Origin of the sequence: Paraburkholderia tropica (assembly GCF_914484835.1) — a bacterium.
Lineage (GTDB): Bacteria > Pseudomonadota > Gammaproteobacteria > Burkholderiales > Burkholderiaceae > Paraburkholderia > Paraburkholderia tropica_A.
Map to the genome: position 1 here is coordinate 1 of NZ_CAJZAR010000079.1, position 57,671 is coordinate 57,671.

At 66.5% G+C, this 57,671-nt stretch carries 48 protein-coding genes and 2 riboswitches (1 of these 50 running past the window's edge); of the genes, 12 read left to right on the plus strand and 36 right to left on the minus strand.

The window, feature by feature from the left end:
• On the minus strand, positions 1-1,306 hold a 1,306-nt coding region (locus LDO54_RS29520; RefSeq protein WP_224014686.1), incomplete at its 3' end, for an efflux transporter outer membrane subunit.
• A gap of 74 nt (positions 1,307-1,380) precedes the next feature.
• Positions 1,381-2,934, minus strand: a complete 1,554-nt coding sequence (locus LDO54_RS29525) for a DHA2 family efflux MFS transporter permease subunit (RefSeq protein ID WP_224014688.1) — start codon at positions 2,932-2,934, stop codon at positions 1,381-1,383.
• A gap of 350 nt (positions 2,935-3,284) precedes the next feature.
• On the opposite strand from LDO54_RS29525, the gene LDO54_RS29530 reads away from it, so the two are divergent.
• On the plus strand, positions 3,285-3,968 hold the full coding sequence (locus LDO54_RS29530) for a TetR/AcrR family transcriptional regulator (protein ID WP_224014690.1): 684 nt from the start codon (positions 3,285-3,287) through the stop codon (positions 3,966-3,968).
• Between the two features lie 25 nt (positions 3,969-3,993).
• On the opposite strand, the gene LDO54_RS29535 is transcribed toward LDO54_RS29530, so the two are convergent.
• The 17 genes from LDO54_RS29535 to LDO54_RS29615 form a co-directional block, all read right to left on the minus strand.
• Positions 3,994-4,674 carry a response regulator gene (locus LDO54_RS29535; protein WP_224014692.1) on the minus strand — a complete coding sequence of 227 codons (681 nt, stop codon included), beginning with the start codon at positions 4,672-4,674 and terminating at the stop codon, positions 3,994-3,996.
• On the minus strand, positions 4,667-6,127 hold the full coding sequence (locus LDO54_RS29540) for an ATP-binding protein (RefSeq protein ID WP_224014694.1): 1,461 nt from the start codon (positions 6,125-6,127) through the stop codon (positions 4,667-4,669). The genes LDO54_RS29535 and LDO54_RS29540 overlap by 8 nt, the downstream gene beginning before the upstream one ends.
• Before the next feature lie 90 nt (positions 6,128-6,217).
• Entirely contained in the window at positions 6,218-7,735 is a 1,518-nt protein-coding gene (locus LDO54_RS29545; protein WP_224014695.1) for an efflux transporter outer membrane subunit, read from the minus strand.
• Complete coding sequence (locus tag LDO54_RS29550; RefSeq protein WP_436975726.1) at positions 7,732-11,010, minus strand: efflux RND transporter permease subunit; 3,279 nt, start codon at positions 11,008-11,010, stop codon at positions 7,732-7,734. Before LDO54_RS29550 ends, LDO54_RS29545 begins: the two co-directional genes overlap by 4 nt.
• 17 nt (positions 11,011-11,027) lie before the next feature.
• A complete protein-coding gene (locus tag LDO54_RS29555; protein ID WP_436975713.1) occupies positions 11,028-12,134 on the minus strand; it encodes an efflux RND transporter periplasmic adaptor subunit in 1,107 nt (368 codons plus the stop codon).
• Positions 12,135-12,414: 280 nt separating this feature from the next.
• Entirely contained in the window at positions 12,415-13,488 is a 1,074-nt protein-coding gene (locus LDO54_RS29560; protein ID WP_224014699.1) for a FecR family protein, read from the minus strand.
• A 79-nt stretch (positions 13,489-13,567) separates the two neighbouring features.
• Positions 13,568-14,089, minus strand: a complete 522-nt coding sequence (locus tag LDO54_RS29565) for a sigma-70 family RNA polymerase sigma factor (protein WP_224014701.1) — start codon at positions 14,087-14,089, stop codon at positions 13,568-13,570.
• Positions 14,090-14,289: 200 nt separating this feature from the next.
• On the minus strand, positions 14,290-15,099 hold the full coding sequence (locus LDO54_RS29570; protein WP_224014703.1) for a metallophosphoesterase: 810 nt from the start codon (positions 15,097-15,099) through the stop codon (positions 14,290-14,292).
• A 141-nt stretch (positions 15,100-15,240) separates the two neighbouring features.
• Positions 15,241-15,675 (minus strand): ExbD/TolR family protein, encoded by a 435-nt coding sequence (locus tag LDO54_RS29575; protein ID WP_224014705.1) that lies wholly within the window; start codon positions 15,673-15,675, stop codon positions 15,241-15,243.
• Positions 15,672-16,367: a MotA/TolQ/ExbB proton channel family protein gene (locus LDO54_RS29580; protein WP_224014706.1), complete on the minus strand. Its 696-nt coding sequence runs from the start codon at positions 16,365-16,367 to the stop codon at positions 15,672-15,674. Before LDO54_RS29580 ends, LDO54_RS29575 begins: the two co-directional genes overlap by 4 nt.
• Positions 16,368-16,380: 13 nt before the next feature.
• On the minus strand, positions 16,381-16,875 hold the full coding sequence (locus LDO54_RS29585) for a TonB family protein (protein WP_224014707.1): 495 nt from the start codon (positions 16,873-16,875) through the stop codon (positions 16,381-16,383).
• Positions 16,876-17,203: 328 nt separating this feature from the next.
• The gene (gene pqqE, locus LDO54_RS29590; protein WP_224014708.1) at positions 17,204-18,352 is read right to left on the minus strand and encodes a pyrroloquinoline quinone biosynthesis protein PqqE; all 1,149 of its coding nucleotides are present in this window, start codon (positions 18,350-18,352) and stop codon (positions 17,204-17,206) included.
• Between the two features lies 1 nt (position 18,353).
• Complete coding sequence (pqqD, locus tag LDO54_RS29595; RefSeq protein ID WP_224014709.1) at positions 18,354-18,659, minus strand: pyrroloquinoline quinone biosynthesis peptide chaperone PqqD; 306 nt, start codon at positions 18,657-18,659, stop codon at positions 18,354-18,356.
• A gap of 99 nt (positions 18,660-18,758) precedes the next feature.
• Complete coding sequence (gene pqqB / locus LDO54_RS29600) at positions 18,759-19,682, minus strand: pyrroloquinoline quinone biosynthesis protein PqqB (RefSeq protein ID WP_224014710.1); 924 nt, start codon at positions 19,680-19,682, stop codon at positions 18,759-18,761.
• A gap of 60 nt (positions 19,683-19,742) precedes the next feature.
• On the minus strand, positions 19,743-19,817 hold the full coding sequence (pqqA, locus tag LDO54_RS29605; RefSeq protein WP_224015200.1) for a pyrroloquinoline quinone precursor peptide PqqA: 75 nt from the start codon (positions 19,815-19,817) through the stop codon (positions 19,743-19,745).
• Positions 19,818-20,083: 266 nt separating this feature from the next.
• On the minus strand, positions 20,084-22,093 hold the full coding sequence (locus tag LDO54_RS29610) for a sigma-54-dependent Fis family transcriptional regulator (protein WP_224014711.1): 2,010 nt from the start codon (positions 22,091-22,093) through the stop codon (positions 20,084-20,086).
• A 304-nt stretch (positions 22,094-22,397) separates the two neighbouring features.
• A complete protein-coding gene (locus tag LDO54_RS29615) occupies positions 22,398-24,731 on the minus strand; it encodes a TonB-dependent receptor (protein WP_436975714.1) in 2,334 nt (777 codons plus the stop codon).
• 336 nt (positions 24,732-25,067) lie between these two features.
• Between LDO54_RS29615 and LDO54_RS29620 the strand changes: the two genes are divergently transcribed.
• The 5 genes from LDO54_RS29620 to LDO54_RS29640 all read left to right on the plus strand — a co-directional run bounded on the left by LDO54_RS29620 (position 25,068) and on the right by LDO54_RS29640 (position 32,743).
• A complete protein-coding gene (locus LDO54_RS29620) occupies positions 25,068-26,795 on the plus strand; it encodes a methanol/ethanol family PQQ-dependent dehydrogenase (RefSeq protein WP_224015204.1) in 1,728 nt (575 codons plus the stop codon).
• A 79-nt stretch (positions 26,796-26,874) separates the two neighbouring features.
• Positions 26,875-28,125, plus strand: coding sequence for a c-type cytochrome (locus LDO54_RS29625; protein WP_224014712.1), 1,251 nt, complete (start codon positions 26,875-26,877; stop codon positions 28,123-28,125).
• A gap of 59 nt (positions 28,126-28,184) precedes the next feature.
• Positions 28,185-28,499 (plus strand): high-potential iron-sulfur protein, encoded by a 315-nt coding sequence (locus LDO54_RS29630; protein ID WP_224014714.1) that lies wholly within the window; start codon positions 28,185-28,187, stop codon positions 28,497-28,499.
• A 445-nt stretch (positions 28,500-28,944) separates the two neighbouring features.
• Positions 28,945-31,377 carry a membrane-bound PQQ-dependent dehydrogenase, glucose/quinate/shikimate family gene (locus LDO54_RS29635; protein WP_415774530.1) on the plus strand — a complete coding sequence of 811 codons (2,433 nt, stop codon included), beginning with the start codon at positions 28,945-28,947 and terminating at the stop codon, positions 31,375-31,377.
• A 184-nt stretch (positions 31,378-31,561) separates the two neighbouring features.
• The gene (locus LDO54_RS29640; protein WP_224014718.1) at positions 31,562-32,743 is read left to right on the plus strand and encodes a porin; all 1,182 of its coding nucleotides are present in this window, start codon (positions 31,562-31,564) and stop codon (positions 32,741-32,743) included.
• Positions 32,744-32,777: 34 nt separating this feature from the next.
• Here LDO54_RS29640 and LDO54_RS29645 read toward each other — a convergent pair whose 3' ends face one another.
• The gene (locus LDO54_RS29645; RefSeq protein ID WP_224014720.1) at positions 32,778-33,065 is read right to left on the minus strand and encodes a DUF4148 domain-containing protein; all 288 of its coding nucleotides are present in this window, start codon (positions 33,063-33,065) and stop codon (positions 32,778-32,780) included.
• Between the two features lie 96 nt (positions 33,066-33,161).
• On the minus strand, positions 33,162-34,190 hold the full coding sequence (locus LDO54_RS29650) for a LysR substrate-binding domain-containing protein (protein ID WP_224014722.1): 1,029 nt from the start codon (positions 34,188-34,190) through the stop codon (positions 33,162-33,164).
• Between the two features lie 105 nt (positions 34,191-34,295).
• On the opposite strand from LDO54_RS29650, the gene LDO54_RS29655 reads away from it, so the two are divergent.
• Positions 34,296-35,594, plus strand: a complete 1,299-nt coding sequence (locus LDO54_RS29655; RefSeq protein ID WP_224014724.1) for a gallate dioxygenase — start codon at positions 34,296-34,298, stop codon at positions 35,592-35,594.
• A 42-nt stretch (positions 35,595-35,636) separates the two neighbouring features.
• Here the strand turns inward: LDO54_RS29655 and LDO54_RS29660 are convergent, their stop codons facing one another.
• The 5 genes from LDO54_RS29660 to LDO54_RS29680 all read right to left on the minus strand — a co-directional run bounded on the left by LDO54_RS29660 (position 35,637) and on the right by LDO54_RS29680 (position 39,129).
• Positions 35,637-36,116, minus strand: coding sequence for a pyridoxamine 5'-phosphate oxidase family protein (locus LDO54_RS29660; RefSeq protein WP_224014726.1), 480 nt, complete (start codon positions 36,114-36,116; stop codon positions 35,637-35,639).
• A 99-nt stretch (positions 36,117-36,215) separates the two neighbouring features.
• A complete protein-coding gene (locus LDO54_RS29665) occupies positions 36,216-37,544 on the minus strand; it encodes a voltage-gated chloride channel family protein (protein WP_224014728.1) in 1,329 nt (442 codons plus the stop codon).
• A gap of 79 nt (positions 37,545-37,623) precedes the next feature.
• Positions 37,624-37,695, minus strand: a riboswitch (Fluoride riboswitch).
• Between the two features lie 83 nt (positions 37,696-37,778).
• Positions 37,779-38,174: a DUF190 domain-containing protein gene (locus tag LDO54_RS29670; protein ID WP_224014730.1), complete on the minus strand. Its 396-nt coding sequence runs from the start codon at positions 38,172-38,174 to the stop codon at positions 37,779-37,781.
• Positions 38,175-38,314: 140 nt separating this feature from the next.
• Positions 38,315-38,647, minus strand: coding sequence for a DUF190 domain-containing protein (locus LDO54_RS29675; protein ID WP_224014732.1), 333 nt, complete (start codon positions 38,645-38,647; stop codon positions 38,315-38,317).
• A gap of 89 nt (positions 38,648-38,736) precedes the next feature.
• A riboswitch (Fluoride riboswitch) is annotated at positions 38,737-38,813 on the minus strand.
• Between the two features lie 61 nt (positions 38,814-38,874).
• A complete protein-coding gene (locus LDO54_RS29680; RefSeq protein WP_224014734.1) occupies positions 38,875-39,129 on the minus strand; it encodes a DUF2934 domain-containing protein in 255 nt (84 codons plus the stop codon).
• Positions 39,130-39,334: 205 nt separating this feature from the next.
• Here LDO54_RS29680 and LDO54_RS29685 point away from each other — a divergent pair, with 205 nt between their 5' ends.
• From LDO54_RS29685 to LDO54_RS29705, 5 genes are all read left to right on the plus strand, one after another.
• The gene (locus LDO54_RS29685) at positions 39,335-39,601 is read left to right on the plus strand and encodes a hypothetical protein (RefSeq protein WP_224014736.1); all 267 of its coding nucleotides are present in this window, start codon (positions 39,335-39,337) and stop codon (positions 39,599-39,601) included.
• Positions 39,602-39,707: 106 nt separating this feature from the next.
• Entirely contained in the window at positions 39,708-40,709 is a 1,002-nt protein-coding gene (locus LDO54_RS29690) for a bifunctional helix-turn-helix transcriptional regulator/GNAT family N-acetyltransferase (RefSeq protein WP_224014738.1), read from the plus strand.
• A gap of 156 nt (positions 40,710-40,865) precedes the next feature.
• Positions 40,866-42,200: a chloride channel protein gene (locus LDO54_RS29695; RefSeq protein WP_224014740.1), complete on the plus strand. Its 1,335-nt coding sequence runs from the start codon at positions 40,866-40,868 to the stop codon at positions 42,198-42,200.
• Positions 42,201-42,541: 341 nt separating this feature from the next.
• Positions 42,542-44,770, plus strand: coding sequence for a GAF domain-containing protein (locus LDO54_RS29700; protein WP_224014742.1), 2,229 nt, complete (start codon positions 42,542-42,544; stop codon positions 44,768-44,770).
• A gap of 177 nt (positions 44,771-44,947) precedes the next feature.
• Complete coding sequence (locus tag LDO54_RS29705) at positions 44,948-45,715, plus strand: DeoR/GlpR family DNA-binding transcription regulator (RefSeq protein ID WP_224014743.1); 768 nt, start codon at positions 44,948-44,950, stop codon at positions 45,713-45,715.
• Between the two features lie 57 nt (positions 45,716-45,772).
• Here LDO54_RS29705 and LDO54_RS29710 read toward each other — a convergent pair whose 3' ends face one another.
• The 10 genes from LDO54_RS29710 to LDO54_RS29755 all read right to left on the minus strand — a co-directional run.
• Positions 45,773-46,813 carry an ABC transporter permease gene (locus tag LDO54_RS29710; protein WP_224014745.1) on the minus strand — a complete coding sequence of 347 codons (1,041 nt, stop codon included), beginning with the start codon at positions 46,811-46,813 and terminating at the stop codon, positions 45,773-45,775.
• Positions 46,814-46,889: 76 nt separating this feature from the next.
• Positions 46,890-48,410, minus strand: a complete 1,521-nt coding sequence (locus tag LDO54_RS29715; RefSeq protein ID WP_436975715.1) for a sugar ABC transporter ATP-binding protein — start codon at positions 48,408-48,410, stop codon at positions 46,890-46,892.
• Between the two features lie 138 nt (positions 48,411-48,548).
• Entirely contained in the window at positions 48,549-49,553 is a 1,005-nt protein-coding gene (locus LDO54_RS29720) for an autoinducer 2 ABC transporter substrate-binding protein (RefSeq protein ID WP_224014749.1), read from the minus strand.
• A gap of 129 nt (positions 49,554-49,682) precedes the next feature.
• Entirely contained in the window at positions 49,683-50,714 is a 1,032-nt protein-coding gene (locus tag LDO54_RS29725; protein ID WP_224014751.1) for an ABC transporter permease, read from the minus strand.
• Between the two features lie 40 nt (positions 50,715-50,754).
• Positions 50,755-51,693 carry a ribokinase gene (locus tag LDO54_RS29730; RefSeq protein ID WP_224014753.1) on the minus strand — a complete coding sequence of 313 codons (939 nt, stop codon included), beginning with the start codon at positions 51,691-51,693 and terminating at the stop codon, positions 50,755-50,757.
• Positions 51,690-52,178: an RbsD/FucU family protein gene (locus tag LDO54_RS29735; protein ID WP_224014755.1), complete on the minus strand. Its 489-nt coding sequence runs from the start codon at positions 52,176-52,178 to the stop codon at positions 51,690-51,692. The genes LDO54_RS29730 and LDO54_RS29735 overlap by 4 nt, the downstream gene beginning before the upstream one ends.
• Before the next feature lie 84 nt (positions 52,179-52,262).
• Positions 52,263-54,653: an aldehyde dehydrogenase family protein gene (locus LDO54_RS29740; protein ID WP_224014756.1), complete on the minus strand. Its 2,391-nt coding sequence runs from the start codon at positions 54,651-54,653 to the stop codon at positions 52,263-52,265.
• 52 nt (positions 54,654-54,705) lie between these two features.
• Entirely contained in the window at positions 54,706-55,758 is a 1,053-nt protein-coding gene (gene deoC / locus LDO54_RS29745) for a deoxyribose-phosphate aldolase (protein WP_224014758.1), read from the minus strand.
• A gap of 178 nt (positions 55,759-55,936) precedes the next feature.
• Positions 55,937-57,559, minus strand: coding sequence for an FGGY-family carbohydrate kinase (locus LDO54_RS29750; protein WP_224014760.1), 1,623 nt, complete (start codon positions 57,557-57,559; stop codon positions 55,937-55,939).
• A 53-nt stretch (positions 57,560-57,612) separates the two neighbouring features.
• Positions 57,613-57,671 carry the 3' end of an SDR family oxidoreductase gene (locus tag LDO54_RS29755; protein WP_224014761.1) on the minus strand. The gene runs 670 nt beyond the window's last position, so the window shows 59 of its 729 coding nt (coding positions 671-729); its start codon lies beyond the right edge, outside the window; it ends in the stop codon at positions 57,613-57,615.

A 57,671-nucleotide genomic window follows, 5' to 3' on the forward strand; every position in this document is an offset into this window, starting at 1 on the left:
CCGCCTTGTAGCGGATCACGGCGAGCTGGTACGCCTTCGTCGACGCATCGAGCGCGTGCTGCGCGTCGACCAGCTGCTTGTCGGCCGAACGGATCGACGACACCGTCGTCGCCACGTCCTGGAACGCGCCGATCAGCGTCTGGTTGTAGTTCGCGACGTCGAGTTCGAAGTCGGCGTAACGGCCCTTCAGTTGCGCGCGCAGTGCGCCCGCATCGAAGATCGGCAGATGCACGGCCGGGCCGATGTTCATCTGGCGGCTCGTGAAGTTCAGGAATTTCCCCCAGCCGAACGCATCGAAACCGATGCCTGCCGCGAGGTTCACGTCGGGATAAAACTCGGCCTTTGCTTCCTTCACATCGTGCATCGCGCCTTCGACCTGCCAGCGCGCGGCGACGATGTCCGGGCGGCGCGCGATGAGATCGGCGGGCAGGTTGTCGGGCAGCGCGACGTTCGCGACCGGATTGAGCACCGGGTTCGCGATCTGCAGACCACGGTCCGGGCCCTTGCCGAGCAGCGCGCCGAGCTGATAACGCACGGTCTCGATCTGGCCGTCGATCTGCGAGAGATTGGCCTGGCTCGTTGCGATGTTGCCGTTCGCGGTCTGACGCTCGACGTTGGTATCGAGGCCCGCGACCACACGGCCGTTCGTGATTGTGCCGATGGTCTTGCGGTTGTCGATCTCGTGCGCGGCGATGTCGCGCAGCGCGTAAAGCTGGGCGAGCTGGTTGTACGTGCGCGCGACGGAAGCGGCGAGCGTGATGCGCGCCTGCTGCATCTCGGCTTCGGCGGCGCGCTGCGAGGACACGGCCTGCGCGAGACGCTGACGGTTCTTACCCCAGAGGTCCAGATCCCACGACGCGCTCGCGAGCACGTTGTTTTCGCTGTACCAACTGCCGCCGTAGGGGCTCGGATAAAGCGCATTCTCCGAATAAAGTTCGCGCGTCCACGAATAACCCGCGTTCACTTTCGGCGCCAACGCCGACTTCGAGGTCTCGATATACGACGACGCCTTCGCCAGACGCGCCTGCGCCTGCGCAATCGTCGGATTACCGTCGAGCGCTTCGTCGATCAGCTTCTGCAACTGCGGATCGCCGAACTGCTTCGCCCAGTCGAGCGCGGGCCACTGCCCGCCTTGCGCCGGAATACTCTGCGACGACTCGAACTGTTGCGGCTGATCGAGCGTCTTGTCGCTCTTGATACCGATATAGTTCGCGCAGCCGCTCATGAGCGCAACCGTTGCGCACGCAACGGCCAAGGCCAGCGCGCGAGGCCGCACGCGCAAGCGCGAAATTGAAACGTTTTTCATGTTTTCCTGATGTTCGAAAAAGGCAGCACCGGTTTTCGTATTCGACGCAGATTCAATGCAGCTTCAATGTGGCGTCAATGCGCCGCCGAATCCGCGCCGCCCCCGCCTGCCCTGCCCGCGCGCGTAATCCAGATGAGCGGAATGATGGCGATGAAGATCACCGCCGAAATCCAGAACACGTCGTTGAGCCCGAGCATCGCCGCCTGCGACTCCACGAGCTGGCCGAACATCGCATGCGCCGTCGCCGTATCGACGTGCATCGACTTCGTCACGAAGCCGAGAAACTGCGTGAAGGCCGGATTCTCCGGCGTCGCCTGCTCGGTGAGCCGCACGTGATGCACCACCGTGCGGTCGTACCACTCGTTCGCGCCCAGCGACGTGCCCACCGCGCCGCAAAACACGCGCACGAAATTGGACAGACCGGCGGCGGCCGGAATGCGCTGCGGCGGCTGGCCCGCGAGAATGATCGCGGTAAGCGGCACGAAGAACATCGCCATCGGAATACCTTGCAGCAGCGTGGGCAGCACGAGGTGATACGTATCGATATCGACGATGTAATTCGAGCGCATCCAGAACACCGCCGCGAAACCGATGAACGCCAATGTGGCGATCACGCGCGCGTCCGAGCGCGGCAGCACCTTCGCGATCACCGGCGAAAGCAGCACCGTAAAGATGCCGATGGGCGCGATCACGAGCCCCGCATCCACGGCGCGATAGCCCAGATACTCCTGCATCCATTGCGGCAGCAGCACGAGGTTGCCGAAGAACACGCCATACGCGATCGAAATCGCAATCGTGCCGCCCAGAAAATTGCGCTGGCCGAACAGCCGCAAATCGACGATCGGATGCTCCTCGGTCAGTTCCCAGATCACGAAGGCCGTGAAGCTGACCGCGGCCGCAATCGTCAGGCCGATGATCACGGGCGAATGGAACCAGTCGAGATCCTTGCCCTTGTCGAGCATGACCTGCAAGGTGCCGACCCACGCGACGAGCAGCCCGAGCCCGACCAGATCGATCGGCGGCTTGCGCGTGGGCGTCTCGCGCGAGCGATAGATCATCCACGTGGCCGTGGCCGCGAAAATGCCCACCGGAATGTTGATGTAGAAGATCCACGTCCAGCTATAACTGTCCGTGATCCAGCCGCCGAGTGACGGCCCCGCAATCGGCCCCACGGTGGCCGTCATGGCCCAGAGCGCGAGCGCCGTCGCGGACTTCTGCTTCGGCCATGAACTGAGCAGGATCGCTTGCGACATCGGAATCAGCGGCCCCGCCGTGAGACCCTGGAACACGCGCGCCGCCAGCAGCACCGGCAGATTGGGCGCCATGCCGCAGAGCCACGAAGCGATCGTGAACAGCACGATCGCACCCACGAACAGGCGAATCTGGCCGAGACGCTGCGTGAGCCAGCCGGTCAGCGGGATCGCAACGGCATTGGCCGCCGCGAACACCGTGATGACCCACGTGCCCTCGTCCACCGAGACGCCGAGGCTGCCCGACAAGGTGGGAATGGCGACGTTCGCGATCGACGAATCGAGCACGTTCATGAAGGTCGCGAGCGCGACGGCCAGCGTGCCGAGCGCGAGCTTGCCGCCGCTCAACGGCGGCGGGGACGCGGCGGCCGCGTTCAACGCGCGCTCCGCTTGAATGGGTTTCGCGAGTCCATCATCCGTTTGCAATCCTGATCAAGTTGATGTGTCCGTCCGGCCGATACGCCACGCTTCCCGCTCAGCGCGCCTTGGCGCGAGAAAAAACGACCCCGCGCCGCGCACGTTCGCGCGGCGAAAACCGTCAATAAGGGGAGGATCGTCCAGGCGGGATAGTACCGAACGGTACTGGATAATAAGACTTGATGATTGCCACGTCAATAAAAATCGAACCGATCGGTACTATTCGAAACGAAGCTGCGCGCAGCCGGGAATCCCGCCCGTGCGCTGTGTTACGATCCGGCGACACCGTTATCGCTACCGATCCAGAACAAATGGCGACGCAGAAGGAAACCGGCGCACCGTCGCGCCGTCCCCCCACTCCCCGCAAGCCCGACATCGCGCCCGCCCCCAGCAAGGCGGACACGATCCTGAACGCCGCGCGCGACATCTTTCTGGCGCACGGCTTCAGCGCCGCCACGACCGACATGATCCAGCGCGAGGCGCACGTCTCGAAGTCGACGGTCTATGCCGCGTGGCCAACCAAGGAAGCGTTGTTCGCCGCCGTGATCCAGCGCGAATGCGGGCAGTTCGCGAATTCGCTGCGCGAGATGGACTTCGAGACCGACGACATCACGCGCTCGCTCACGCGGCTCGCGCGCGCGTATCTCGATCTGGTGGTGTCGCCGATGGGGCTCGCGCTGTATCGCGTGATCGTCTCGGAAGCGCCGCGCTTTCCCGAGCTGGGGCGCGCGTTCTATGCGGCGGGGCCGGAAGTCGTGGCGAGCATCGTCGGGCAATTTCTCGAACGCGCGGCGGCGCGCGGCCAGATCGACGTGCAAGCCGTGGGCTACGCCACGGCCGCCATGCTGTTCATCAGCATCGTGCGCGGCGAGGCGCAACTCGAATGCCTCACGCATCCGACTTCGCGGCCCTCGGAGGCGCAGCTCGACCGCTGGGTGGAAGCGTCCGTGCAAACCTTCGTGCACGCGTTCGTCAAGCGGCCCGAAGGCGCGTGAGCGCGCACGCAAAGCCAATCAAACGCTATAAAGCCAGCCGGAATCCCGCGCCGTAGACGGACTGAATCACGTCTTCATCGGGCGCGACGGCCTCGAATTTGCGGCGGATTTTCTTCACGTGGCTGTCGATCGTGCGGTCCTCGACAATGCGGCCATCGGGATACAGGCGGTCCATCAGCACGTCGCGCGAAAAGACCCGGCCGGGCCGCGCCGCCAGCGTCCGCAGCAAGCGAAATTCGATTGGCGTGAATTCGATTTCCACGCCGCGAAAAGTCGCGAGAAAACGTTCTTCGTCGAGTTGCAGCGGCACGCTCTCGGGAAAGCGCTCGAAGCGCGAGCGGCGCAAAATCGCCTTCACGCGCGCGACCAGTTCGAGCAGGCTGAACGGCTTGCAGATGTAATCGTCGGCGCCGAGTTCCAGGCCGATCAAGCGGTCGACCTCCTCCACCTGCGCCGTCACCATGATGATCGGCACGTCGCTGTAGGTGCGCAGATCGCGGCAGATATCGCGGCCATCGCGGCCCGGCAGCATCAGGTCGAGCACGATCAGGCCCGGCATGCGCCGCGCCACTTCGTTCGCGACTTCGCGGCCGTCGTCCACGCAGCGCGTGGTGTAGCCCGCGGCTTGCAGGAAGTCCGCCATCACGCTCGCCAGCTTGGGCTCGTCCTCGACGATCAGAATGTCGATGGGCGTTTCGTTACTCATGGTCACGTCGGTTCCTGAAGGTTTCCGTGCTGCGCGGCAGCGCGATGGCGATGCGCAAGCCGCCGAGCGGCGCGCGCGCGGCGTCGATACGCCCATCGTGCGCCTCGACAATGCCGCGGCAGATCGGCAAGCCGAGCCCCGCGCCGCCGGTCGCGCGGCTGCGCGACGCCTCCACGCGATAAAAACGCTCGAACAGCGAAGCCAGCATCGACTCGGGCACGCCCGCGCCGCTGTCGTCGAAATCGATGTAGACGGTGCGCGCATCCTCGCGCGCCGTCACGCAGACAGTTGCGCCCGCATCGACATAACGCACCGCGTTTTCGAGAATATTGGTGAAGACCTGCTGAAGCCGGCGCTCGTCGCCGCGCACCCAGAGCGGCGCGTCGGGCAGATCGGTGCGCAGCGTGAGACCCGCGTCGCCGAGCCGCCGCGCGCTGCGGCGCAACGCCGAGCGCAGCGTCTCGCAGACATCGAGTTGTTCGTGGTGATAACGCAGCGCGCCGACATCGGCGAGCGAGAGATCGTAGAGATCATCGACGAGGCGGCTCAGGCGCTTCACTTCGCCGCCGAGCGAGCGCACCGCTTCCACGCTCACCGGGCGCACGCCCACTTCGATCGCCTCGATCTCGCCGCTCATCACCGCGAGCGGCGTGCGCAATTCGTGCGAGATATCGGCGACCAGCGCGGAACGCATGCGCTCGGTGCTCTCCAGCGTCTGCGCGAGATGGTTGAAATCGTGTTCGAGCTGGCCGATGTCACCGGTCGACACCGTCGGCACGCGCGCGCTCAGATCGCCGCCCGCGAGCGTGTGCGTCGCGCTCGCGATGCGGCGCAGCGGCGAGGCGAGCGCACGCGCCATCCACAAGGTCGTGAGAATCGCGAGCAGCGTGGCCGCGATCGTGATGATCCAGCTCGACTCGCGCTGCGTCTTCTGGAAGCGCAGATCGCCCGCCTCGGTCGCGCGCTCGAACGGCACCATCAGCAGCCAGCCGACCGTCTTGCCGTCGACGACGATGGGACGGCGCGGCGACGTATCCGCGAAGGCCGGATTGCCGAACACGTAGGCGCCTTTCGCATCGAGCAGCGTGAAGCGCGTGTTGGTGCCGATCAGCGACGAGACCGGCAGGCGCGGCAGCGGCGCGCGGCTCGTCACCGGATACGAGGCCGGCGCGTAAGGCCGCATGATCTCGTGCCATATGCTGCGGTTTTCGAGCAGGAAATCCCAGCTGCCGTGATCGCGATACGCGAGGCCCAGCGGCCCGACGCTCGACTCCAGCCGCTTGATTTCCTGCTGCTCCAGATAGCCGAGAAAACCGCGCTCGAAACTGAGCCGCGCGCCCAGCGCCATCGCGCCGATCACCAGCACGTTGACGACCAGCATCGCGGCAAACAGCTTGCCGGTCAGGCTCGCGCGGCGGATTTCGCGCAGCACGCGGATCAGCGTTTGCGGCATGACTTCGATTCCGGGCACATGGCCTTGCTACCTCAACCCTGGTTCTGAAAAGGTTCGGTCATCATACTGCCTCGCGCCCGGCTTCACCGCTCAGCGCGTGACCGAAGCGCCGGATGCCGCCGATGCCGCGTTCGCAGCACTCGATGCTGAATCGGCCTCCACACCGCCGCCCAGCGCCGCATACAGCGTGATCAGACTGGTCTGCGCCGAAAGCTGCGTCGCGACCAGCGACTGCTGCGCCGTGTAGAGCAGACGCTGCTCGGTCAACGCGTCGATCAGGCTGTCGCTGCCCTGCTGATAGAGCGCCATGGTCAGATCGTAGGCGTGCTGATCGGCCTTGACGGTGCGCGTCTGCGCGTCGAGTTGCTCGTCGATGGTCGCGCGCGTCGCCAGCGCGTTCGCGACTTCCTCGAACGCGGTCTGGATCGTCTTCTCGTAGGTCGCGACGTCGATCTTGAGCGTCACCTTCGCGGCGTCGAGCGTGGCGCGGTTCTGGCCCGCGTCGAAAATCGGAATCACCGCCGACGGCTCGAACGACCAGGCGCGATTGCCGCCCGTGAACAACTGCGCGAGCGCGGGACTTTCGAAGCCGAGCGCCGCCGTCAGGCTGATGGTCGGGAAGAAGTTCGCGCGCGCCGCGCCGATATCGGCGTTATCGGCTTTCAGCGTGTGCTCGGCCGCCAGCACATCGGGACGGCGTTGCAGCACCGCCGACGGAATGCCCGCCGGTATCGACGTGATGCTCGCGACCGGATCGACCTGCGCATCGGGCAGATCGGCGTCGGGCACGCGTGTACCGACCACGAGTTCGAGCGCGTTGCGCGCCTGCTCGGCCGTGGTCTGCGCCTGCGCCGCCGAGTTGCGCGCCGACTGGAGACTCGCCTGCGCCTGCTCCACGTCGAGCGCGCTCGCCGCGCCCAGCGTGTGCTCGCGATCGACGAGATCGAAGGTGCGCTGCTGGCTCGCCTGGGTTTCCTGTGCAATCGCCAGCAGACGCTTGTCCGACGCCAGCGTGAGCCAGTCGCTCGCCACATCGGAGACGAGGCTGATCTGCGTGCTGCGGCGCGTTTCGATCGACGAGAGATAGGTTTCGAGCGCCGCCTGGCTCAAGTTGCGCACGCGGCCGAACAGATCGATCTCATAGGACGTGAAGCCCAGATTCGCGCTATAGACGTGCGTGGTCTCGCCGCTCGCGGTGGTCGTGGTCGCGGACCCGCTGGATTGCGCGTTGCGCACCGAAGTCGGCGTACGTTCGGCCTCCTGCGAGCCGCCCAGATCAATTTCCGGGAACAGCGACGCGCGTTCGATGCGGTACTCGGCGCGCTCCTTTTCGATATCGAGAATCGCGATGCGCAGATCGCGGTTGTTCGACAGCGCGAGCGCGATCGTGCGCTGCAAACGCGGATCGACGAAGAAGCTGCGCCAGCCGATATCGGCGGCGAGCGTGGCGGAAGGCTGTGCGTTTGCAGCGCCGGTTGTCGAAGCCGCATCGGGCCACGCAGCCGCCACCGGCGCGGCGGGCCGCTGATACGACGGCGACAGATCGATACACGCGCTCAGCGCCGTGACGGCCGCGCCGGCCAGCATCCAGTGGACTACGCGCTTCATGCGGCACCTCCATTCTTCGACTCGTGCGTCGATGCATTCATCGCGCTATCCGGCAACGCATACGCGTCTTCCCCGGCTTCCTGCTCCGCGTGCTCGGGCACGCTCTGCTCCGCCTGCGCGCCGGTCGAGCCGGAATCGCCTGCGGGCGCACCCGCTCCGCCGCCACCGCCCGGACCGCTGGGCGACGCGCCCTTGCCGCTGAGCTTGCGCACGAGGAAATACGAGAGCGGTGTGAAGAAAATCGCCAGCACCGTTCCCACCAGCGTGCCGCCGAACACCCCCGTGCCGATCGACTGACGCGCGGCCGCGCCCGCGCCGGTTGCGATCACCAGCGGCGCGACGCCGAGCAGAAACGCCAGCGACGTCATCACGATCGGACGAATCCGCAGCGCGACGGCCTGCTCGATGGCCTTGAGCGTACTCGCGCCCTGCTTCTCCAGCATGGTCGCGAACTCGACGATCAAAATCGCGTTCTTCGACGACAAGCCGACCGTCACCAGCAGCCCCACCTGGAAATACACATCGTTCGACAGCCCGCGCAACGTCGTGCCGAGCGCCGCGCCGAACACGCCGAGCGGCACGATCAGCAGCACCGCCAGCGGCACCGACCAGCTTTCATACAGCGCCGCGAGACAGAGGAACACGAACAGCACCGAAACCGCGTAGAGATACGGCGCCTGTCCGCCCGACAACTGCTCCTGATACGACAGCCCGGTCCACGCGTAGCTAATGCCCTTGGGCAGCTTCGCGACCAGTTGCTCCATGGTCTGCATCGCCTGGCCCGAACTCACGCCGGGCGCCGGATCGCCGACGATCTCGAACGACGACTCCGCGTTGTAGCGGTCGAGTTCGGGCGGCCCGTAGGTCCAGTGCGACGTCGCGAACGCGGAGAACGGCACCATCGTCCCCGACGTATTGCGCACATACCATTGCTCCAGCGACTCGGGCGTCATGCGGAACGGCGCGTCGCCCTGCACGTAGACCTTCTTGATACGCTGGTTGTCGAGGAATTCGTCGACGTATTCGCCGCCGAGCGCATCTTCGACGGTCGAGTTGATGTCGGCGGGCGCGAGACCCATCGCGCTCGCCTTGCGGTCGTCGATATCGAGCGAGAGTTGCGGCGTATCGGCGAGACCGTTGAAGCGCACCTGGCGCACGACGCCGCTCTGATTCGCCATCTTGATCAGCTTGTCGCGCGCGGCAGCCAACGCCGCGTGACCGAGCCCGCCCTCATCGACAAGCTCCATGTCGAAGCCCGAACTGATGCCGAGACCGCGCACCGTCGGCGGCTGCAACACGAACACCTTGGCGTCGCGAACCTGCTGCGAGAGATCGCGCGAAGCCTTCGCGACGAAACCCTGCGCCGTATCGTTGACCGCCGTGCGCTGATCCCAGTCCTTGAGCTTCACCCACATCATGCCGACGTTCTGGCCGTTACTGCCGACCGCGTAACCGGCGACGTTGAACACCTCCGAAACCGCCGGCTGCTTGAGCAGATAGTCCTCGACCTTCGCCATCGTCGCTTCGGTGCGCTCGCGCGTTGCGCCCACGGGCGCGGTCACCGTCACCATCAGCACGCCCTGATCTTCGGTCGGCAGAAACGACGTGGGCAGGCGCACGAACAGCAGTCCCGCGCCCAGCACGAGCAGCGCGTAGACGATGATCGCGGGCTTGCGATGATGCAGCATCTTGTCGACGACACGGCGATACTTGCTGGTCGACGCATCGAAGCCGCGATTGAAGCCGCTGAAGAAACGGCCCTTCGGCTTCTCGTGGCCGTCCTTGAGAATCGTCGCGCAGAGCGCGGGCGTGAAGGTCAGCGCCACCACCACCGAAAGCGCCATCGCAGAAACCACCGACACCGAAAACTGCCGATAGATGATGCCCGTCGAGCCGCCGAAAAACGCCATCGGCAACAGCACGGCGGAGAGCACCATCGCAATGGCGACCAGCGCGCTGCTGATTTCCGTCATCGACTTCTTGGTGGCGTCGCGCGGCGATAAATGCTCCTCGGTCATCAGGCGCTCGACGTTCTCCACGACCACGATCGCATCGTCCACGAGCAGGCCGATGGCGAGCACCACGCCGAACATCGTCAGCATGTTGATCGAATAGCCGAACACGTCGAGGATGCCGAAGGTGCCGAGCAGCACGACCGGCACCGCAATCGCCGGAATCAGCGTGGTGCGCAGGTTCTGCAGGAACAGGAACATGATCGCGACCACCAGCACGATGGCTTCCGCGAGCGTCTTGACCACTTCCGTGATGGACGTCTTGATGAACGGCACCATCTCGTACGGATACTCGACCTTCAGCCCGGCCGGAAAGCTCGCCGCGCGCTTGTTCAGGAAGTCGTGCACTTCCTTGTCGACCTGCACTTCGTTCGCGCCCGGCGCGAGTTGCAGGCCGAGACCCGAAGCGGGCTTGTTGTTGAAGTTCGTTTCGACGGTATAGGCCTGCGGGCCGAGCGCGACGCGCGCCACGTCGCCGAGCAGCACCTGCGAGCCGTTGGTCTCGGTCTTGAGCACGATGTCGCGGAACTGCTGCGCGGTGGTCAGGCGGCTGCGCGCCGTGATGGTCGCGTCGAGTTCCTGGCCCTTCACGGCGGGCGTGTTGCCGACTTCTCCGGCGGCCACGTCGTTGTTCTGCGCGTCGATGGCCGTGACCACGTCCGATGGCATCAGCGCATACTTTTGCAGCTTGTTCGGATCGAGCCAGATCCGCATCGCGTACTCATAGCCGAACTGCTGCGCCTGGCCGACGCCGGGCAGACGCTCGATCTGCTCTTCGAGATTGCTGTACAGATAGTCGGCGATGGCCGCCTTGCTCATCTTGCCGTCCTCGGATACGAGGTTGAAGACGAGGAAGGTATCGGGCGACGCCTTGCGCACGGTCACGCCGCTTTCCTGCACCTCTTCGGGCAGCAGCGCGTTGGCCGATTGCAGCTGATCCTGCACCTGCACCTGAGCGGTGTCGGGATTCGTGCCCGCCGAGAACGTCAGCTTGATCGAAATATTGCCCTCGGAATTCGCCGAGGACGACATGTACATCAGATTGTCGAGACCGACCATCTGCTGCTCGATCACCTGCACGACCGCGTCCTGATTGGTCTGCGCGGACGCGCCGTTATAGGTCGCCGTAATCTGGATGGTCGGCGGCGCGATGTCGGGATACTGGTCGAGCGGCAACTGGGTGATCGCGAACGCGCCGGTCAGCGAGACCAGGATCGCGAGCACCCAAGCGAAGACCGGACGGTCGATAAAGAAATGAGCGATACGCATGCACTCGCCCCTCAGTTCGCCACAGGCGACGAAGACGGCGACGCCGCCGCAGCCTCGGTCGTGTCGGTCGCCTCAGTCGCTTCGGTCGCTTCAGTCGCCTTCACCGTATCGCCGACGCTCACGAACTGCGAACCCGCCACGACGATGCGATCGCCCATCTGGAGTCCGCCCGTCACGACCCATTCGTTATTGTTCGCGGTGCCCGCGAGCATCAGCGTGCGCGACTCGATCTTGTTCTGCGCATCGACGATCAGCGCCGTCGCGTTGCCGCGCTGATCGTGCACGACCGCCTGCTGCGGCACCAGCATCGCGCTCTGGTTCACGCCCTGATCGATGACCGCGTGCAGATATTCGCCCGGCAGCAGCAGCTTGTCCGGGTTCGGCACGATCACGCGCAAGGTGATGGTGCCCGTGGTCTGATCGACGCCCACGCCCGCGAATTGCAGCGTGCCTTCGTGCGCGTAGGTCGTGCCGTCTTCGAGCGTGATCTTGACCTTGGCGTTGCCGTTCCCGTCGGTTTTATACTCGCCGCTCGCGAACTTCTTGCGCAGCGCGAGCACGTCCGTGCTCGACTCGGTCACGTCGAGATACATCGGGTCGTAGGCGTAGATGGTCGCGAGCGCCGTGGTCTGATCGGCCGTCACGAGCGCGCCGGGCGTGTACGCGGAGGCGCTGATCGTGCCCGTCACCGGCGCGGTCACGCGCGTGTAGCCCAGATTGATTTGCGCGCTTTCGAGCGCGGCCTTGTCGGCGTCGATGGTCGCTTCGTCCTGCTTGAGCGTCGCCTCGGCTTCTTCGAGCGTTTCCTTGCTGATCGCGTCGATGGCCGCGAGCGAGCGGTCGCGCTCGGCAATCGGCTTCGCGGAAAGCAGCGCGGCCTGGGCTTTTTCCAGCTCGGCTTTATCGGCGTCGTAAGTTGCCTGATAGGGCGCGGGATCGATCTGATAGAGCACCTGCCCTGCGCGCACCACGCTGCCTTCGGTGAACAGCCGCTTCTGGATCACGCCCGTGACTTGCGGTGTGACCGGCGATGTCAGGAACGACGTCGCGCGCCCCGGCATCGACGACGATTGCGCGTACGGCACGGTCTTGACCGTTTCCACGGTCACCGTTTGCACCTTTTTCTGCACGCTTTTTTGATCGTGCGAGCACGCCGCGAGCGCACAGGTGATGCAGGTGAGAAACAGAACGCCCGTGAAAGCGCCCGTGCGCCGACGCGCGAAAAGCCGGATTTGCATAATGTTGGCCCCAATGCCGAGAGCGCGGTCCACGCCCGATCGAGGGATTATGCAAACCAAATTCGCAAGAAATTAGGAACGGCGGAGGGGTCTGAAAGGGCCGAAAGCGGCGGCCGCGGAAACGGCGTTCGCGGCCCGGAGCAGCCCGGAACCGCCCACGCTACGCGGCGCGCACGACTTCGACGAGATTGCCGCGCGCGCGCAGACGCACCGGCAGCACGCGCGGCAACGCGTGCGCGAAGCGGTCGAGCTGATGCACGTCGAAGCTGCCCGTAAGACGCATTTGCGCCACCACGGGGTCGTCGACCACCACGTTGATCGCACCGTAGCGCGCGAATTCCTGCAACGCGCGCAGCAAGGTCGTGTCGTTGAAAGCCACGCGGCCCTGACGCCAGACCGCGACCGCCGTGGGTGCAATCGGCTCGATCTCGCCGAGCAGGCCGTCCGCGCCGCTCGTCACGGCCTGGCCCGCCGCGAGTTCGACGCTGCGCGGCACGGTGTCCGGCTGCGGCGCGGAGGCCACGCGCACGCGCCCTTCTTCCACCTCCACGCGCACGTTGCCGTGTTCGAGCCCGGTCTCCGTGCAACGCACCGAAAAGCGCGTGCCGACGACCGTCACGGTCACCGAGCGCGCCAGCACATTGAACGGGCAGCCCGGATCGGATTGCACGGCGAACATCGCCTGGCCGCGCACCAGCCGCACTTCGCGCCGATGCCGGAACAGCCGCGCCTCGACATGCGTGTCGGTATCGAGTTCGATGGTGCTGCCGTCGGGCAGCGAAACGGTCTGGAGTTCGCCGCGCCGCGTGGTGAAGCTCTCGCTGAAGGTCGGCGTGCGCTGCCAGTATTCCCAGCCGATCACGCCCGCGCCCGCCGCCGCGAACGCGGTCCCGGCCAGCGCGAAGCGCGGCATGAACGCGCGACGTCCCGGCGATGCGAGCACGCCGCGCGCGCCGTCCGCCTGTCGCGCCGTCTCAGACGAGCGCGCGATTTCGGCGCGATAACGCGCGAGATCCTGCTGCGGCACGTGGTCGAGCGCCTGCCAGATCTCGTCGATCTGCTCATAGGCACGCCGATGCGCCGGGCTGCGCGCGAGCCACGCCTGCCAGTGCGCTTCGTCGCGCGCGCTCAAGCCGTTCTGACGCCGCACGAGCCAGCTCGCGGCCTGCGTCTCGATGTCGGCGTCGGCATCGACAGCGGCATCGGTCGTTTCAGGGAGGTGGGGTCGTTCCATCGTCATATCGTCAGCGCGTACCTCTATGAAGACGCGCGACGAAGCCAAAACCTGACATCGAAGAACCTTGCATCGTGTTTTATTCGGCGGCGCCGCTCGCTCGACCGGACACGCTCTCGAACGCCGTCATGCGCTGCTTGCAGGCGAGCACGCCGCGAATGATGTGCTTTTCGACCATATTGCGCGAAATGCCCATGCGCTCGGCGACTTCGGCGTGGCTCAGCCCGTCGAACTTGTGCAGCACGAACGCTTCGCGGCAGCGCGGCGGCAATGCGTCGATCGCGGCGACCAGCGCCTCGGTGCGGCGCGACGACTCCCACACCTGCTCGGGCTGGCTCGACACATGCGCGGCGGGCTCGTCGATCGCATCCAGCTCGTCGACGACCGATTGAGCGCGGACTGTAGCACGGCGATGCGTATCGATGACGAGATTGCGCGCGGTGCGATAGAGCAAGCCGCGCGGATCGCTGATGGTCGCGCCCGAGTCGCGCAGCGAGAGCACGCGAACGTAGCTTTCCTGTGCGATATCCGAGGCGGTGTCACCGTCTTTCACCAGCCGGGAAAGAAAACGCAACAGTTCGCGGTAATAGCGTTCGACCACTGAATCGGTATGTATTGAGCCCTGTCCAATCGGTGCGGCGCCGGCAAGCGGCCCGCGATTGGGTCTGAATGATAATTATTATCATTCAGTGGCACAGGACTGGCAAGACAAATGATGCACAGCGGATGTGGGGAGTGGCGGGCGCGCGACAGCGTGATAACGCAGCGGCGCGCGAAGTGAAGCGCAGTGGCGCGCGGACCTTACGCGGGCGCCGCCACGCGGCCCGGCGTGACGCTCGACCAGACGCGGCTCGTGCCCGCCTCGACGAGCGTGAGCTTGCCGCCCGGACTGCACGCGCCCGTATCGATGAACACATGCGCGCCGATGCGGCGGACTTCGCGCATCGTCGTATGGCCACAGTAAGTGATGGACAAGGCTTGCTGCGAAGGCGAGACGCTGAACGCCAGATCGCGGCCCCAGAGCAGCCGGCGGCGCACGGCGGCTTCGAAGCGCCCGGCCGCGAGTTGTTCGTCGCTGCCGCGAAACTCGGCGTGCAGGATATTGAAGCGCGCGTGCCCTTCTCCGACGATGCGCACGAGCGGCAGCGGACGAAGATGCGCGGCGTGCCCCGCGAGTTCGCCATCGGAAAGCGAACGCGCCCAGTCGCCGCCCACTTCGTACCAGCGCTCGCGCGGCAGCCTGCCGTCGACGACCGCGCACAGCGCCTCTTCGTGATTGCCGAGCACCGGATAGAACCAGTCGTGCTCCAGCAAGGCCAGCGCACGTTCGCTCTGCTCGCCGCGGTCGATCAGGTCGCCGACGGAAAACAGACGGTCGCGCCCGGTGTCGAACTCGACCGCCGCAAGCAGTTGTTCGAGCGCGCTCACGCAGCCATGCAGATCGCCGACCACGAAGTCGCGGCCATGCAGATTGGCGTCGTGCCGCACGACATCGGGGTCGGCCGGTTCGGCAAACGCCGCGCCGCCCGGCTCCGCACCATGGCCCAAGCCGTGGATGCCGAGAAATCCCAGGCGCTTCAATAGGGGTTGCGGATGGCTGTTTGGACCCATGCTCGTCTCTTGTCGGCAACGGCACATCTTATTTCAGGCCGACAGAGAAAATACGAGCGCGTCTGTGAGATGTGTAACCAGTGGTAAGGGGTCGGAAGCCACCCAACCTTACGCGCAGCATGCGGTTTTTTAGCGCTTGTTTTACGGCGCTGCGTGGATGGTGTGTTCGCCACGCTCGGTCACGAACCCGATCTTCGTGAGCCCGGCCGCGCTCGCCGCCGAGAGCAACGTCGCCACGCGCTCATAAGGCGTCGCGCGATCGACGAACAGGCGGATCTCCGTTTGCGGCGCCTGACGCGCCGTTTGCGCGAGACGCGCGTCGAGACTCGCCGATGTGATCGCGTGCGCATCCCAGCTCACGCGTCCGTCCGCGTCGATGGCGAGATCCACGTGCGGCGCCGCGCTGATCGGGCTCGCCGCTGCCACGCGCGGCAACGCGAGCCGCGCCTCGTGGCGCAGCACCGGCAGCGTCACCATGAAAATGACCAGCAGCACGAGCATCACGTCGATCAGCGGCGTCATGTTGATGTCGGCGGCGGGCAGCGCTTGAACGTCGAAATCGGCATCGTGTTTCATGGCCGCACCGGATCGTCGAGTTCGGCGTCGGCGTGCGGCGCGGATGCGCACAGCAACTGCGCATGCAGGGCGAACGCAAAGCGATTCAGTTGCGCGACGACATCGCGCGCCAGCCGCGCGAACGCGTTGTGCCCGAGCACCGCCGGAATCGCCACGCACAGGCCGAGCGCCGTCATGACGAGCGCCTCGCCTACCGGTCCGGCCACGTGTTCGAGACTCGCGTCGCCGCCCGCGCCGAGCGAGAGCAGCGCGTGATAAATCCCCCACACGGTGCCGAGCAGCCCCACGAACGGCGCGGTGCTGGCGATCGACGCGAGCACGCCCAGCCCGCGTTGCAGCCGCACGGCGCTCTCGCCGATCGAGGCCCTGAGGCTGCGCTGCATCCAGTCGTCGAGATCGATACGCGGCGCGCGCTCCGACGCGTGATGCGTCAGCGCGCGCTGACCGGCGGCCGCGAGTTCGAAGAACGGCGAGCCGGGCCGCCCGAGCCGCGGCATGCTCTCGCGCATCGCGCTCGCGCGCCAGAAACCCGCGCGCGCGAACACGGCGCGGCGGCGCAGCGCGGCCAGCTCGACCGCCTTCAACGCCATCACCGACCACGACGCGACCGACATGGCGATGAGCAGCGCCGCCACGGCGCGCGTCATCGCGTCGCCCTGCGTCCACAGATGCATGATTCCTGAAGCTGGCATGACGCCCTCCGTTTCACTCGTTGAGATTGAACGTGACCGGCACATCGGCGCGCGCGCGCCGCGCCGCGCCGTTTTCCGCGTAAGGCTGGCAATGGCTCGCGAGCGCGGCGGCACGCGCGGCCGCGTCGAGGCGTGCGTAACCGCTGCTCGACGCCACGCGCGCCGCGACGACGCGGCCGTCGAGCGCCGTATCGATTTCGATGACGGCGGTGCCGGACTCCGCGCGTCGTAAGGACTGCTCGGGATAGTCGGGATGCGCGAGCGTGCAGTCGAGATGCGCGACGCGATGCGGGGCGTCGGTGGCTTCGGCGGACGCGGGCGCCGATGTCGCGCTTTGCGGCGGTTCGGCATGGGCGGTTTCTGCGTGCTGATCGTGTTGAGCGTGTTGATCGTGCGGCGGTGCGTCGGGCGAAACGGCAGCGAGTTTCGACGCGTTTGGCGCATTCGGCGCACGCGTCGCGATCGTGCTTGCCGCGCTAACGCGACGCGGCGGCGAAGCGGCCGACATTCGCGCGGCCGCTCGCGGGCTTTCATGCGGATGCGCTTCGATTCGCGCATCACGCTGTGCGGAAGCCGTGGCAATCGGCGAAATCGGTGAAATCAATCTCGCTTCAATCGTTGTCACCGGCGCAAGCGCCTTGCGTGGCTGCGGCACACCCTGAAGCACGAACCCCAGCAACACCGCATGCAACGCCCCCACCGCGAACACGATAGCCATCACGCCAATCCGGCTTCGCCACTCCGTTCGCCCGCGCGACGCGCACGCTTCACGGCTCGCCTCCGCGCTCACTTCACGATCGAACCACGCGACGCCGGCAACCATGACCGCGCCCCACTCACCGCGCCAGCGAATTCGCGCGGCTGCGGAACACCAGCGGGTGTTCGTCGCTGCGATCCGCACGCCGCGCAAAACGCACCGCCTGTTCGACGCGCCCGTGATCCGGCGATTTCGCGCAGACCGGATCGGCAGCGGCCGCGTCGCCGCTCAGCAGCCAGGCCTGGCAGCGGCAGCCGCCGTGATCGACATGACGTTCGTCGCAACTGCGGCACGGCTCGCGCATCCATGCGTCGCCGCGAAACGCGTTGAAGGCCGCGCTATCGGTCCAGATGTCGCGCAGCGACGCGTCGCGCACGTTCGGCAGCGCAAGCCCCGGCAGCGAGCGCGCCGCATGACACGGCAGCGCGGTGCCATCGGGCGCGACGCCGAGAAACACCGCGCCCCAGCCGCTCATGCAGGCCTTCGGCCGCGACTCGAAATAATCCGGCACGACGAAAAGAATCCGGCAGCGCCCGCCGATGCGCGCGCGATAGCGCTCCACCACCGCCTCGGCGTCGCGCAATTGCTCCGCCGTCGGCATCAGCTGCTCGCGATTGAGCAGCGCCCAGCCGTAATACTGCGTGTTCGCCAGCTCCAGATAATCCGCGCCCAGTTCGAGCGCCATCTCGATGATCTGCGCGACATGCGGCAGGTTATAGCGATGCAGCACGCAGTTGAGCACCATCGGATAACCCTGCGCCTTGATCCGCTTCGCCACCTCGCGCTTGAGTTCGAAGGTGCGCGTGCTCGTGAGGAAATCGTTGAGTTCGCGCGTCGAATCCTGCATCGACAGTTGAATGTGATCGAGCCCGGCCGACTTGAGCCCGGCGATGCGCGCAGCGGTCAGCCCCACGCCCGACGTGATCAGATTCGTATAGAAGCCGATGCCGCGCGCGTGCTCGACCAGCGTTTCGAGGTCGTCGCGCAACAGCGGTTCGCCGCCCGAAAAACCGATCTGCACAGCGCCCAGTTCGCGCGCGGCCGAGATCGTCGCGCGCCAGGCTTGCGTATCGAGTTCCGCGCCGTGATGCGCGAAATCGACGGGATTCGAGCAGAACGCGCAATGCAGCGGACAGCGGTAAGTCAGCTCCGCGAGCAGCCACAGCGGAGGCGCGATGGAAGGCGCGAAAGCGGTCGCGCTGGCAGAAGCGATGGACGAGTCGGCCATGTCAGTCGAGCCAGCCGCGCAGACGCGCGTGATCGAGAAAGCGATAAACGTCGGGCGCGAGTTCCGAGGTGCTGAACAGGTGTTCGAGTTCGCCGATGATGTCGTCGAGTTCGTGGTCGCCATCGCAGCGCGCGAGTATCTCGCCCGCGCTCGGATTGAGCTTCACCACGCCTTCGGGATAAAGCAGCACGTAGGCGCCCTGCACCGCTTCCCACTGCAGGCGGTACATGCCGCGCAATCTGGGGCGCAGCGGCACGCCACGGCCTGCGTCATTCGCTGCATCACTCGCTGCGTCATTCGTATTCATGCGGGCCACGCTTGTCGATCGCGACGGGCATCGACCAGAGGATGTCGGGTTGGAATGGCCGCATGCCGTTCACAGCGCACGGATGCGGTGCGTTCGTCGTCATACCTGAAACTCCATGCCGTCGTGCGCCACCTCGATGCCGTGGGCGCGCAGACGCGCATGCTGAACCGAATGCGGATCGAGCACCGGGTTCGTGTTGTTGATGTGCGTGAGCACCTTGCGCGTGCCGCGCGGCAGCGTTTCGAGCCAGTCGATCATGCCGGGCCGTCCGTCGTCGCCGCATTGCGCGAGATGACCCATGTCCGCCGCGCGCTGCGTCGACAAACCGAGCTCGATCATTTCCGTCGCTGTCCAGAAGGTGCCGTCCACCAGCACGAGTTGCGCGCCGCGCATCGTGCCGAGCACGTCGGCGTCGATGCCGCCGAGTCCCGGCGCGTAGAACACGCGCGATCCGCTCGCGTCATCTTCGATCAGGAGTGCAATGTTATCGCCCGGCGACGCGTGTTCGCGGCGCGGCGAATAAGGTGGCGGCTTGCTCGCGACCGCCATCGCCGTGAAGCGGATGCCCGCGCAGCCCGCGATGCCGAACGGCACGCCGGGCTCGATCGTGTGCATACGCACACCACAGTAGTGGCCGAGCAGCGGCACCAGCGGCAAACCGGTCGACAGGTCGTCGAACACGGGCGCGCAGGCGTGGACCGGCAACGGCGACGTGCGTTCGCGCAGCATCAGCAGGCCGGTGACATGGTCGATCTGCGCGTCGGTCAGCACGACCGCGGCGATGCCGCTATCGCGCAGCGCCCGCGCGGGTTGCAGATCGGGCTGCGCGCGCAGTTGCGCGAGCAGGTCCGGCGAGGCGTTGACGAGCACCCATTCCACGCCGTCGGCGCTGACCGCAATCGACGATTGCGTGCGCGGCAGCACATCGCCGCCACGATGGCGCGCGCGGCGGCAATTGAGGCAATTGCAGTTCCACTGCGGCAGTCCGCCGCCCGCGCCCGATCCCAGTATCCTGATCTTCATGATGGCTCGCAGCGCATGCCGCGCGCGGTCCCGAAGCCCGCACGCGCCATGCGCCTCCGTTCAGCGGTTGGCGATATACATCGTGATTTCAAAGCCGAGGCGCAAGTCGGTATACGACGGCGTGGTCCATTGCATGACGTGTCTCCTGATGAATTGATGGTGGAAGTACCGCATGGGATCTGCGGCCGCTAACGTCAAAGCAAGGGATATGCCGATGCAAGAAGCACACGGCGACGGCACGATTCGCACCCGTGGAAACGGTCGATGCGCGATGTCGTCCCGATCGACGCCACGCGAACGCACGCGCGGCGAGGGACGCCGCGCGTGAAGTGTTGCGTTCTGGAACAGGAGTGCGCCACGACTGCTACACGATGCAACAGCCGGGGCAGCGAGGGGAACGGTCAGGCGTCGCCGGAACCGCCATCGGCGGCGGGCAGCTTGCGATAGATGGTGTTGCGCGAAACGCCGAGCGCGCGCGCCGTGGCCGACACGTTGCCGCCATGGCGCGCGAGCGTCGCGGCGATCACCGAGGCCGCCACGTCCTGCAAGCGCGCGTCTTCCTGCACGAGCGGCTCTGCGGCCATCGCCGTCCCGAGCGCTGGCGATTGCGTCGACGTCGGCGCGACGCGGCAGCGCACGTCGTCGAAGAAATCGTCGGGCAAATGCTCGCGGCGGATCTCGCCGTCGTCGTCGACCATCGCGGCGGCCGTGCGCAGCAGATTGCCGAGCTGCCGGAAATTGCCCGGCCACGCGCAGCGCTCGAACAGCGCCATCACGTCGGGCGCGACGCTGAGCGCCTGCGCGCCCGCGCGGCATTGCGATTCGCGCTGAAGCATCTTCTGGATCACCACCGCGAGGTCGGTGCGGTCGCGCAGCGGCGGCAGGCGCACCACGAGGCCGTTGAGCCGGTAATAGAGGTCCTCGCGAAAACGGTTCTGGGCGATCATCTCGCGCAGATCGCGGTGCGTCGCGCAGATGATCGCGACATCGACGGGAATGTTCTTCGCCGAGCCCAGCGGACTCACGAGCCGCTCCTGAAGCACGCGCAGCAGCCGCACCTGGAGCGGATACGGCATATCGCCGATTTCGTCGAGAAACAGCGTGCCGCCATTGGCCTGCAACAGTTTGCCCGCCGCGCCCTTGCGCCGCGCGCCCGTGAACGCGCCCTCTTCATAGCCGAACAGTTCCGACTCGATCAGCGTCTCGGGAATCGACGCGCAATTGACGGCCACAAAGGGCTTGTCGCGGCGCGGCGAATCGTTGTGGATCGCCTGCGCGAGCAGTTCCTTGCCCGTGCCGGTTTCGCCCGTGATCAGCACCGGAATGTCCTTGCCGATGACCTTGCGCACTTTCGCGATCACGAGTTCGACCTGCGGATCGCCGGTGTCGAGATAGCTGAGCCTCGACAGTCCCGCGCACGGCATCGAAGCCGACGCGGCCGGCGTCAGCGCGCGTCCGGCGGCCGCGTCGTGCACGGCCACGGGCCGGCTGCCCTCGGCAAGCGTGGCGCGCCGGAACTGCACGCGTGCGCAGACCACCGCGCCGCCCGTGAGATTGAGCATCAGATGCGGCGCGGCGCTCGCGCGCATGCGGTCGATCAGTTCCGCGCTCGTGGTCTGGAACAGCGACGACAAGGTATGCGCGCGCAACGCCGCGAGCGGCATGCCGAGCTGGAACTGCGCGCTGCGGTTCGCCGAAAGGAAACGCCCGTCGCTCGTGAACGCGACGATGCCTTCCATCAGCGTGCCGAGGAATTCCTGGCGTCCATGAAACGACACCTGCAGCGTCTCCTGAAACGTGGTCGCGAACAGATGATTCTCGATCATCTGCACCGACATGCGCGCGAGCGCCATCGTGTGCTGATGGTAGCTGCGATAGTCGCCGGTCACGTCGAGCACGCCGATCACGTCGCCGTACGGATCGAAAATCGGCACGCTCGAACAGGTCAGAAAACGGTTCGCGGCAAGGTAATGCTGATCGCCGTGCACGACCATCGCGCAACGCTCGGCCAGCGCCGTGCCGATCGCATTCGTGCCCTGGCGGTCCTCGGCCCAGTTCGCGCCCGCGCGCAGCGCGACTTTTTCGGCACGCTGGAGAAAGTCGTCGTCGCCGATCGAATGCAGGATCAGGCCTTCGGCATTCGTCAGCACGATCATGCTTTGCGTGTTGACGATCTGCTCGTGCAGCGTCTCCATGACCGGCGTGGCGTGCATGCAGAGCACGCGGTTCTGCTCGCGCTTGAGTTCGAGACCCGCGCCTGAAAGCACGTCGTAATCCGGGCGTCCCGAGACGCGCAGGCCGAACGTCTCCGAACGCTCGTGAGCTTTCTCGATCGTGGGAGCCGGCCAGCCATTGCCGCCGTGCGGTCGCGTGGCCGCGCGAGAAGCGGCCGGGTCTACGTCGTCGCGCATTGTCTCCTCCAGGATTTGCCGGTGCGTTGCCGGGCATTCTGGTGGTTTCTTTAGCAAGGTCCGGGCCATCGTATGGCGGCCAGCGACCTCGTGATCCAACACGCGCGCGACGCGCAACGCATTGCGTAAGCGAACTGTATGTTTCGCGGCGCGGTGCGAGAGGACACCGGCGGCGCGCGTTCGCCAGCCTGTGTAATACCGCAAAAAGCCCGCATGCCGATATGCGGACTCACCCCCACTCGCGCGCTCGCAGCGTCATAGCGGGATATGCATAACGCCAGCGCGTGCTTAGTCGATCGCCTGCTTAATCCCACGCGTAATGCAGCCCGACCCACACGCCGCGCGGCGCACCAGGCCCGACGAACTGCTCGTTGACGGGATTCGCGCCGTCGAACGCATGGCCCGGCCCGTTGAAGAAGTTCTGCCCGAGCACGCCGAAGCTCGCGTAATGGCGATTGAAGAGATTCGTCACGTTCGCATAGACCTCCAGGCGTTTTGTCACGCGATAGCGCGTATCGAGATCGACGAGCACATAGCCCGCAATTTTTCCATTGGAATCCTGATTATTTTCATCTCCCTGAGCGTACACACCGCTGCGCCACGTGACATTCGCACCGATGTCCCACTGCGCCGTGGCCGCGTAATCGAGCCGCAGCTTGAGCATCTGCGTGGGAATGCCCGGCACGTGATCGCCGGGATGCACCGTCACGATGCCGTTGGCGTCGGCGGCCGAATTCGCGGGGCTCTGCTCGGTCCATGTCGAGCGATAGGTCGCGTCCACATAGGTGTAGTTCAGACCGATGCCCACGCGGCCGATCACCGTGTGTCCCGCGAGTTCGAGCCCCTGCCGCCGCGTCTTGCCGACATTCTGGAAATAGCCCTGCGAGCTGCCCGCCACGCTCACGAACTCGATATCGTTGGACAGCGTCGTGCTGTAGACCGCCGCGCTCCACGTCGTGGCCGCGCCCAAATGGCCGCGCGCGCCCGCTTCGAAGGTCTTCGAGACGACCGGTTGCAGCGCCGGGTCCGCGACAAAATCGTTCGGCAAGGAGCACGGCGCGGCGGGATCGGCGCAGGCCAGTTCGATGGCCGTGGGCGCGCGCATGCCTTCGTTATAGGCCGCGTAAAACGTGACAGACGCAAGCGGATTCCAGTTGATCCCCACCGCCGGATTGAAGCGCGAGAACGTGTGATAGCCGTCGAGCAGCGGCTGCACACCGCTTTCGTCGCCGATACGCGCGCTCGACCAGTCGTAGCGGCCCGAGAGCGTGAGCGTCCATTGCGGCGTGAGCGACAGCATCTCGCTCAGATAGACACCGTAGTTCGCATTGCGCGTTTTCGCATCGGTCTGCGGCGCGAAGCCACCGATGCCGACGGCCGCGCGGTCGGCCGTGAAATACGCATCCTGCGACGACGCCGTGTAGTGCGAGTTCGCGAAGTCGGCGGCCACGCCCGCGACCAGTTGACTGCCGATGCCGCCCAGCTTGCCGAGCAGCGTGAGTTGCAGGCTCGCGCCGTAACTGTCCGTGCTGACGATCGAATCGACGTTGCTGCCCTGTAGCGTGTTCACGTTGCCGTCGTCGTCGATGGAACCGTAGTCGGTGTTGTTGTTGCTGCTGATGTTCTCGCTGCGCAGATGCCGGTAGTACGCGTTGCCGCTCAGCTCCACGTTGTCGTTGAAGAAATGTTCGCCCGAGAGCGTGAGCGTGCCCGCGCTGTTGCGGTTGAGATCGGGAAACGTGTAGGCCTGACGCGGATTGTCGAGGAACGAGCGCGGGATCGTCTGGCTGCCGTACAGCTGGTTGTCCGCGCCGCTGGCCGAGAGCGAGAGCGTCGTGTCGTCGTCGCTGTAGCGCAGCTTGCCGAAGCCCTGGCGCACGCGGCTCGCGTTGTGATCGGCCCAGCCGTTGTCGTTGGTCACGTTCGCGGCGGCGTAATAGTCGAGATGCGGACCAAGCGTGCCGCCCTGCTCGATCTGCGCGCTCTTGCGTCCCCACGAACCGCCCGACACATCGACGCCGCCGCCGGGATTCGCGCGGCCGTTCTTCGTCGTGATCGCCACCGCGCCGCCGAGCGTATTGAGTCCGTAGACGGGATTCGAGCCCGGAATCAATTGCACCTTGTCGATGGCGAGGACAGGAATCAGATCCCAGTTGACGATATCGCCGAACGGCTCGTTCACGCGAACGCCATCGACGAATACGGAAATTCCCTCAGGGGTCCCAAGCAATGGGGAGGCCGTGAAGCCGCGATAGTTCAGGTTCATCTGAAACGGGTTGCCCTGGGCATCCGACACGCTCACGCCCGGCAGATTGGCCGCGAAGTAATCGGTGAGCGTTTCGCGGTGTTGCGTCGCGATGTCCTGCGCACGCACGGTCTGCACGTTGGCGGGCACTTTCGCGAGCGGCGTGCCGATGCCGAGCAGCGGCGTGGTGCCGATCACGACGATGCCCGGCAGCATCGTGGGCGCGGCGGCCGGTGTATCGGTCTGCGTCGATTGCGCCTCGCTCGCGCCCGCGCCTAAGGCCAGCGTAACGCCGAGCGCGGCGCGCACGCGGCGTCTCGCGCGCCAGCGCCTGTTCTCCTGCCGCGTGGTGATCAACATCGTCTCCGTCTTGTCGTGTGCATGTCGTTGCATGCCTTTGTGTTCGCGCCCATGCGCCGCCGTGATCTAGCCAGGACCGTGCCAGCGCGCGCAACCGCGCCCGCGCGAAGCCAAGCCGATACGCGCCGCCGCGACTGTCACGTTCTCCAACACCTTCGGCACACACGTGTTGCGGAATGCAACACATCGGCGCACGCCGCCGCCGCGCGCGAGCCCCGCGCGATCCGCGCGCAACGCAAGCCACACGCGGCTTCCGGCGCAATGGCACACGACTTGCAAAACGGGCAGCGCACCCGGAACGGCACCGACTTCTTCACATCGACCCACCCGCTACCGGCCGTGCGCCCACAAATACTTCTGGAGACGATGATGAAGAGACGCTCGGCTGCGGCAAGCCGGCTGGCGACCTGCTCGATGGGCATCGCGGCGGCGATGGCCCTGACTGCGGGCGCGGTGGATGCCGCCTCGGACTATCCGCCCGTGACTTATGACCGGCTGACCCAGGCGCAGAGCGATCCGGGCTGGCTCACCTACTACCGCACCTACAGCGGCCAGTCGCATTCGCCGCTCAAGCAGATCGACGCCTCGAACGTCGGCCAGCTCAAACAGGCCTGGAGCTATCAGTTCCCCGCCGAACTGAAGCAGGGTTTCGAGGCCACGCCGATCGTCAACGGCAATTATCTTTTCGTCAGCACACCGAAGGACAACGTCTATGCGTTCGATGCGAAGACGGGCACGCAGCTCTGGAAATACGAGCCGAAGCTCGGTGCGGAGTCGTTCAAGACGGCGTGCTGCGATGTGGTCAATCGCGGCGTCGCGCTGTATGGCAAGAACGTTTACGTGGCGATGCTGAACGGCGAAATCGCCGCGCTCGACGCGCAGACCGGCAGCGTCGTGTGGAAGAAGCAGATGTTCGAGCCGGGCCTCGGCTACGCGTTCTCGCTCGCGCCGCTCGCACTCGACGGCTCGATCGTGGTCGGCACCTCGGGCGGCGAATACGGCATTCGCGGCTATATCGCGGCGCTCAGTCCCGACGACGGCTCGATCGTCTGGAAGCGCTACACCGTGCCCGGCTCCGGCGAGAAAGGCGCCGACACCTGGCCCGACGGCATGCAGGCGCATGGCGGCGGCGCGGCCTGGCTGACCGGCACCTACGACGCCGCCAGCAAGACGCTCTACTGGGGCGTGGGCAATCCCGGCCCGTGGCTCGCGGCGCTGCGTCCCGGCGACAACCTCTACTCCGACTCGCTGCTCGCGCTCGACCCGAAGAACGGCAAGCTCAAGTGGCACTACCAGTACACGAGCAACGACACCTGGGACTACGACGGCGTGAATACGCCGGTGCTCGCCAACATCCAGTACAAGGGCAAGGACTACGACGCCATCATCCACGCCGACCGCAACGGCTTTTTCCACGCGATCGACCGCAAGACCGGCAAGCTGATCTACGCCGAGCCGTTCGTGAAGGCGACCTCGGTGACGGGCTATACGGCCGATGGCAAGCCCGTGCAGGACGCGTCGAAGTATCCGAAGGCCGGCACCACGATCGACACCTGCCCGAGCTTCCTCGGCGGCAAGAACTGGTGGTCGGTGTCCTACGACCCCGAACGGCATATCGCCGTGGTGCCGTCGCTGCACGCGTGCATGAGCCTTTCGGGCAAGTCGGTCAGCTATATGGAGGGGCTGCCCTATCTCGGCGAAGGCTTCGAGATCAAGCCGGAGCCGGGCAGCGAAGGCTATGGCGAGTTGCAGGCCATCGACGTGAATACCGGCAAGAAGATCTGGGGCCACTGGAGCAAGATGCCCTGGAACGGCGGCGTGGCGACCACGGCGAGCGGCCTCGCGTTCAGCGGCTCGCTCGACGGCCACCTCTACGCGTTCGATATCGCCACGGGCAAGGTGCTGTGGGAAAGCCCGCAACTCGCGAGCGGCATCATCGCGCAGCCGTCCGTGTTCGAAGTCGACGGCAAGGAATACGTCGCGGTGCTCGCCGGCTACGGCGGCGCGAATCCGATCTGGGGCGGCCCGATGGCCGACATCGCGAAGGACGTTCCGCGCGGCGGCACGCTCTACGTGTTCGCACTCGATCGCGGCTAAACCCGGCCTGACCGCGCCGCGCGCACACCGACGTTCGACGTCGCGCGCGGCGCTCCCGCCTTCTCTGGAACGCACGACCATGACTACCCGACCCCCCCCCCTCGCCCACGCGACGACGCTGGCCCTGCTCGCGGCGCTCGCCGCGGGCGCGCAAACTTCGGCGCGCGCCGCGCAGCCGGTGCGCGTCTGCACGCTGCCAGGTAGCCCCTCGGCGGCGCTCGACCAGGCGGTCGCGCGCGCCGTGCTCAAGACCGCCGGTGTCGACGCGACCTTCGTCGCGCGCGGCATCGACGACGACGGCGGCGACGACGGCATCTCCGCCCACGAACTGTCCGCCGCGCTCGGACGCGACTGCGACGTGGTCGCGGGCTTCCCGCGCTCCAGCATCGCCGACGCCTCGGGCACGCAGATGGTCTTTTCGCAGGGTTATCTGCGATCGGGCTACGTGAGCGTCACGCTGCGCCACGCTCACGCGGCCCCGGCCGCCGACGGCAAGGAAACCATCGCGGCCACGTATTCGAGCCCTTCACAGTTGATCGCCGTGCAGCAGAAGAACGCGCGCTTCGATCTGGAAAACACCTCGGCGCTGACCGTCGAGGCGCTGGCGAAAGGACGCGCGCAGCGCGCCATCGTCTGGTATCCAGCCGTGGTTGCCTATCAGCGCGCGCATCCGGGCGCGCGCTTCGATGTCGCCGCCGCGCCCTCGCCGTATGCCGACTGGAACCTCGTGTTCGCCGCCGGTGCCGCGATGCGTCCGTTGCAGACGCGCATCGACGCCGCGCTCGCGCAGTTGCAGGGCGACGGCCGTCTCGCGGCCATCACGCGCGGCTGGACGCTGCCGCCCGACGCGATGGCCTCCTCCGCGCGATCGCCTGCGCCCGCTCGGGCTACGCTGCGCACGGCGACGGCGGCCTGGCCCGTCATGCGCGCCGCGCGCGGCGGCATGGCGCCGATGATCGTCAAGGTCTCGGCGAGCACGGGCGGCGCCGCGCCGTCGTTCGACCAGGAGCAGGTCGCGCACGGCCAGCATCTCTACGCCGATTCCTGCGCGAAGTGCCACGGCGCGCAACTCGAAGGCATCAACGCGCCCGCCTTGAGCGGCCCCGCGTTCGCGCCGGCGGCGAACTCGCATCTGACGATCGGCGGCATTTATCAGTACATGTCGACCAATATGCCCGCCGACCGCCCCGGCAAGATGAGCGATCAGGATTACGCCGATCTGATGGCCTTCCTGCTCTACACGAACGGCTATGACGCGAGCAGCGCGAAGCTCACGTCCGACGCCGCGCTCGGCTCGACCACGCCGCTCAACGCGGGCCCGCGCCACTGACGCCCTTATTCGCCCACGATCAACCCACGATACGCCCCACGTCTTTTCAGGATCACGCTATGCCCAACCCTCATCGCCGGATTTTTCTGCTTCAGGCCGCGGGCCTGTGCGCCGCGCTCGCCACCGGCGCGCCCGCGTTCGCCGCGCCTGCCCTCGTCGACGAAAACGACAGCGCCGCGAAAACGCTCGGCTACCGCAGCAAGGCCGCGAGCGTCGATGCCGCGAAATTCCCGAAGTTTCAGGCCGGTCAGCGCTGCGCGAACTGCCGCTTCTATACGGGCGCGGCCGCCGACGCCGCCGGACCGTGCCCGATGTTCCCCGGCAAGTCGGTTGCCGCCGATGCCTGGTGCAACGTCTACGCGCAGCGCACGTGAAGGTCTCTCCAATGCCCGCGTGACGCATAAAAAAGGCGCGGCCGCTCATGCGGTCGCGCCTTTTTTATTACGCATTCTGAATTTCAGTTTCGCAGATTCGCCCCGGCTGGCACCGTGTTTTCCCGCGAACACACCATCAGGATGACTGATTAATGCCCGCGTGCACCGCCACGATGCCGCCATGACGCACCGCCGCGATCGGCCTCCAAAGCCGGATCGACACACTCCCCGACCCATTCATCAGACCCGATACGCAGCGTGCTCACGCGCGTCGGTGTACCAATACCCCGACACCCCTGCACGTTTCCCGGCAAGATTTCGATTTTAGCAATAAAATGTACCAAGTAGTTAATCTAGAAGTCGGTGCGACGCTTTGTCCCTCAATGACGTCGGACCTTGCGAAGCCTGGCGCGGATGAACTTGAGCGTCACAACGAGAAAGAGCGATGTCGAAGCAACCTTCAGATTCAGATAAACAAAAGATGTGCAAAGCGGTGCGCGTGGGCTTGACCCTCGCGGGCCTCGTCGGGCTGGTGCTCGGCCTGTATTTCACGATCGGCGGCGGCATGCTGATCGCGCGCGGCGGCAGCTGGTATTACCTGCTCGCCGGCCTCGCGCTCTGCGCAACGGGCGTCCAGCTCGCGCGCCGCCGCGCCAGCGCGTTCCCGATTTACCTCGTCATGCTGATCGCCACCGTGCTGTGGGCGCTGTGGGAAGTCGGCTTCGACTTCTGGCCGCTCAACACGCGCGTCTTCATGTTCTCGATGATCGGCATGCTGCTCGCGCCGATCTGGCCGGTGCTGCGCAAGGGCGAAGGCAAGTCGCCGGCGCGCGGCGCGGCCTGGGGCATCGCCGCCCTGCTGCTCGTCGTGAACGGCGGCTTCGTCTGGGGCATGTTCGTGCCGCACGGCAAGTTCGGCGTGGAAACCGCGCCGGTCGCGGGCACCGCGGGCAAGGGCGACTGGACCGCGTACGGCCACTCGGACGGCGGCGACCGCTTTGCGGGCTACACGCAGATCACGCGCGACAACGTCAAGGACCTCCAGGTCGCGTGGACCTTCCACACCGGCGACACGCCGCTCAGCCCGGACGGCGGCGGCTCGGAAGACCAGGAAACGCCGCTGCAGGTCGGCAAGACGCTGTTCCTGTGCTCGCCGCATAACACGGTGATCGCGGTGAACGCCGCCAACGGCACCGAAAAGTGGCGCCATGAATTCCCGACCAAGACCACGGTCTGGGTGCGCTGCCGCGGTCTCGCGTATTTCGACGCGAGCCTGCCGCTGGTGCAGCCGACGGTCGCCGGCTCGACGCCGGTCACGCCGATCGCCGCTTCGGGCGATCCGGCCGTGTGCCGCCGCCGCATCTATATGAACACGATCGACGCCAAGCTCGTCGCGCTCGACGCCGACACCGGCAAGCTCTGCGACGACTTCGGCGATCACGGCATCATCGACCTGAAGGCGGGTCTGGGCAAGGCCAAGAGCCCGCTGTACCAGCTCACCTCGGCGCCGACCGTCGCGGGTACGACCGTGGTCGTGGGCGGCCGCGTGGCCGACAACGTCTCGCTCGACATGCCGGGCGGCGTGATCCGCGGCTTCGACGTGATGACGGGCAAGATGAAGTGGGCGTTCGATCCGGGCCAGCCGGAAGACCACGCCGCACCGGCCACGGGCAAGACCTTCACGCGTTCGACGCCGAACGTGTGGGCGCCGATGACCTACGACGCGACGTCGAACACCGTCTACATGCCGGTCGGCAACGCGGCAATTGACCTGTGGGGCGTCAAGCGCACCGCGCTCGACGAGAAGTACGGCGGCTCGATCCTCGCGCTCGACGCCAGCACCGGCGCAGAAAAGTGGCACTTCCAGACCGTCCACCACGACCTCTGGGACTACGACGTGCCGATGCAGCCGACGCTGATCGACTTCCCGATGGAAGACGGCAAGAAGGTGCCGGCGCTGATCGTCGGCACCAAGATGGGCCAGCTGTTCGTGCTCGACCGCGCGACCGGCAAGCCGCTGACGAAGGTCGTCGAGCATCCGGTCAAGCCGGCGACGATCCCGAACGAGCCGTACTCGAAGACGCAGCCGCTCTCCGTGGGCATGCCGCAGATCGGCGCCGAAGTGCTCAAGGACGCCGACATGTGGGGCGTCACGCCGATCGACCAGCTGATGTGCCGTATCACGTTCCGCGGCATGCGCTACGACGGCCTGTTCACCGCGCCGGACACCGACTACGCGCTCAGCTTCCCGGGCTCGCTCGGCGGCATGAACTGGGGCGGTCTGTCGTATGACCCGAACGCCGGCATGATCTACGTGAACGACATGCGCCTTGGCCTCTGGGTGCATCTCGTGAAGGAAAAGCAGCGCGGCGGCCCCTCGGACGGTAACGAAGCCGTCAACGCGGGCATGGGCGCGGTGCCGCTCGGCGGCACGCCGTACTCGGTCACCAAGGACCGCTTCTTCTCGCCGCTGGGCATTCCGTGCCAGAAGCCGCCGTTCGGCAGCCTCACGGCCGTCGACCTGAAGACGCGCAGCGTCGCATGGCAAGTGCCGCTCGGCACGGTCAAGGACACGCGTCTGTATGGCGTGCAGATGCACATGCCCACGCCGATCGGCATGCCGACCATCGGCGGTTCGCTGACGACGGGCGGCGGTCTGGTGTTCTTCGCGGCGACGCAGGACTACTACCTGCGCGCGTTCGACAGCTCGACCGGCAAGGAAGTCTGGAAGGCGCGTCTGCCGGTGGGCAGCCAGGGCACGCCGATGAGCTACACGATCGACGGCAAGCAGTACATCGTGATCTCGGCGGGCGGCGCGCGTCAGTCGCCGGATCGCGGCGATTATGTGATCGCCTACGCACTGCCGGACAGCCACTAAGCTGAGCCGCGAGCCGGACATCGAAGCGGGGCGTCAGTGAGACTTGCCGCCCCGCTTTTAACCACTCGGTTCAAAATGAAATAGCGAGCCCCCGCCGTCGACCAGACCGGCGGGGGCTTGCGCGTGAAGACACCCTCAAAAACACGACGAAGACAGCGGTATCGCAAACTTCGCGACCATAGTCATGAAAACAGAACACCTTTTCTGGAGCGGCTCGCTCCTGATGTGCGCGGCGATGCTGTCGCAAACGGCGCATGCGCAAAGCAGCCTGACGCTGTACGGCAATGTCGACGAAGCCATCTCCTACGCGAACAACCAGGGCGGTCATTCGAACGTCTATATGCGTAACGGCAACCTCTACGCCTCGAAGTTCGGCTTCAAGGGTTCCGAGGCGCTCAGCTCGACGCTCAATGCGATTTTCGACTTGCAGGAAGGCTTCGATCCGGGCACCGGCGCGCAGCAGTCGGCGGGCCTCGCGTTCAACCGCTACGCGTTCGTCGGCCTGCAGGACAGCCATCTCGGCACGCTCACGATGGGCCGCCAGTACACGCCGTATTACCTGCTCGCGGGCACGCTCGGCCCGGTCACCTACCTGACCGGCGCGACGGGCGCGCACCCCGGCGACATCGACGGCTTCGATACGGACATCCGCGCGAACAGTTCGGTCACCTATACCTCGCCGACCATTGCGGGCGTGCGCGGCAGCGTGCAGTACGGCTTCGGCGGCCAGCCCGGCAGCATGCAGAGCGGCAACCTGATCAGCGCGGCGCTGCGCTACGACGGCGGCCCGCTGTCGGTCGCGGCCGGTTATCTGCGGATGGAAAACACGAGCGAATACACGGGCGGTTTCGATACGTCCGCGAGCGCGACGTTCCCGCATTCGGTCGTGAATCAAGGCTACCTCTCGGCGCGCGCGGTGCAGCACTTCGCGGCGCTGGCGACGTACACGGTCGGCAACCTGCTGTTCGGCGTGAACTACTCGAACGTGCTCTATCGCCCCGGTTCGCATTCGATGTTCACCGACACCGCCGTGTTCAACACCTACGGCGCGCTCGTCAGCTATCGCGTGAGCACGCCGTTCGAAGTGTCGGGCGGCTACAGCTACACGCGCGCGTCGGCGGCGAACGGCATTCACGACGCGGCGCGCTATCAGCAGATCTCGCTGCGCGAGCTGTATCACCTCTCGAAGCGCACCACGCTCTACACGATCCAGGCGTACCAGCACGCCTCGGGCAAGACGCTCGGCGCGAACGGCGCGGGCGACATCATCGACGCGCAGGCGGCAGTCGGCGACTCGCAGAACACGACGCCGTCGTCGACCGGGAATCAGTTCGTGGCGATGTTCGGCGTGGCGATCGCGTTCTAAACGCCGTCACGCGCAATGCGTGGCGAGCAAGCCGTCAGGTCCCGCGGGCCGGACGGCATTGCGCGCGGTAATCGATATGCAACTGCTTTTCGGCGGCTTGCAGATCGCTCGGATAAATGGCGTCATCGGAGCCCGGTTCGTAACCCCGGGCCTCCAGCTCGCCGAGTTCGCGCATCAGTTGCTTATGCGTGACCTTGCCGGCGGCGACCGGCTTGAACGGATAATCCGCGCACTGCTGCGGCGTCAAACGCGGCGCGGCAAAGGCGGACACACTGCAGCACGTCGCAATCAGCGCGACCAGGATTCGGGAGAGACGTCGCATGGGCTTATCCGCATGAGCATCGCGGCTCCGTGATGGAATGCACGCAGATTAAGCGATGCGCTCTACCCGAACGCTATCCGCCAGATGTAATTTCTTTTAGTCTTTCCCGCCGCCTTTCCTGGCGCCTTTTACCGCGCCCTTCCCCGCGTCTTCGCGCAGCGCCTCCATGAACGCGAGGGCCGCTTCCGAAAGCGGCACGGTCGTGCGCCGCAGCATGCCGACCGGCTCCACGCCATGCGGCGCGGGCACCTCGATGCGCGCCAGCGCGCCCGACGCCAAATCCTGTTCGACCACGCGCAGCGGCACGATCCACACGGCGTCCGACGCCTGCACCACCGCGCGCGCCACGGCCGCCGACTGCGTCTCGATACAGCCCGGCGGCAAGGCCAGCCCGCGCGACTCGAAAAACGCCTCGGTGTGATGGCGCGGCGCGGTCTGCTCGCCCGCGATCACGAGCGGATACGCGAGCGCGTCCTCCAGCGCGGGCGCCGCGCCCGTCCGCGCGAGCGGATGCCCGGCGCGCGCCGCCATCGCCAGCGATTCCGTATAGAGATATTCGAACGAGACGCCCTGCATCGACGCGGGCTCGGCCATGCGCCCGATCATCAGGTCGATCTCGCCCGCCTTCAGCGCGTGCAGCAACTCGGTGTTCGACCCGGAATGGATCTTCACGCCCAGATGCGGCATGACGGCTTGCACACGCAGGATCGCGGGCGGTAAAACGGCGGCCTCGACCGTGGGCAGCGCGCCGAGCCGCACGGTTTGCGCGCGCGCCAGATCCTCGCGCGTGAGCGCCGACGCCGACGCCTCCACGGCGCGCCGCACATCGAGCGCATAACGCAGAAAATGCTCGCCCGCCGCCGTGAGCGCCGCGCCGTTGCGGCCCCGCTCGACGAGCCGCGCGCCCGCCCACTGCTCCAGCTCCGCGAGCGTCTTGGACACCGCGGGCTGACTCAGATTCAGACGCGCGGCGGCGCGCGCGAGCGTGCGCTCCTGGGCGATCGCCACGATGCAGTTCAGGTGCCGCAGACGCAGCCGCGCGGCGATCAGCGCACGCGTCGCGGCAGGCGTGCCGGGCGCGCAGTCGGGCGCGCAGTCGGGGTCGAATGTCTCGTCGAAATCCATCACCTCAGGTTATGGAAACTCGCGCACAAAGTCAATTTACATAACCTGCGCGCAAGTTTAGAGTCGGCGCATTCACCCAAAGAAACCGCCAGCAGGAGGAGACTCATGGCCACGATCGTCGGCGGCATCGCCGTTTCGCATACGCCCACCATTGGTTTCGCGCTCGACGCGCACAAACAGGACGACCCGGCCTGGGCGCCCATCTTCGCGACCTTCGAGCCGGTCAAGCGCTGGCTGCGCGAGCAGAAGCCGGACGTCATCGTCTACGTCTACAACGACCACGTCACCTCGTTCTTCTTCGATCACTATTCGGCGTTCGCGCTCGGCATCGGCGACCGCTACGAAGTCGCGGACGAAGGCGGCGGCGCGCGCGCCCTGCCCGCCATCGGCGGCGACACGCGGCTCGCGCAGCACATCGCCCGCAGCCTCGTGGCCGACGAGTTCGACATGGCGTTCTTCCAGGACAAGCCGCTCGACCACGGTTTCTTTTCGCCGATGTCGGCGCTGCTCGACCACGACGCCCAAGGCTGGCCCGTGCGCGTCGTGCCGCTTCAGGTCGGCGTGCTGCAATTCCCGATTCCGAGCGCACGGCGCTGCTTCCGGCTCGGCCAGGCGCTGCGCCGCGCGGTCGAAAGCTATCCCGAGGATCTGCGCGTGGTCGTGATGGCGACGGGCGGTCTCTCGCACCAGGTCCACGGCGAGCGCGCGGGTTTCAACAACGTGCCGTGGGACCATCAGTTCATGGACGCCATCGCGAACGACCCCGAGGCGCTCGCGGAACTCACGCACGCCGAGTACGCCGAACTGGGCGGGCTCGAAGGCGCGGAAGTCATCATGTGGCTGATCATGCGCGGCGCGCTCGCGGCCAACGTGAAAAAGGTGCACAGCGGCTACTACCTGCCGTCGATGACGGGCATCGGTACGCTCGTGCTCGAAAACACCGCGGCGGCACTGCCCGGCGAGGCGCAGGCGCGTCATCGCGCGCACATGGCGCGGCAACTCGACGGCGCGCAGAAGCTCACGGGCACCTATCCGTTCGATCTGGCGACGAGCGTGAAGGCGTATCGGCTCAACAAGTATCTGCACGAGCTGATCGACGAATCGCATCGCCGCGCCTTCCTCGACGATCCTGAAAGCACCTTCGAAGCCGCCGGTCTGAGCGAGGAAGAGCGCGATCTGGTGCGCCGCCGCGACTGGCGCGGGCTGATTCACTACGGCGTGATTTTCTTCATGCTGGAGAAGCTCGGCGCGGTGGTCGGCACCTCGAATCTGCACATTTACGCGGCCATGCGCGGCGAAGCGCTCGAAGATTTCCTGAAGACGCGCAACACGCAGGTGCTGTATTCGGTGGCGGGCGACACGACGGAAGCCGATTCGTGGACCGGAGCGGACAAGCAGGACTAAACCGCCCATCCCTCCAATCCGCAAAGTCCCGCCGCGCCGCGCTCAGACGATCGAGCGCAGCGCGGCGATCTGCGCGCGCCAGCGCGCGAGCACGCTCTCGGGTTCGTGAAGGCGATACGTCACGCCGTTGAGCACGTCCGCGTATTTCGCGCGATGCACGTCCACCGAGACGAGGCGCACGCGAAACACCGCGAGATCGAGCGGCGGATCGGCGAGTTCGCGCGCCTCGCCGCGTATTTCCAGCATCGCGCCGTCGTGGACCAGCGAGAGCGTCAGGCGGCCGTCGCGCCGCAGATTGGCCGTGGTGTTCGACTGCGGCCAGATCGCGATCAGCAACTCGCTCGCGTCCACCGCCAGAATCTCGCCGACGCTCAGTTGCGCGCCATGCGGCCAGCCCTCGGCGGAGACCGTCGAGAGGCGGATCGCCTCGCCCATCGCCGCATCGAGTTGCGTGCCGTCGAAATGCGCGCGCAACGCGTCGGGCAGCACGTTCGTGGCTTGCGGCGCTTCCTGCTTGTCCATCGAGTCTCTCCTTGCTTGCGGTCCTGCGTCATTGCACGCGCCATTTGACGCGACGCTTGCCGTAACGTCAAACCCCGCGCCGTCAAACCGCCCGCCGCTTCAAACGCCCGGCGTTTCTTTCGCTTCGCTCCCAGCACGCGCCTCTGCACGACGCGCGCGGCGCAGCGCCGGAATCTCCGAAAGCCGCACGCCCGCAGGCAACAGCGGATGCTTCGCCTGCCCCACGCGTTGCGCGCGATAAATGCCCGTGTGCCCGGAAAACAGATACGCGACCACGCAGGCCAGCGCCGCATACACGCCGATATCGGCGCCGAACAGTTCGATCGCCATGACCGTCGAGGCGATCGGCGTATTGGCCGCGCCCGCGAACACGGCGACGAAACCGAGCCCGGCCAGCACCGGCATCGGCAGCGCGAGCACGTGGCCGAGCGCATTGCCGAGCGTCGCGCCGATATAGAACAGCGGCGTGACCTCGCCGCCCTTGAAACCCGACGCGAGCGTGACGACCGTGAAGGCGAACTTGCCCGCGAAGTCGTAGACCGGCAACGGCTGCTGGAACGCCTCGACGATGGTCGGAATGCCAAGGCCGAGAAACTGCGGCACGCCGAGCAAAGTCGCCGCGACCGCGACGACGAGGCCGCCGACGAAAGGCCGCGCGGGCGCCCAGGCGATCTTGCGCTTCACGAAGGCCGACAAGGCGTGCGTCGAATCCGCGAACAGCATGCCGACGAGACCGAACGCGATGCCCGCCACGATCGCCGACGCAAACCCGGCCGCCGACGCGTGCGGCACGAACGGAATCGTATAGACCGTGTGCTCGATGCCCCAGAGGCGGCACACCTGATCGGCCGCCAGCGCCGACGCCAGGCAGACCAGCAGCGCGTCGTAGCGCAGCCGCCCGATCGCGAGCACTTCGAGCCCGAAAATCGCGCCCGCGAGCGGCGTGCCGAACACCGACGCGAAGCCCGCCGCGATGCCGCCCATCAGCAAGATGCGGCGATCCTCGCGGCCGAGCCCGAACAGCTGCGTGACGCGGTCGGCTAGCGCGCCGCCCATCTGCACGGCCGTGCCCTCGCGCCCCGCCGAGCCGCCGAACAGATGCGTGACGACGGTCGCCGCCAGCACCAGCGGGCCCATGCGTTTGGGCACGATTTTCTGCGGATCGTGGATTTCGTCGATGAGCAGGTTATTGCCGCCTTCGACCGACTGGCCGAAGCGCAGATACACCCAGCCGGTCGCGAGGCCCGCGAACGGCAGCAGCCACAGGAGCCACGGATGGGCGACGCGCGTGCCGGTCGCGAGATCGAGAGCGAACAGGAAAACCGCCGATGCGGTGCCCGCGAGCGCGCCGAGCACGCACGAAAGCAGCAGCCAGCGCGCGAGGTACACGACCATCGCGAACGATTCGAGAGACTTCAGGTATTTCATTGCGATCCAGGTTTGAGTCGACGTCAAACCCGGGCGACAGGAGTCGTCGCATGGACGGCCCACGACCTCCTGCACCCAGGAACTCGTAGGCATCATCAGCGCCGCCGGGAAGCGGTGCGGTTACGGGAGGAATGCCATCTCCAAACGTCCGGCGATTTTATGCGACAAGCCTGCGCGCCGCAACTGCTCAAAAGGGCGGCAAAAGCGGCGGCACGATCGACTGGATCGGCGGACTCAGTGCGGCTTGCGTCCGAACAGCGCGAAGCGTCTGGTCTCGCCGGGCGGCGCGTGCCCGTCGCTGACGTCGTTTGCATCGCTTGCGCCGATCACACCGAACTCAACCGGCGCGCGCGTGTAGAACACATGGACCTTGGCGGCCTTGACGGCATCGAGCAGGCGCCCGGCTTCGTCCTCCGTGACGGCGAGAATGATCTGCACGGGCTGATCGGCGAGCTTGAACAGATGGGCCGCGTGACGCGCACCCGCGTGACCCGTGCCCTCCGCGCAATGAATCACGGTCGCGCCCTGAATGCCCATCTGCTTCGCCTCGTGCAGCAGCCACTCGCACACCGTGCGATGACCGTGATGGCAATTCTGTTCGGTATAGAACGTGAGCTGGTAGCCGTGCATGTCGTGCCTCCGCCGCGTGGCGGAACTGCCTGCGGGGATTCGTTTCCATTCTAGTTCAACGGCGCGCGGGCTTAAGCCGCCTCAATGCGTCGCCTAAATTCGCCGCCGAAATGGTCAGGATGCCATATCAACTCGCGCACTCAGGGCGCCGTATCGCCGCCGCCCAGCGACGCGAATTCGATCGGCGCGCGCGTATAAAAAAGCCGCGCGCCGCCGCCCGCGAGGCGTTCGAGCAGCGCGTCGATGCGCGCATCCTCGGCGATCACGGTGATCGCCACCGATTGCTCCGCGAGCTCGAAAAAACGGGCCGCGTGATAGCGCCCCTGCGTATCGACGCCCTCCGCGACCGCGACGACGGTCGCGCCGGCAATCCCGGCCTGGTGGGCCTCGTCGAGAATCCAGTCGGCGATGGGACGGTGATGAACGCGATGGTTCTGGTTCGCGATGTAAATGGTCAGCTGGCTGCCTTGCATGGCTCTCTCCGCCGCGTGCGCGAGGTTGGCGCGCTCGACAAACCGGGCAGCGGAACGCCAAAGCAACATGCCTACGGCGTCCCGGCCCAGGACACGTAGGCATCATCAGCCGGACAAAGCCGGCGGTTGGAAAAACCGCAGGAGGAATGCCATCTCCCGCGTTCGAGTCTAGCACTCGTGTCCCGCGCCCGCGCGCGGGCCGGGCGGCAGGCGCGCGGACGCCGGGATCAGCCGCGCCGCTTGTCGCGGGCGAGTTCGGCGGGCGGCATGAGGTCCGCCTCCTGGAGCGGCACGCCGGGGTGACGGCGCTTGCCGGCCTGATCGGTGGCGATGTCCGGGACTTCGCCCTCGGCGTCGTATTCGGCGGCGACCTGCTTTTCGGCGCGGCCCCAGTATTCGTCGGACCTGCCCTCGGGCGCGCCGTCGTCTTCCCATAGCTGATACGCGCGTTGGCGGATGCGTGCTTCGCGTTCGTCGTTCATGTTGGTGGTCCTCCGTTGAAAGCGCACGACATTCGCTCCCATCGCAAGCCCGATGCCCGGCTGCGTGCGTTGCGGCATCGCGCGGAACACGCTATACGTGGGTGTTTTCGTTGATTGTTGCGCTCATTGCTCCGCTTATTGCTCCATTGAATGCGCCGCGCGGCGACAGCCTCGCCGCCCTCTTAATCGAAGGTAGAAAAATCGTATGTTTCCCGCCGTAACCACCGTCGCCCTGCTGATCGTCACCTGGGTTCACGTGACCCTTCCGCGCTACACGGCCGGGCTGCGCAAACGCGTGATCGCCCATGCGGTGCTGCTGCTCGTCGGCCTCGCGTTCGGCGTGATGTCCGCGATGCTGGCCGGACCCGCCGCGCCGCCGTGGGCCGTGATCGCGACGGGCATGGGCGTGGTCCATCTGCCCGCGCTCTGCGTGCTCGTGCTCAAGCGCCTGCGCCGTTCGGGCGAAAGCTGACACACGGCTTCCGGCCGCCTCGTGTATCGACAGTCGGCCATGGGTCTTGATTTGGTTGCGACTCGCAACTATATTGGCAATTCAGCCAATCACTGCGAGCCGCATCATGGATTTTGTCGACGTTCCCGCCACGCCCCGAGACAGCACGATTCTCGAAATCCGCGATTTTTCGCGGAAATTGGTGCGCGAACTGGGCTTTATGCGCACAACACTCGCCGATAGCGACCTCGCGCCCTCGGCCGTCCACGCCGTGATCGAGATCGGCGCCACGCCCGGCATCAGCGCGAAGGATCTCGGCCAGATCCTGCGTCTCGACAAGTCGAACACTAGCCGCCAGGTCGCGCGGCTCGAAGCCGCCGGCTTCGTGCAGCGCACCGCCTCCACCGAAGACGCGCGCTCGTCGCTGCTGCACCTGACGCCCGCGGGCGAAACGCTGCGCAAGCGCATCGACCGCTTCGCCACCGACCAGGTCTCGCACGCGTTGCGGCGCATGGTGCCGTCCGACCAGCACGCGCTCGTGCGCTCGCTCGCGCTTTACGCCGACGCGCTTTCGCAGGACAACCCGAACCAGACGCCCGATTCGAGCCTCGCGACAAAAGCGCCCGAAACCCCGCGCGGCGGCGCCATCGTCGAGGGCTACCAGCCGGGCTGCATCGGCGATATCGCGAGCCTGCACGCACGGTTTTACGCGGCGCACTGGGGCTTCGGCGCGTTTTTCGAGCAACGCGTGGCGACCGAGCTGGCCGCGTTCGCGGGCGCGCTGCCCGCCACGGGCAAGGCGCTCTGGCTCTACGTGGAAAACGGCCGCGCGCTGGCGTCGCTGGCCATCGACGGCGACACGGCGACCGGCATCGCGCACCTGCGCTGGTTCATCGTCGACGACAGCCTGCGCGGCTCGGGCGTCGGCCGTCAGCTCATGACGCAGGCGATGCAATTCGTCGACGAGCTGGGCTTCACGGAAACGTATCTGTGGACTTTCAAAGGCCTGCACGCGGCGCGGCATCTGTACGAGTCGTTCGGGTTCGGCCTCGTCAGCGAAGCCGAGGGCGATCAGTGGGGCACGCAGGTCACGGAGCAGCGCTTCAGCCGGAGCCTGCGCGGCAGCTGATCTGCGCCTGATTTGCATGTGACAGGCGCCTAACAGACGTCTAACATGCGCCCAACTCATCAATGCATCAAAATAAGTCACCACAAACATAGCGACGAGCCGGTAGCATTCGGGTTATCCCGTAATCAATAACCCGAAGACCTCAAGCAGGCTGCCATGAACGCTCGTCCCGCCACCGCCGCACCCAGCAAACCGCTCGCCTTCGCGCTCGTCACCGTGTTGACGGGCGTCGGCGCGGGCCTGGGCGGCATGGCGCTCGCGCTGCTGCTGCACTTCGTCCAGCACGTCGCCTACGGCTACAGCCTCGGGCAGCTCGTCGGCCACGAAAGCTTTCTCGACGGCGTGAGCGCCGCCGCGCCGCTGCGCCGGCTGATCGTGCTGAGCGCGTGCGGGCTCGTCGCCGGTCTCGGCTGGGCCGCGCTCTATCGCTACGGCAAGCCGCTCGTGAGCATCCGCAAGGCGGTCGGCTCGGCCGATCCGCGCATGCCGTTCGTGAGCACCGTCGTGCACGCGCTGTTGCAGATCGTGACCGTGGCGCTCGGTTCGCCGCTCGGCCGCGAAGTCGCGCCGCGCGAAATCGGCTCGCTGTTCGCCGGACGTCTCGCGCATCGCGCCGGTCTCACCAGCGACGACTGCCGCCTGATCGTGGCCTGCGGCGCGGGCGCGGGCCTCGCCGCCGTCTACAACGTGCCGCTCGGCGGCGCCGTGTTCGTGCTCGAAGTGCTGCTCGGCACCTTCGCGCCGCGCGCGCTGATCGCGGCGCTCGTGACCTCGACGGTCGCCGCCGTGGTCGCCTGGAGCGGCCTCGGCAACGAGCAGCAATATGTCGTGCCCGCGTTCGTGTCGAGCGCGCCGCTGCTGATCTGGGCCGCCGTCTGCGGACCGCTGTTCGGTCTCGCCGCCTATGGTTTCGTGCAGCTCACGTCGAGCGCGCGTTCGCATGCGCCGCGCGGGGTGAATCTCGTCGTGCTGTCGGTGCTGAACTTCGCGGCGATCGGCGCGCTCACGATGGTCTTTCCGCAACTCGCGGGCAACGGCAAGGGCGCGGCGTCGCTCTCGTTCGGCGGCGAACTGGGCATCGGGCTCGCAGCGGCGCTGCTCGTGCTGAAGGTAGCGATCGAAGCGTCGACGCTGCGCGCGGGCGCCGAAGGCGGCCTGCTCACGCCGGGTCTGACGAATGGCGCGCTGCTCGCGGTCGTGCTCGGCGGCATCTGGAATCACTTCCTGCCCGGCATGGCGCCCGGTGCGTGCGCGCTGATCGGCGCGGGCGCGTTCCTCGCCGCCTCGATGCAGATGCCGCTCACCGCGATCGTGCTGATCGTCGAGTTCACGCACGCGAGCCACGACCTGCTGTTCCCGCTGCTGCTCGCCGTGGCCGGTTCGGTGCTGACTTTCCGCGCGCTGCCCGCGCTGCTCGCGCTGCGCGTGAAGACGCCCGCGCGCCAGGCCGAGGCGCTCGTCGCCCGGCAGACGGGGCGCACGAGCGCCTGAGTTCCGGCGCGGCTGCATGAGGCGCGCGGGCAGGCACGCGCGCCACGTTCGCGCGGATTCGTGGACAGTCGCGCACCCTCGCGCACAGTCGCAAACGTAATCGAACCCACACCGAACCCGCACCCGCAACGTAGCAGACGACGAATACGCACCCTCGCGCCCCGCACCTCATCGCGGCACGACCTGACGCCTCGCCGCCGCCGTCCACCCACCCCGCATCGCGGCCGCATTCGCGCCACGATTCTCCTTGGCATCGCGCCCAGGCTTCGCGGACAATGCGAAAGTCACGCGAAAGCCGCAGGCCCTCTGCGCGCGAGCGTCCGAGCCGAAGCCATCCGACCTTGAACAAGCCCGAAATCGCCGAAATCGTCGCGAACTGCGACCGCGAGCCGATTCATCTGCTGGGCCGCATCCAGCCGCATGGCGCGCTGCTGTGCTTCGACGCGCAAGGCTGCCTGATCGCGCGCAGCGCCAACGCGTGCGAATGGCTTGGGGCCGTGCCCGGCCTCGGCGAGCCGATCACCGATCTGCATCTGAGCCCGCTCTCTCGCCAGACGATTCGCGCCGCGCTCGCCGACCGCGAGATGACGAGCGAGAGCGTCGAATGCAAGGGCGCGACGGGCGAGCGCTTCGACCTCATCATGCACTGGGCCGACGACACGCTCGTCGTCGAGTTCGAACAGATCAGCCTGAAGTCGCCGGCCGCCACGCAATTCGCGCTGTTCGCGCAGCGCGCGATCCAGCGCTTGCAGGCCGCGCGCCACGACAACGTGCGGCAACTGCTGCAAGCCGCCTCCGAGGCGATCCGCGCGATGACCGGCTTCGACCGCGTGATGGGCTATCGCTTCATGGCCGACGGCAGCGGCGAAGTGATCGCCGAAGCGAAGCGCGACGACCTGCCCGCCTATCTGCACCAGCGCTATCCCGCGAGCGATATTCCGCAGCAGGCGCGCCGCCTCTACGTGCTCAATCCGATCCGCCAGATCGCCGACGTCAACGCCGGGCCGGTGCCGATCGAGCCGCCCACGCATCCGCAGTCGGGCATGCCGTTCGACCTCAGCCACTCGGTGCTGCGCAGCGTCTCGCCGATCCATATCGAGTACCTGCGCAACATGGGCGTGGCCGCTTCGATGAGCGTGTCGATCATCCGCGACGGCCAGCTCTGGGGCCTGTTCGCCTGCCATCACGTGACGCCCTACCGCGCCTCGCACGCGGTGCGGCTTTCGTCGACGGTGCTCACACAGGTCGTGTCGATCCTGATCGGCCAGATCGAGGCGACCCAGCGCGCCGACGCCGACCGCCGCATCCACGATCTGCGCACGCATATCGCAGGCGAACTCGCGCAAGCCGATTCGCCGCTCGCCGGACTGGTGCGCGCCGCGCCCGATATCGCCGCGCTCGTCGATTGCGAAACGGTGGCGCTCGTGGTCGACAACGAAGTGGTGCTGCGCGGCAAACGCGCCGACGCCAGCACCGTGAGCCGCGAGACGCTGCTCGAACTCGCGCAGCACATGGCGCGCACGCGCGTCGAGCATCTCGCCTGCGCGAGCACCGCCGACGCCCTGCCCGAAGCGCTCGCGCAAGGCCTCGCCGCGAACCGCGCGGCAGGCTGTCTCGCGATCCAGATGCAGGGCGACAGCCGCATCACGATCGTCTGGCTGCGCGACGAACTGGTCGAGACGATTCATTGGGCCGGCCCGCCCGACAAGGTCGTGGCGCAAGGCCCGAACGGCCCGCGCCTCACGCCGCGCGGCTCGTTCGAAGTCTGGAAGCAGACCGTCACGGGCCGCTGCCGCGACTGGAGCGAATTCGATCAGCTCGCCGCGCGCGAACTGCGTTCGATCCTCCAGGAGATCGCGCTCGTGCAGATGCGCGAATCGGAGCGCGCGCGGACCACGCTGCTCGCCACGCTCGGCCACGATCTGCGCGATCCGATCCAGACCATCAACATGGCGATGCTGCTGATGGGACGCGGCCTCGCCACCGGCAACGACACGGTCAAGCGCGTGGAAGGCTCGACGCGGCGCATGCAGTCGCTGATCGGCTATATCCTCGACGTGAGCCGCATCCGCTCGGGCATGGGGCTCGGCCTCAAGCGCGAGGACGCGCCGCTGCGCGAGCTGCTCGAATCGGTCGCCGAACAGACGCGCCTCGCCTATCCGGGCATGGTGCTCGACGTGCAGCTCGCCGACGATCTCGGCAACGCCTACGTCGACCCCGACCGGCTCACCCAGGCGCTCACCAATCTGCTCGGCAACGCGCGCAAGCACGGCGACGCGGGCGCAAGCGTCACGCTCGCCGCCACGCTCACGCCCGAAGGGCCGCGCATCGAGATCCGCAATCGCCTGCTCGAGCGTCCGACCGTGCCGTTCGAGCGCCTGCTCGATCCGTTCAAGAGCGGCTCGCTCGACAATCCGTCCAATCGCGGCGGCCTCGGCCTCGGGCTCTATATCGCGCACGCGATCGTCAAGGGCCACGACGGCACGCTCGTCGGCAGCTTCAGCGACCACGAAGCCTGCATCCGCATCGTCCTGCCCGCGGCTTCCGCGCTGCCGCGACACACGTCGTAACACGGCCAAGCCCAGGTCATAACACGCATAAAACACGCATAAAACGCCGGTAAAAACCCGCGCGCGCCCGCTTCGCCGGTTACACGTCCATCGCGCTTTGTTATAATCCGATCACGCAATCGATACAAATCTAACGGATGTTGCGCCCCTCCCCGGCGCGGCAAGGCGGACGATCACATGGCCAAACCCGACCGGCTGCAGGCGCTCGCCGACGCGCTCGCCCAACACAACGTCATGCATCTCAAGGACGCGGCCGCGCTGCTCGGCGTGTCCGAAATGACCGTGCGGCGCGACATCGGCGCCAATCCCGAACGCTTCACCTATCTCGGCGGCTATATCGTCAGCGCGGAGCACGTGCCCAACGCCGCGGGCTATTCGCTCGAACACGAGAAGGATCACTTCGCGGCGGCCAAGGCGCAGGCCTCGGCGCACGCGGCGCGGCTGATCGCCGAGAACGACACGATCTTCATCGATTGCGGCACCACGCTCGCCGCCTTCGCGCGCCTGATTCCCGCGCATCTGCAGATCACGGCCGTGTGCTATTCGCTGAACGTGGCCGAGGTGCTGCGGCGCATGCCCAACGTGCGCATGATCTTGCTGGGCGGCGTGTATGTGCCGTCGTCGGACTCGTTCGCGGGCGACGAAAGCCTGGAGATGCTGCGCCGCATGGGCATCAACAAGGCGTTTATTTCGGCGGGCGGCATCGACGAGGCGCGCGGCGTGACGTGCTGGAATTTCCACGAAGTGGCGCTCAAGCAGGCTGCGATGGCGAGCGCTGTCGAAAGTCATCTCGTTGTGGACGCAATCAAATTCGGCGTTGTAAAGGCGTGGCGTTTCGCGCAGATGGGCGACTTCGCGTCGATCATCACTGAGAAAGGCAGCGAGAAAGGTGGCGTAAAGGCTGGCGAAAAAGGCGCCACGCCGCGCAAGCGCAGCAGGGCCTGAATGCACAACGGGCGGCCCGCGTAAAACGCGGCCGCCCGTCTCGAAGCAGCAACGAATTCAGCCGCGCCGGCGCAGCGCGAACAGCGTGCCCGCGACCAGAATGAACGCGCCGATCACCACCTTCTGCCAGGTGCTCGGCACGCCGATCAGAATCAGCACGTTATTGATGAGCGTGACGAGCGCCACGCCCAGCAGCGTGCCGACCACGGTGCCGCTGCCGCCCGTGATGCGCGCGCCGCCCAGAATCACGGCGGCGATCACGTCGAGTTCCGAACCCACCAGATCGAACGGATTGGCGAGCCGCGTGTTCGACACGTGCAGGATGCCCGCCACGCCCGCCAGAAAACCCGTATAGCCGAACACGAACAGGCGGATCGCGCGCAGATTGAAGCCGAGCCGTTCCGCAATCGCCGTGCTGCCGCCCATCGCGTAGACGCCGCGTCCCATCATCGTGCGATTGAGCAGCCACCATGTGAGCAGCGCGGCCAGCACGAGCGCAATCGCCGATGCGGGCAGCACCGCGTTGAGCCCGCCGGCGGTCTTGTAGGCGATCAGCGGAATGCGTCCGAAATGATCCATGCTGTGCGGGATATTCATGAAGAACACGGTGCCGACGAAGGTCAGCAGCACCCCGCGATACAGATACTGCGTGCCGATCGTGACGATCAGCGAAGGCGCCTGCAAACGATGCACGAGCAGCCCGTTGATCATGCCGAGCAACACGCCGCCCACCGCGCCCGCGACCAGGATCAGCGCGAACGGCGCGTCGGGCCACCAGGCGAACACGGCCTTGGTGATCGCATACATCGTGAGCGCGCCGATGGCCGTGAACGACACGTCGATGCCGCCCGACGCGAGCACCACGAGCGTGCCGAGCGCGAACAGCGACGTCGTGGTCGCCGAATGCAGCAGGTCGAACAGCGTGGCCCACTGAAAGAAGCGCGGATTGATCGACGCGACCACGATGCAGGTGATGACGATCAGCGTGCCGGTGAACCACTCGGGATTGCGCGCGAGCTTCGCGCGCCAGTTCAGCGGCGGCGATTGACGCGCGACTTTGACGGTATTGGACGTGCTCATGGTCTGATTCATGCTCATGCGGTGGCCTGCTGCGTTCGTGTCATCGGGCGAAACGGCATCGGGTGCGGTGCGTACATCACGTGCGGTGCGTACATCACGCGGCCTCGGCAAGCAGCGCGCGATACAGTTCGGCTTCGGTCAGTCCTTCGGCGCGATGCTCCTCGGCGATACGGCCTTTACGCATCATCAGCACGCGGTCGGAGTTTTGCAGCAGTTCCGGCAAGTCGTCGCTGACGAGGAGAATGCCGATGCCGCGCTCCGAAAGCCGCTGCATGATGCGATAGATGATGTCCTTCGAGCCCACGTCCACACCCACGGTCGGGCCGTGCAGGATCAGCACGTGCGGGTCGATGGCGAGCCAGCGGCCGATCAGCACGCGCTGCTGGTTGCCGCCCGAGAGCGACTGCACGGCTTTGTCGACATTCGGCGTGGCGATCTGCAATTCCTTCACGGTGTCTTCGGCGAGCGCGCGGGCGCGCACGCGGTCGATCTGGCCGAAGCGGTCGCGCAGGCTCGAGATCATCGCGGTGATCACGTTGTCGCGAATCGGCTTGTCGAGAAATAGCCCTTCGTTCAGGCGGTCTTCCGGCACGTAACCGATGCGCGCGCGTTTGGCGTCGGCGGGCGTGGCGAGCACGATGGGCTGGCCTTCGAGCGTGACGCTGCCGCTTTGCGCGGGCGCGACGCCCGCGAGCGCACGCGCGAGTTCGTTGCGGCCCGAATCGAGCAGGCCCGTGATGCCGAGAATCTCGCCGCGATGCAGCGTGAACGACACGTCGCGAAATGCGCCCGCGCGGCCGAGACCGCGCACGTCGAGCAGCACGTTCGAAGCCGCCGACGCCGCGCGATAGCGTTCGGTCGAGAGCGAGCGCCCTGTCATCAGTTCGCTCAACTGCGCCTTGGTGTAATCGGTGATCGGCCCTTGCGTGACCTTCTGGCCGTCGCGCAGCACGATCACCTCGCCGCCGATCGCATAGCATTCGTCGAGCTTGTGGCTCACGAACAGCACGGTCACGCCGCTCGCGCGCAATTGCGCGAGCACGGCGATCAGGTTCGTCACTTCCTTTTGCGTGAGCGAGGTCGTGGGCTCGTCCATGATGACGAACTTCGCCTCGCTCGCGATGGCGCGCGCGATCGCCACGAGCTGACGCGTCGCGAGCGGCAGTTGTTCGATCAGCGTGGCCTGGAAATCGGCGTCGCCGGGCAGGCCTACCGCGTTGAGCGCGCGCGCCGCCGTGCGCGCGAGTTCGCGCCGGTCGAAGGTGCGCGAGAGACGTCCGCCGTGTTCCGCGAGTTCCGCCGTGAGGCCCACGTTTTCGGCCACGTTCATGTTCGGCAGCAGCGAGAGATCCTGATAGACGGTCTCGATGCCCGCCGCGAGCGATTCGAGCGGCGACAGACTCGCATGACGCGCGCCGTCGATCACGATCTCGCCTTCGTCGGGCGGCTGCGCGCCCGAGATGATCTTGATGAGCGTGCTCTTGCCGCAGCCGTTTTCGCCGAGCAGGTGATAGATCTGCCCGCGCTCGAACGTGAGCGTGACGCCGCGCAGCGCGTGCACGCCCGTGAAGCGCTTGTGCACGCCGAGCACCTGCAATAACGGTTCCGAAGCCATATCCTCACTCATCCCGACAGTGCGTTCCGTTGCTTCAAGTTGAATCAAGTGACCCGCTTCGATCGCGCGGCGCGCGCTTCGCTTCGTGGCGAAAACGCGCGCTGCGCTTCACGACACCTTCATGACGCCTTCACGCGATCAGAAGTTGTATTGCTTGTAGTTCGACTTGTCGACGCTGACCCAGCCCTGGCCGCGCACGATGATGCCCTTGCCCGGACCCTTCGACACGGTCACCTTCTCGTAACCCGGCAGGCCGAGATTCGCGCCGTTCTCCACGGTCTTGCCGTCGAGCAGCAGCTTGGCGATCTTGTTCATCGCCATGCCCGCGAGCTTCGGGTCCCAGAACGCGATGCCGTTGATCGCGCCGCTTTCGAGGTACTTGCCCGCTTCCGTCGGCAGACCCGTGCCGTAGACGCAGATCTTGCCTTGCAGGCCCGCTTCCTCGACCGCGCGGCCGATGCCGATCACGTCGAGCGACGACGAGCCCTGGAAGCCCTTCAGGTCGGGATGCTTGCGCAGCGTTTCCTTCGCGACTTCATAAGCGCGTTCGCCGTCGTTATTGGTCTCGAGGTTGGTCTCGACGAGCTGCATCTTCGGAAACTTCTTCTTCGCGTTGTCGATGCCGCCATTGGCCCATTGCACCTGCGAGCGGCTGCCGAGCGAGCCGACCAGCGTCGCCCACTTGCCTTCGCTGTGCATGCAGGTCGCGAGGCGGTCGTTGAGCGCCGCGCCATAGGCGCTGTTGTCGAAGGCCTCGACGTCGACCATCGTGTTCTTCTCGTTGTCCGCCTCGTGCGTGACGACCTTGATGCCGCGATCCATCGCCTTCTTGAGCGCCGGTTCGAGCGTCGGCGGATCGTAGGGCACCACGGCAATCGCGCTCACTTTCTTCGCGATCAGGTCGTCGATGATCTTCAGTTGCTGCGCGGCGTCGGCGCGGCCAGGCCCCGTCTGATACACGGTGATATTCGGATTGTCCTTGCCGAACTCCTTCACGCCCTCTTCCATGCGGTTGAACCAGCTGATGCCGGTCACCTTCACCACCGTGACGATGGTCTGCTTGTCGTGGGCCTGCGCCACGGCGAACGTGCCCGCCGCGAGTGCGCCAGCCGCGAGCGCGATGCTGAGTCGTTTGAGCTTCATCTTGTCTCCTTTGTTGTTCGCTGTCGCCCCGAAATGTCTGGCGGCGGACGTCCGAGGCTCGATGTCCGCGCGCTGTATCGATGTGCTTTCGACGATGTACCTTCGACGATGTACCTTCGATAACCGGCTTCAGCCTGGCCGCTTGCGCGCGCCCTGCGCCGCGCCGATTCCGAAGATCGAGCGCACGCGTTCCGCGCCCGCGAACGCGAGCGAGAGCAGCAGCAGGAAGCCCCACGCGCAATCGCCGAAGAATTGCGACACGCCCATCAGGTTGAACAGGCTCGACAGGAATTGCAGCACCGTCGCGGCAAAAAACACGCAGATGATGCGTCCATAGCCGCCCGACGGATTCACGCCGCCCATCACCGCAATCAGGATCGCGATCAGCAGATACGAATTGCCGTAATCCCATTTCGCGCTGAGCGTGTGCGAGACGCTCACGAGACCCGCGAGCGAGGCCATCACGCCGCACATCGCGTAGGTGGTGATGAGCATGCGCGCGCGCGGAATGCCCGCATAGAACGCGGCGCGCTGATTCGTGCCCATCAGATAGAGGCGCAAGCCGAACGGCGTGCGCCGCAGCAGCCAGCCGAGCACGATCACCACCGCGACGAACAGCAGGAACGAGATCGGCACCTGAAAGAACGTGCCGTTGCTGATATCGGCGAGCGGTTCGACATAATCGACGTGCACCGATGCGCCATTGCTGAGCGCCACCGCAATGCCCGTGAACAGCAGTTGCGTGCCGAGCGTGCAGAGAATCGGCGTGAGGCCGAGCCGCGCGATCACGACGCCGTTGAGCAGCCCGCCAAGCAATCCCATGCCCACCACGATCGCGCAGAACAGCGCGGTGTAGAGCGCGGGCGAATCGTCGCCGCTCACGACATGCGGCACGATCAGCGCCGCGATCATGCCCGAGAGATTCGCGAGCCCCACGCCCGAGAGATCGATGCCGCCGTTGCCCGAGAGCATCGAGAGCATGATGCCGAGCGCGAGCAGCGCGACCTCGGGCAACTGCGAACCCATCGACTGCAGATTGTCGATGCCGACGAACTGGCCGTGCGAGAGCGCAATGGCGACCAGCACGACGAGCAGATTCACGGCCAGCAGAAAATTCAGTTGCCGGTCGCCGAAACATCGAGCCAAAAACGAAGCCTTCATGGACATCATCCTGTGCGAGTTCGTCAACGCGCGCCGCGTTTCAATGCGCCGCCACGGGCGCGCGCGCGAGCATCGCGTCCACTTCCGCGCGCGTGGGCATGGACGGCGCGGTGCCGGGACGCGTCACCGAAATGCCCGCGAGCGCGCAACCGAAACGCGTGGCCGCGAGCGCGTCGTCGCCGCGCGCGAGTGCCGCCGCGAAACCGCCAGTGAAGCCGTCGCCCGCGCCCGCCGTTTCCACCACCGGCCCGCATTGGTACGCGGGCAGCAGCACCGAGGCGTCGCGCGTGTGCAGCAGCGCGCCCGCCTCGCCAAGCGTGACGACCACCGCGCCCGCGCCCTTCGCGAGCAGCACGTCGGCGGCGCGGCGCGCGTCGTCGGCGTTGCGCACTTCGATGCCGGTGAGCGCGGCCGCTTCGGTTTCGTTAGGCGTGACGTAATCGCAGAGCGCGTAGATATCGTCGGGCAGCGCCATCGCGGGCGCCGGATTGAACACCGTGGTCACGCCATGGCGACGCGCGATTTCGAGCCCGCGACGCGCGGCGTCGAGCGGCTGTTCGAGTTGCGTGACGAACACGCGCGAGGCCGCGATATCGGCTTCGATCGCTTCGGCATCGGCGGCTTCCATCGTGCCCGCCGCGCCCGGCGCGACGATGATCGCGTTCATGCCCGTGGTTTCGTCGACGAAGATATGCGCCGCGCCCGTGGCCATGCCGTCGATGGCCGGAGCACGCGCGGTGATGCCTTCAGCGGCCCAGGTCGCGCGCGCGATCTCGCCGAACGCGTCGTTGCCCAGACGCGTGCAGAACACCACGTCCGCGCCCGCACGCGCCGCCGCCACCGCCTGATTCGAGCCCTTGCCGCCCGGCCCCATCGCGAACGCCGAGCCCGCGATGGTCTCGCCGATCACCGGCATGCGACGCGCGCGAAACGCGAGATCGGTCACATAAATCCCGAGGATGACGACGCGCTCGCTCATCGTCCCGGCTCCTGCGAGTGCGTGGCGCCCGGCGCATCGGGCGCGAGGATCACGCCCTTCGTGAACACGAAGCAGCCGTAGCCGCGCGCCTCGCCCGTGGCGATCACACAATAGGCCTTGCGCGCGCGGGCGTAGAACGCATGACGCTCGATCGACGCAAACGGCACGGCGCGGCCTTCGGCGGCGTCGACTTCGGCTTGCGCCTCGCGCTGCACGGTGGGAATCGTGTTCGGTTCGCCGACCACTTCCATGCGCATCGCGGGCGTTTCCACGAAGGTGTCGAGCGGCAGCACCGAGAGAATGGCGCGCACGGCACGCGGCGCATCGGCGCCGTCCATGCGCAGCAGCTTGCCGAGCACCGTCGCGCGCGCGACGGAATCGGCCGGGAAATTCGCATCGCAGACGATCAGTTCGTCGCCATGACCCATCGCGCGCAACGCCTGCAGGACGTCGGCGTTCAGCAGCGGGTCCAGATTCTTCAGCATGAATGTCTCCTCCGTAGAGTGTGCGGCGCGCGCTTTGTTTTATGCGTTCGCGAGCCGCCCGGTGATCCGCTCAATCAATCACGATCAATCGCCATAAGGTATCCAGATGTTCTTCACCTGCACCGCGTGACGCAGGAACGGCAGTCCCGCATTCGCGCGATCGAACCAGTCGAACTGCTTGCCGTAATCGACGAAGGTGCGCTTGAGATTGCCCACCGATTCGCGCTCCGCGAGCGCCGAATCGGCGGCCGTGCCGAAGCACCAGAGCGCATCCACGTCGTCGTGTTTCGCGAGCGCGGGCAGCAAGGCGGCGCGCTCGCCAGTGAGAATGTTGAGCACGCCCGCAGGCACGTCCGAGGTTTCCACGACCTGATAAAGATCCGTGGCCGCGAGCGGGCTCGTCTCGCTCGCGAGCACCACCACGCGATTGCCCATCGCCAGCGCGGGCGCGACGAGCGAAACGAACGCGAGCAGCGGCGCTTCGTCGGGACACGCGATGCCGATCACGCCGAGCGCTTCATGCATGGCGAGCGCCACGCCGCGCAGCGGCGGCGTATGCACCGCGCCGTCGAATTTGTCGGCCCAGGCGGCGTAGGTGAAGAGGCGGTCGATGGACGCCTCCACTTCGCGCGTGGCGGCGCGGGCGTCGTAACCGGCGCGGCGCACCAACTGGCGCGCGAATTCCTCGGCGCGGGCGCTGAGGTTTTCCGCGAGGTAATACAGCACCTGGGCGCGGTTGTGCGTGCTCGCCTGCGTCCACTTCTGCGCGCCGCGCGCGGCGGCCACGGCGTCGCGCACGTCCTTGCGGCTGCCCGCGCCCACTTCGCCGATCCACTCGCCATTCGGTGCGTAGACCGGATGCGAATAACCGCTATCGGGACGTACCTGCTTGCCGCCGATAAACAGCTTCGGAGTCCGATCAAGCGATGAACCCGATCCGCTTGATGCACTCGCTTCCTGACGCTCTGCGCGTTCCGCGCGCGGCGCGCGCATCGGCAGCTTGCTCCAGTCGGCGGGCTTCAGATATTCGTAAACGCCTTCGCGTCCGCCCTCGCGTCCGAATCCCGATTCGCGATAGCCGCCGAAACCCACGCTCGCGTCGAACAGATTCGTCGCGTTGATCCACACGACGCCGCATTGCAGACGCGGCGCGATATCGAGCGCGCGCCCGATGGTCTCGCTCCAGACGCTGGCCGCGAGCCCATAGCGCGAGTTGTTCGCGAGCGCCACGGCTTCCTCGGGCGTGCGGAAACTCATCGCCGCGAGCACCGGGCCGAAGATCTCCTCTTGCGCGAGCGTCGAAGCGGGCGCGACATCGGTCACGAGCGTCGGCGGATAGAAACAGCCGCCTGCGGGCAACGCCACTTCGGCGGGCTGCCACACCGTGCAGCCTTCGCGCTTGCCCGCTTCCACGAGCGAACTGATGCGTTCGAGCTGCACCGGATCGACGATCGCGCCGATATCGATACCCTTGTCGAGCGAATTCCCTACGCGCAGCGTGCTCATGCGGCGCTTGAGCTTCTCGATGAAGCGCGCTTCCACGCCTTCCTGCACGAGCAGACGCGAACCGGCGCAGCAGACTTGCCCCTGGTTGAACCAGATCGCGTCAACGACGCCTTCGACCGCGCCGTCGAGATCGGCGTCGTCGAAGACGATGAACGGCGACTTGCCGCCCAGTTCGAGCGTAAGCGACTTGCCCGAGCCCGCTGTGGCGGTGCGAATCTGGCGGCCCACTTCGGTCGATCCCGTGAACGCGATCTTGTCGACGCCCGGCTGCTCGACGAGCGCCGCGCCCGTGCCGCCATCGCCGGTCACCACGTTGAGCACGCCCTTCGGCAACCCCGCGCGATGCGCGAGTTCGGCGAACAGCAGCGCGGTGAGCGGCGTGTATTCGGCGGGCTTGAGCACCACGCAATTACCGAGCGCGATGGCGGGCGCGACCTTCCACGCGAGCATCAGCAGCGGAAAATTCCACGGCACGATCTGGCCGATCACACCAAGCGGCGACCAGCATGATAGTTCGGTATCCTGAAGTTGCGCCCAGCCCGCATGATGCAGGAAGTGACGCGCGACCAGCGGAACGTCGATGTCGCGCGTTTCGCGAATCGGTTTGCCGTTGTCGAGCGCTTCGAGCACGGCGAACAGGCGACTGTGCCGCTGCACCATGCGCGAAAGCGCGTAGAGATGACGCGCGCGCGCCGCGCCGCCGAGCGCCTGCCAGGCGGGCTGCGCCGCGCGGGCCGCCGCAACGGCTGCGGCGACGTCGTCGGCGTTGCCTTGCGCGACTTGTGCGAGCGGCTCGCCCGTGGCGGGCGCGCGCACTTCGAAGCGCTCGCCGCCTGCGGGCGCACGCCACGCGCCGTCGATGAAATGCCCAAACACGCCTTCGTGCTGCGCGAGCCACGCGCGCACCGGCTGATCGTCCTCGGGGGCGGGACCGTAATCCATCGTTCGAAAGTACTCGGCTACGCTCATCGGTGTGGTCTGGTCAAAGTGATTGCGTATCACTGCGCGCGGCTCGCCGCGATCAGGCAACGGGGTGGCGATGGAACGCGGAATAGCGCTCGCTCACGTGATGTTCCAGCTGGCGCTCGATATCGGCGAGCAGACTCGATGCGCCGAAGCGGAACAGATCCGGTTCGAGCCACGGCCGCCCCAACTCCTCTTTCATCAGGATCTGATACGCGAGCGCCGACTTCGCCGTGGAAACGCCGCCCGCGGGCTTGAAACCGACGAGCACGCCGGTGCGCTCGCGATACTCACGGATCATGCGCACCATCACGAGCGAGACGTCGAGCGTGGCGTTCACGCCTTCCTTGCCCGTCGACGTCTTGATGAAATCCGCGCCCGCCATCATGCAGACCATCGAGGCCTTCGCAATGTTCGACAGCACGCGGATATCGCCGGTCGCGAGAATGGCCTTCAGATGCGCGTCGCCGCAGGCCGCGCGGAACTCGCGCACTTCGTCGTAGAGCGCGCGCCAGTTGCCCGTGAGCACGTATTCGCGCGTGACGACGATATCGATTTCCTTTGCGCCGTCGGCGACCGAGGCTTCGATTTCCTTGAGCTTGAGCGCGTGCGGATTGAGCCCCGCCGGAAAGCCCGTGGACACCGCCGCGACCGGAATGCCGCTGCCGTCGAGCGCGTCGACGGCGGCCGCGACGAAACGGTGATAGACGCACACCGCGCCGGTCTTGATCGACTCGGGCGCCATGCCGAGCGCGGCGAGCAGGTCGGCCCGCACGGGATGGCGCGCTTTCGCGCAGAGGCGGCGCACGCGGCCTTCGGTGTCGTCGCCGCTGAGCGTGGTGAGGTCGATGCAGGTAATGGCCTTCAGGAGCCACGCGGCCTGCGCGTCTTTCTTGACGGCGCGGCGCGTACCGAGCGTGGCCGTGCGGCGTTCGACGGCGGATTGATTGACGCGCAAGGCGTCGATCCACGCCGTGTCGAACGCCGTGCCGGGATTGCGATCGAGGTGAACGTCTGTCGTGCCGGACACGACAGACGCAGCAGGCGCGGCGGACGTGGCGTGTCGCAACGCGACGACAGGTTGCTTGGAGGCTTCAGACGCTGTGGGCATACGCTTTGAGCTTGATTAGGCTGGCGAAGTCTGTCTAGCGAAATTTGTGCAATGCACATCAAACCGTGATGGTTTATTTGCACTCATCCTATACCGATGAAACGATCGTGACAATACTCGTTACAATCGTATCGCTAACGTTAGCAAGCTGTCTCGCGCCAAGCTCCCATCGACGCATTCAGCGGATCGCGCGCGCCACGCTCTGCAATTGCCGGAACGCGTCGTAACGCGCGTCGTGCAGCGCCGCGATCTCGCCCGTGGCAGGCGCATGCGTCGCGCCGATCCGAGACATCGCCGACATCGCCGTGCGCACGTCGCCATACAAGCCGCCCGCCACGCTGCCGAGCATTGCCGCGCCGAGCAACACGGGCTCATCGGCCTGCGTGACGAGCACGGGTTTGCCGGTTGAATCCGCGAGCAGTTGGCGCACGAGATCGAGCCGCCCCGCGCCGCCGCTGATCACTACGCGATCGACCGCCGCGCCCGCCGCCGCCTGCACCTCGATGATCTGCCGCAGCCCATAACCGATGCTCGCGATCCCCGCGATATAGAGCGCAACGAGGCTCGCGCGATCGGTCTCCATGCCGAGCCCCGCGATCACGGCGCGCGCGTGAGGATCGGCGAATGGCGCGCGGTTGCCGAGGAATTCGGGCACCACGTGCAGGCCATCGGCGAGCGCAATCGCGCCAGAGAAATCGCTGAACTGCTGTGCCGCGAGACCGGCAAGCATGACGGGCAGCGACTGCCCTTCGTCCGCCGCGCGGCGCTGCATCTCGGGCGCGAGCGGATGCATGCCGAGCAGCCGTTCGATGGCCGCGCCCGCGACCGACTGCCCGCCTTCGTTGAGCCACGTGCGCGGCACCATCGCCGAGTAATACGGACCCCAGACGCCGGGCACGAACACGGGTTCGCGCGTGGTCGTCATCGTGCATGACGAGGTGCCGAACACATAGGCGAGACACGATTCGGGCGCGCCGTCCGCGCCCACGGTGCCGATGCCGCCCGCGTGCGCATCGATCACGCCCGCCGCGACCGGCGTGCCCGCGCGCAGGCCGAGTTCGGCGGCGGCTTGCGCCGTCAAACCCTGGCCGAGCGGCGTGCCCGGTTCGACCACGCGTTCGCCGATGCGCGCGAAGCCTTCGTCGGCGAGCACGTCGAGGCCCACCGCGCGAAAATAGCTCTCGTCCCAGCGCTGTTCGTGCGCGAGATAGGTCCATTTGCAGGTCACGGTGCAGGTCGAACGCGCGAGGTCGCCGCTCGCGCGCCACGTGAGGAAGTCGGTGAGATCGAAGAACTGCCAGGCGGCGTCGAATACGGCGGGCCGATGCTCGCGCAGCCACAGCAGCTTGGGCGTTTCCATCTCCGGCGAGATCTTGCCGCCGACGAACTTCAGCACCGCATGATTCGTCGCGTTGATGCGCTCGGCCTGCTCGACGGCGCGATGATCCATCCACACGATGATGTCGCGTCCCGCCTGTTCCGAAGGTCCCACCGGCAAGGATTGACCGCCCTCGCCGAGCACGACGAGCGAACAGGTGGCGTCGAAGCCAATCCCGGCGATCTGCCCCGGCTCCACGCCCGCCTGCGCGAGCGCGTCCTTCACGGACTGGCACACGGCGTTCCAGATTTCGCCGCTCGATTGTTCGACGATGGCGCCGCTCTCATGAAAAACGGTGATGTCGTGCTTCGCGGAGGCCACCATGCGGCCAGCCGGATCGAAAATGCCGGCGCGGGCGCTGCCCGTGCCGACGTCCACGCCGATCGCGTAACGCGTGGCGGCGTTCAGGGTGTCAGAAGTCATGGCTCGTTCAATGGGGAAACGGTTCGTGGCGAATTACCTGGCATCCCTGACGATCAGAGATCGACGCTGCTCGGCAGAATCACGAGGTCGCGGATCGTCACGTTGCGCCCAC

Coding starts and splice junctions, on each gene's coding strand:
- LDO54_RS29530 (WP_224014690.1), top strand. CDS start 3,285: ATGGCGACGCAGAAGGAAACCGGCGCACCGTCGCGCCGTCCCCCCACT.
- LDO54_RS29535 (WP_224014692.1), bottom strand. CDS start 4,674: ATGAGTAACGAAACGCCCATCGACATTCTGATCGTCGAGGACGAGCCC.
- LDO54_RS29540 (WP_224014694.1), bottom strand. CDS start 6,127: ATGCCGCAAACGCTGATCCGCGTGCTGCGCGAAATCCGCCGCGCGAGC.
- LDO54_RS29545 (WP_224014695.1), bottom strand. CDS start 7,735: ATGAAGCGCGTAGTCCACTGGATGCTGGCCGGCGCGGCCGTCACGGCG.
- LDO54_RS29560 (WP_224014699.1), bottom strand. CDS start 13,488: ATGGAACGACCCCACCTCCCTGAAACGACCGATGCCGCTGTCGATGCC.
- LDO54_RS29570 (WP_224014703.1), bottom strand. CDS start 15,099: ATGGGTCCAAACAGCCATCCGCAACCCCTATTGAAGCGCCTGGGATTT.
- LDO54_RS29575 (WP_224014705.1), bottom strand. CDS start 15,675: ATGAAACACGATGCCGATTTCGACGTTCAAGCGCTGCCCGCCGCCGAC.
- LDO54_RS29580 (WP_224014706.1), bottom strand. CDS start 16,367: ATGCCAGCTTCAGGAATCATGCATCTGTGGACGCAGGGCGACGCGATG.
- LDO54_RS29585 (WP_224014707.1), bottom strand. CDS start 16,875: ATGTCGGCCGCTTCGCCGCCGCGTCGCGTTAGCGCGGCAAGCACGATC.
- pqqE (WP_224014708.1), bottom strand. CDS start 18,352: ATGGCCGACTCGTCCATCGCTTCTGCCAGCGCGACCGCTTTCGCGCCT.
- pqqD (WP_224014709.1), bottom strand. CDS start 18,659: ATGAATACGAATGACGCAGCGAGTGATGCAGCGAATGACGCAGGCCGT.
- pqqB (WP_224014710.1), bottom strand. CDS start 19,682: ATGAAGATCAGGATACTGGGATCGGGCGCGGGCGGCGGACTGCCGCAG.
- LDO54_RS29610 (WP_224014711.1), bottom strand. CDS start 22,093: ATGCGCGACGACGTAGACCCGGCCGCTTCTCGCGCGGCCACGCGACCG.
- LDO54_RS29615 (WP_436975714.1), bottom strand. CDS start 24,731: ATGCAACGACATGCACACGACAAGACGGAGACGATGTTGATCACCACG.
- LDO54_RS29620 (WP_224015204.1), top strand. CDS start 25,068: ATGAAGAGACGCTCGGCTGCGGCAAGCCGGCTGGCGACCTGCTCGATG.
- LDO54_RS29625 (WP_224014712.1), top strand. CDS start 26,875: ATGACTACCCGACCCCCCCCCCTCGCCCACGCGACGACGCTGGCCCTG.
- LDO54_RS29630 (WP_224014714.1), top strand. CDS start 28,185: ATGCCCAACCCTCATCGCCGGATTTTTCTGCTTCAGGCCGCGGGCCTG.
- LDO54_RS29635 (WP_415774530.1), top strand. CDS start 28,945: ATGTCGAAGCAACCTTCAGATTCAGATAAACAAAAGATGTGCAAAGCG.
- LDO54_RS29640 (WP_224014718.1), top strand. CDS start 31,562: ATGAAAACAGAACACCTTTTCTGGAGCGGCTCGCTCCTGATGTGCGCG.
- LDO54_RS29645 (WP_224014720.1), bottom strand. CDS start 33,065: ATGCGACGTCTCTCCCGAATCCTGGTCGCGCTGATTGCGACGTGCTGC.
- LDO54_RS29650 (WP_224014722.1), bottom strand. CDS start 34,190: ATGGATTTCGACGAGACATTCGACCCCGACTGCGCGCCCGACTGCGCG.
- LDO54_RS29655 (WP_224014724.1), top strand. CDS start 34,296: ATGGCCACGATCGTCGGCGGCATCGCCGTTTCGCATACGCCCACCATT.
- LDO54_RS29660 (WP_224014726.1), bottom strand. CDS start 36,116: ATGGACAAGCAGGAAGCGCCGCAAGCCACGAACGTGCTGCCCGACGCG.
- LDO54_RS29665 (WP_224014728.1), bottom strand. CDS start 37,544: ATGAAATACCTGAAGTCTCTCGAATCGTTCGCGATGGTCGTGTACCTC.
- LDO54_RS29670 (WP_224014730.1), bottom strand. CDS start 38,174: ATGCACGGCTACCAGCTCACGTTCTATACCGAACAGAATTGCCATCAC.
- LDO54_RS29675 (WP_224014732.1), bottom strand. CDS start 38,647: ATGCAAGGCAGCCAGCTGACCATTTACATCGCGAACCAGAACCATCGC.
- LDO54_RS29680 (WP_224014734.1), bottom strand. CDS start 39,129: ATGAACGACGAACGCGAAGCACGCATCCGCCAACGCGCGTATCAGCTA.
- LDO54_RS29685 (WP_224014736.1), top strand. CDS start 39,335: ATGTTTCCCGCCGTAACCACCGTCGCCCTGCTGATCGTCACCTGGGTT.
- LDO54_RS29690 (WP_224014738.1), top strand. CDS start 39,708: ATGGATTTTGTCGACGTTCCCGCCACGCCCCGAGACAGCACGATTCTC.
- LDO54_RS29695 (WP_224014740.1), top strand. CDS start 40,866: ATGAACGCTCGTCCCGCCACCGCCGCACCCAGCAAACCGCTCGCCTTC.
- LDO54_RS29705 (WP_224014743.1), top strand. CDS start 44,948: ATGGCCAAACCCGACCGGCTGCAGGCGCTCGCCGACGCGCTCGCCCAA.
- LDO54_RS29710 (WP_224014745.1), bottom strand. CDS start 46,813: ATGAGCATGAATCAGACCATGAGCACGTCCAATACCGTCAAAGTCGCG.
- LDO54_RS29715 (WP_436975715.1), bottom strand. CDS start 48,410: ATGGCTTCGGAACCGTTATTGCAGGTGCTCGGCGTGCACAAGCGCTTC.
- LDO54_RS29720 (WP_224014749.1), bottom strand. CDS start 49,553: ATGAAGCTCAAACGACTCAGCATCGCGCTCGCGGCTGGCGCACTCGCG.
- LDO54_RS29725 (WP_224014751.1), bottom strand. CDS start 50,714: ATGAAGGCTTCGTTTTTGGCTCGATGTTTCGGCGACCGGCAACTGAAT.
- LDO54_RS29730 (WP_224014753.1), bottom strand. CDS start 51,693: ATGAGCGAGCGCGTCGTCATCCTCGGGATTTATGTGACCGATCTCGCG.
- LDO54_RS29735 (WP_224014755.1), bottom strand. CDS start 52,178: ATGCTGAAGAATCTGGACCCGCTGCTGAACGCCGACGTCCTGCAGGCG.
- LDO54_RS29740 (WP_224014756.1), bottom strand. CDS start 54,653: ATGAGCGTAGCCGAGTACTTTCGAACGATGGATTACGGTCCCGCCCCC.
- deoC (WP_224014758.1), bottom strand. CDS start 55,758: ATGCCCACAGCGTCTGAAGCCTCCAAGCAACCTGTCGTCGCGTTGCGA.
- LDO54_RS29750 (WP_224014760.1), bottom strand. CDS start 57,559: ATGACTTCTGACACCCTGAACGCCGCCACGCGTTACGCGATCGGCGTG.